This is a genomic window from Paenibacillus diazotrophicus, from assembly GCF_042610465.1.
Genome location: NZ_JBGJZN010000016.1, coordinates 1 through 46087, shown reverse-complemented (window position 1 = coordinate 46087; position 46087 = coordinate 1). Strand labels below are relative to the sequence as shown.

General features: G+C 48.5%; 46 protein-coding genes, 1 tRNA gene, 2 rRNA genes, 1 other RNA gene and 2 riboswitches. Of the genes, 14 read left to right on the top strand and 36 right to left on the bottom strand.

What is annotated here, in order from left to right:
* Positions 1–248: 248 nt before the first annotated feature.
* The 15 genes from ACAN54_RS29615 to ACAN54_RS29545 form a co-directional block, all read right to left on the bottom strand.
* Complete coding sequence (locus tag ACAN54_RS29615) at positions 249–515, bottom strand: pro-sigmaK processing inhibitor BofA family protein (RefSeq protein ID WP_379164324.1); 267 nt, start codon at positions 513–515, stop codon at positions 249–251.
* A 32-nt stretch (positions 516–547) separates the two neighbouring features.
* Positions 548–796, bottom strand: coding sequence for a hypothetical protein (locus ACAN54_RS29610; RefSeq protein ID WP_379164321.1), 249 nt, complete (start codon positions 794–796; stop codon positions 548–550).
* 210 nt (positions 797–1006) lie between these two features.
* Positions 1007–1606, bottom strand: a complete 600-nt coding sequence (recR, locus tag ACAN54_RS29605; RefSeq protein ID WP_025703869.1) for a recombination mediator RecR — start codon at positions 1604–1606, stop codon at positions 1007–1009.
* A 35-nt stretch (positions 1607–1641) separates the two neighbouring features.
* On the bottom strand, positions 1642–1953 hold the full coding sequence (locus tag ACAN54_RS29600; protein WP_054944059.1) for a YbaB/EbfC family nucleoid-associated protein: 312 nt from the start codon (positions 1951–1953) through the stop codon (positions 1642–1644).
* A 44-nt stretch (positions 1954–1997) separates the two neighbouring features.
* Positions 1998–3782 carry a DNA polymerase III subunit gamma/tau gene (dnaX, locus tag ACAN54_RS29595; RefSeq protein WP_379164316.1) on the bottom strand — a complete coding sequence of 595 codons (1785 nt, stop codon included), beginning with the start codon at positions 3780–3782 and terminating at the stop codon, positions 1998–2000.
* Positions 3783–3917: 135 nt separating this feature from the next.
* Positions 3918–4186: signal recognition particle sRNA large type (ffs, locus tag ACAN54_RS29590), an RNA gene on the bottom strand.
* A gap of 126 nt (positions 4187–4312) precedes the next feature.
* Entirely contained in the window at positions 4313–4510 is a 198-nt protein-coding gene (gene rpmE, locus ACAN54_RS29585; protein WP_379164313.1) for a 50S ribosomal protein L31, read from the bottom strand.
* A gap of 120 nt (positions 4511–4630) precedes the next feature.
* The gene (locus tag ACAN54_RS29580; protein WP_379164310.1) at positions 4631–5908 is read right to left on the bottom strand and encodes a radical SAM family protein; all 1278 of its coding nucleotides are present in this window, start codon (positions 5906–5908) and stop codon (positions 4631–4633) included.
* A gap of 23 nt (positions 5909–5931) precedes the next feature.
* Entirely contained in the window at positions 5932–7290 is a 1359-nt protein-coding gene (gene rho, locus ACAN54_RS29575; protein ID WP_379164307.1) for a transcription termination factor Rho, read from the bottom strand.
* Positions 7291–7455: 165 nt separating this feature from the next.
* A complete protein-coding gene (gene murA, locus ACAN54_RS29570) occupies positions 7456–8709 on the bottom strand; it encodes a UDP-N-acetylglucosamine 1-carboxyvinyltransferase (RefSeq protein WP_379164304.1) in 1254 nt (417 codons plus the stop codon).
* A 265-nt stretch (positions 8710–8974) separates the two neighbouring features.
* Positions 8975–9829, bottom strand: a complete 855-nt coding sequence (gene fba, locus ACAN54_RS29565; RefSeq protein ID WP_379164301.1) for a class II fructose-1,6-bisphosphate aldolase — start codon at positions 9827–9829, stop codon at positions 8975–8977.
* A gap of 205 nt (positions 9830–10034) precedes the next feature.
* Positions 10035–10421 (bottom strand): response regulator, encoded by a 387-nt coding sequence (locus ACAN54_RS29560; protein ID WP_379164298.1) that lies wholly within the window; start codon positions 10419–10421, stop codon positions 10035–10037.
* 314 nt (positions 10422–10735) lie between these two features.
* Positions 10736–12343 (bottom strand): CTP synthase, encoded by a 1608-nt coding sequence (gene pyrG, locus ACAN54_RS29555; RefSeq protein WP_379164295.1) that lies wholly within the window; start codon positions 12341–12343, stop codon positions 10736–10738.
* Between the two features lie 331 nt (positions 12344–12674).
* The gene (gene rpoE, locus ACAN54_RS29550; RefSeq protein ID WP_379164292.1) at positions 12675–13238 is read right to left on the bottom strand and encodes a DNA-directed RNA polymerase subunit delta; all 564 of its coding nucleotides are present in this window, start codon (positions 13236–13238) and stop codon (positions 12675–12677) included.
* Positions 13239–13320: 82 nt separating this feature from the next.
* Entirely contained in the window at positions 13321–13449 is a 129-nt protein-coding gene (locus tag ACAN54_RS29545) for a hypothetical protein (protein ID WP_379164290.1), read from the bottom strand.
* Positions 13450–13639: 190 nt separating this feature from the next.
* On the opposite strand from ACAN54_RS29545, the gene ACAN54_RS29540 reads away from it, so the two are divergent.
* The gene (locus ACAN54_RS29540; RefSeq protein ID WP_379164287.1) at positions 13640–14809 is read left to right on the top strand and encodes a S8 family peptidase; all 1170 of its coding nucleotides are present in this window, start codon (positions 13640–13642) and stop codon (positions 14807–14809) included.
* A gap of 238 nt (positions 14810–15047) precedes the next feature.
* Here the strand turns inward: ACAN54_RS29540 and argS are convergent, their stop codons facing one another.
* From argS to ACAN54_RS29515, 5 genes are all read right to left on the bottom strand, one after another.
* On the bottom strand, positions 15048–16733 hold the full coding sequence (gene argS, locus ACAN54_RS29535; RefSeq protein WP_379164284.1) for an arginine--tRNA ligase: 1686 nt from the start codon (positions 16731–16733) through the stop codon (positions 15048–15050).
* Positions 16730–17173, bottom strand: coding sequence for a YwiB family protein (locus ACAN54_RS29530; protein WP_379164281.1), 444 nt, complete (start codon positions 17171–17173; stop codon positions 16730–16732). The genes argS and ACAN54_RS29530 overlap by 4 nt, the downstream gene beginning before the upstream one ends.
* Positions 17174–17284: 111 nt before the next feature.
* Positions 17285–17953, bottom strand: a complete 669-nt coding sequence (locus ACAN54_RS29525) for a GNAT family N-acetyltransferase (RefSeq protein WP_379164278.1) — start codon at positions 17951–17953, stop codon at positions 17285–17287.
* Positions 17954–18011: 58 nt separating this feature from the next.
* Positions 18012–18680, bottom strand: a complete 669-nt coding sequence (locus ACAN54_RS29520) for a GNAT family N-acetyltransferase (RefSeq protein WP_379164275.1) — start codon at positions 18678–18680, stop codon at positions 18012–18014.
* Positions 18681–18695: 15 nt separating this feature from the next.
* Positions 18696–19553 carry a carbon-nitrogen hydrolase family protein gene (locus tag ACAN54_RS29515; protein WP_379164272.1) on the bottom strand — a complete coding sequence of 286 codons (858 nt, stop codon included), beginning with the start codon at positions 19551–19553 and terminating at the stop codon, positions 18696–18698.
* Positions 19554–19776: 223 nt separating this feature from the next.
* Between ACAN54_RS29515 and ACAN54_RS29510 the strand changes: the two genes are divergently transcribed.
* The 3 genes from ACAN54_RS29510 to ACAN54_RS29500 all read left to right on the top strand — a co-directional run bounded on the left by ACAN54_RS29510 (position 19777) and on the right by ACAN54_RS29500 (position 23338).
* Positions 19777–21849, top strand: coding sequence for a transglycosylase domain-containing protein (locus tag ACAN54_RS29510; protein WP_379164269.1), 2073 nt, complete (start codon positions 19777–19779; stop codon positions 21847–21849).
* Between the two features lie 98 nt (positions 21850–21947).
* On the top strand, positions 21948–22637 hold the full coding sequence (locus ACAN54_RS29505) for a DNA-3-methyladenine glycosylase (protein WP_379164266.1): 690 nt from the start codon (positions 21948–21950) through the stop codon (positions 22635–22637).
* A gap of 227 nt (positions 22638–22864) precedes the next feature.
* The gene (locus ACAN54_RS29500) at positions 22865–23338 is read left to right on the top strand and encodes a regulator (RefSeq protein ID WP_379164263.1); all 474 of its coding nucleotides are present in this window, start codon (positions 22865–22867) and stop codon (positions 23336–23338) included.
* 121 nt (positions 23339–23459) lie between these two features.
* On the opposite strand, the gene ACAN54_RS29495 is transcribed toward ACAN54_RS29500, so the two are convergent.
* Positions 23460–23966 carry a YwhD family protein gene (locus tag ACAN54_RS29495; protein WP_379164260.1) on the bottom strand — a complete coding sequence of 169 codons (507 nt, stop codon included), beginning with the start codon at positions 23964–23966 and terminating at the stop codon, positions 23460–23462.
* A 170-nt stretch (positions 23967–24136) separates the two neighbouring features.
* Between ACAN54_RS29495 and ACAN54_RS29490 the strand changes: the two genes are divergently transcribed.
* From ACAN54_RS29490 to ACAN54_RS29465, 6 genes are all read left to right on the top strand, one after another.
* Positions 24137–26083: a M1 family metallopeptidase gene (locus ACAN54_RS29490; RefSeq protein WP_379164336.1), complete on the top strand. Its 1947-nt coding sequence runs from the start codon at positions 24137–24139 to the stop codon at positions 26081–26083.
* Positions 26084–26127: 44 nt separating this feature from the next.
* A complete protein-coding gene (locus ACAN54_RS29485) occupies positions 26128–26925 on the top strand; it encodes a hypothetical protein (RefSeq protein ID WP_379164257.1) in 798 nt (265 codons plus the stop codon).
* Between the two features lie 221 nt (positions 26926–27146).
* Positions 27147–27285, top strand: a riboswitch (cyclic di-AMP (ydaO/yuaA leader).
* A 57-nt stretch (positions 27286–27342) separates the two neighbouring features.
* Positions 27343–27771, top strand: coding sequence for a C40 family peptidase (locus ACAN54_RS29480; RefSeq protein WP_379164333.1), 429 nt, complete (start codon positions 27343–27345; stop codon positions 27769–27771).
* Between the two features lie 389 nt (positions 27772–28160).
* Positions 28161–28303: riboswitch (cyclic di-AMP (ydaO/yuaA leader) on the top strand.
* Positions 28304–28308: 5 nt separating this feature from the next.
* A complete protein-coding gene (locus ACAN54_RS29475) occupies positions 28309–28800 on the top strand; it encodes a C40 family peptidase (RefSeq protein WP_379164254.1) in 492 nt (163 codons plus the stop codon).
* 228 nt (positions 28801–29028) lie between these two features.
* On the top strand, positions 29029–29514 hold the full coding sequence (locus tag ACAN54_RS29470) for a GNAT family N-acetyltransferase (protein ID WP_379164251.1): 486 nt from the start codon (positions 29029–29031) through the stop codon (positions 29512–29514).
* 95 nt (positions 29515–29609) lie between these two features.
* Positions 29610–29966, top strand: a complete 357-nt coding sequence (locus ACAN54_RS29465) for a c-type cytochrome (RefSeq protein ID WP_379164248.1) — start codon at positions 29610–29612, stop codon at positions 29964–29966.
* A 129-nt stretch (positions 29967–30095) separates the two neighbouring features.
* Here ACAN54_RS29465 and ACAN54_RS29460 read toward each other — a convergent pair whose 3' ends face one another.
* Positions 30096–30383, bottom strand: coding sequence for a 4a-hydroxytetrahydrobiopterin dehydratase (locus ACAN54_RS29460; protein WP_379164245.1), 288 nt, complete (start codon positions 30381–30383; stop codon positions 30096–30098).
* A 232-nt stretch (positions 30384–30615) separates the two neighbouring features.
* Positions 30616–30909, bottom strand: a complete 294-nt coding sequence (locus ACAN54_RS29455; RefSeq protein WP_379164330.1) for a hypothetical protein — start codon at positions 30907–30909, stop codon at positions 30616–30618.
* A 204-nt stretch (positions 30910–31113) separates the two neighbouring features.
* On the opposite strand from ACAN54_RS29455, the gene motA reads away from it, so the two are divergent.
* Positions 31114–31914 (top strand): flagellar motor stator protein MotA, encoded by an 801-nt coding sequence (gene motA, locus ACAN54_RS29450; protein WP_379164243.1) that lies wholly within the window; start codon positions 31114–31116, stop codon positions 31912–31914.
* Positions 31898–32713: a flagellar motor protein MotB gene (motB, locus tag ACAN54_RS29445; protein WP_379164240.1), complete on the top strand. Its 816-nt coding sequence runs from the start codon at positions 31898–31900 to the stop codon at positions 32711–32713. Before motA ends, motB begins: the two co-directional genes overlap by 17 nt.
* 98 nt (positions 32714–32811) lie before the next feature.
* On the opposite strand, the gene rluF is transcribed toward motB, so the two are convergent.
* Positions 32812–33513, bottom strand: a complete 702-nt coding sequence (gene rluF, locus ACAN54_RS29440) for a 23S rRNA pseudouridine(2604) synthase RluF (protein WP_379164327.1) — start codon at positions 33511–33513, stop codon at positions 32812–32814.
* Positions 33503–35830, bottom strand: coding sequence for an ATP-binding protein (locus ACAN54_RS29435; protein WP_379164237.1), 2328 nt, complete (start codon positions 35828–35830; stop codon positions 33503–33505). The genes rluF and ACAN54_RS29435 overlap by 11 nt, the downstream gene beginning before the upstream one ends.
* Before the next feature lie 311 nt (positions 35831–36141).
* Between ACAN54_RS29435 and tadA the strand changes: the two genes are divergently transcribed.
* Positions 36142–36636 (top strand): tRNA adenosine(34) deaminase TadA, encoded by a 495-nt coding sequence (tadA, locus tag ACAN54_RS29430; protein WP_379164235.1) that lies wholly within the window; start codon positions 36142–36144, stop codon positions 36634–36636.
* A gap of 18 nt (positions 36637–36654) precedes the next feature.
* Positions 36655–37221 carry a GNAT family N-acetyltransferase gene (locus tag ACAN54_RS29425; protein WP_379164232.1) on the top strand — a complete coding sequence of 189 codons (567 nt, stop codon included), beginning with the start codon at positions 36655–36657 and terminating at the stop codon, positions 37219–37221.
* Between the two features lie 110 nt (positions 37222–37331).
* Here the strand turns inward: ACAN54_RS29425 and ACAN54_RS29420 are convergent, their stop codons facing one another.
* The 11 genes from ACAN54_RS29420 to ACAN54_RS29370 all read right to left on the bottom strand — a co-directional run.
* On the bottom strand, positions 37332–38429 hold the full coding sequence (locus ACAN54_RS29420) for a hypothetical protein (RefSeq protein WP_379164229.1): 1098 nt from the start codon (positions 38427–38429) through the stop codon (positions 37332–37334).
* Between the two features lie 104 nt (positions 38430–38533).
* Positions 38534–38686 (bottom strand): small acid-soluble spore protein P, encoded by a 153-nt coding sequence (locus ACAN54_RS29415; RefSeq protein WP_379164226.1) that lies wholly within the window; start codon positions 38684–38686, stop codon positions 38534–38536.
* A 15-nt stretch (positions 38687–38701) separates the two neighbouring features.
* Positions 38702–39043 carry a hypothetical protein gene (locus tag ACAN54_RS29410; protein WP_379164223.1) on the bottom strand — a complete coding sequence of 114 codons (342 nt, stop codon included), beginning with the start codon at positions 39041–39043 and terminating at the stop codon, positions 38702–38704.
* 161 nt (positions 39044–39204) lie between these two features.
* Positions 39205–39293 (bottom strand) — tRNA-Ser (locus tag ACAN54_RS29405).
* A gap of 66 nt (positions 39294–39359) precedes the next feature.
* Positions 39360–40646, bottom strand: a complete 1287-nt coding sequence (serS, locus tag ACAN54_RS29400) for a serine--tRNA ligase (RefSeq protein ID WP_379164220.1) — start codon at positions 40644–40646, stop codon at positions 39360–39362.
* 85 nt (positions 40647–40731) lie between these two features.
* On the bottom strand, positions 40732–41316 hold the full coding sequence (gene pdxT, locus ACAN54_RS29395; RefSeq protein WP_379164218.1) for a pyridoxal 5'-phosphate synthase glutaminase subunit PdxT: 585 nt from the start codon (positions 41314–41316) through the stop codon (positions 40732–40734).
* A 19-nt stretch (positions 41317–41335) separates the two neighbouring features.
* A complete protein-coding gene (gene pdxS / locus ACAN54_RS29390; protein WP_379164215.1) occupies positions 41336–42217 on the bottom strand; it encodes a pyridoxal 5'-phosphate synthase lyase subunit PdxS in 882 nt (293 codons plus the stop codon).
* Positions 42218–42326: 109 nt separating this feature from the next.
* The gene (locus tag ACAN54_RS29385) at positions 42327–43730 is read right to left on the bottom strand and encodes a D-alanyl-D-alanine carboxypeptidase family protein (RefSeq protein ID WP_379164213.1); all 1404 of its coding nucleotides are present in this window, start codon (positions 43728–43730) and stop codon (positions 42327–42329) included.
* A 126-nt stretch (positions 43731–43856) separates the two neighbouring features.
* On the bottom strand, positions 43857–45314 hold the full coding sequence (gene guaB, locus ACAN54_RS29380) for an IMP dehydrogenase (RefSeq protein WP_379164210.1): 1458 nt from the start codon (positions 45312–45314) through the stop codon (positions 43857–43859).
* 425 nt (positions 45315–45739) lie between these two features.
* Positions 45740–45856, bottom strand: a 5S ribosomal RNA gene (rrf, locus tag ACAN54_RS29375).
* Between the two features lie 146 nt (positions 45857–46002).
* Positions 46003–46087, bottom strand: a 23S ribosomal RNA gene (locus ACAN54_RS29370); the annotation flags it as partial.

Here is a 46087-nt window from a genome sequence, read left to right as displayed (position 1 = left end):
TCTCTATTTTGGATCTCACTTGCGTGAAATCCCACTCACTCGTTGTTCAGTTTTCAAAGATCAATGTCTTATTTTCCTTCATCGTTGCTTGTCAGCAGCGACCTTTATAATATATCACAGCACCTTCGTTTTAGTCAAGCGTTTTTTTATTTTAATTTTTCGCTTAACTTCTCGGCAAGTTCTCATATGATACCTTGTCCAAAGGGCCGAGACTTAATGTATCATATATCTACAATCCACGTCAACCTCTAAAACAAAGTTATTTTGAGCCCCAGAAGCATCAACACTCCAGGAAGACCAAGAATCGTTACGGCTCCTATTGTAGCAGGGTTCAGTGGGATATATATATCTGTGATTATGCCTGAGAAATTCACCACATATATACCAAGCGCTGCCAAGAGAAGGTGTGTACCTAACAGAGTGAGCCAAGCCCAGCCCAGTTTTTTCCTGAAAATAATAAGAAGTAACAAAACTCCCGACACCACCAACACAGCTATCGCAGCCATTCTTAGCATGACAATCCTCCCCAATAATTCATCTATTGTACTTACAGCTGTGCTCGGTTAAGTCCGAGGGTTTTGGCATGCTTCAAATGAATTTGATATTTGCGCTCTGCCGCTTCCAGAATATATATGGCGTAATCAATCTGATCCTGTCCCCGTGCCTCGTCAAACATTAGATGTGCTCTCTCCCACTCGGAATGCGCCTGCAGAACTTCGACAAACACATTCCAATGTTCGTCCTGTCGCCCTTCACGCTCTCTACTGCTCTGTCGTCCAAAGTTCCACCATCCCATTATCAGATGCCTCCTCGTAAGAATAAACTCGGCGCACGCTCAGAGATCGCACACTCCTTTATTCTCATTCATATCGAAACCGGGACAAACTTAGAACCAGAACGACTGAAAAACCAACGTGAAATTCCGATCAGATTATTCTTTGCAGTATAAAACGAAAAAAAGAAGCCCTGTAGGGCTCCTTAATGAAATAACTTGATGTCAGACTGCTCAGAACAGCTCACGCCGGCCTTCAAGAGCTTTGGATAACGTTACCTCATCCGCATACTCCAAGTCACCACCTACAGGTAGTCCATGGGCTATCCTGGTGATTTTGATCTCAAATGGACGAACTAAGCGTGAGATATACATAGCTGTGGCTTCACCCTCTATATTGGGGTTGGTTGCCATGATAAGCTCCTTTACTCTCTCATCGCTCAAGCGGGTCAACAGCTCCTTCAGACGAATGTCATCCGGACCTATACCCTCCATAGGAGAGATCGCACCCTGAAGTACGTGATAATAGCCGTCGAATTCCTTGGTTCGTTCAATAGCCACAAGATCCTTAGAATCCTGAACCACACATATTACCGAGGCATCCCGGGTCTTGTCCTGGCATATCCGGCAAGGGTCTGTATCTGTAATATTGCAGCAGACCGAGCAATAATGAAGATTGCGTTTGACGCTGACTAGCGCCTTGGCAAAATCGATAACTTCATCTTCTTTCATGTTGAGCACATGAAAAGCCAGCCGCGCGGCTGACTTTGGGCCTATTCCGGGCAGACGCGTAAAAGCTTCAATCAGCTTAGCTAGCGGTTCTGGATAATACAAAATAATGGTTCTCCTTTGGATAGATGGAGTAAGGTCTAGAACAGGCCAGGAATCTTCATCCCGCCGGTGAATTTACCCATGTCGTTATTAGCCAATTCTTCCGCTTGGGTAAGTGCGTCATTTACAGCAGTAATCACAAGGTCCTGCAGCATTTCAATATCTTCTGGATCCACAGCCTCTGGTTTAATCTGAATCGACAGCAGTTTCTTATGTCCATTGACCTGAACGGTTACCACACCGCCACCGGAAGATCCCTCAATGGTTTTGCTACCCAGTTCTTCTTGCGCCTTGAGCATTTGCTCCTGCATTTTTTTAACCTGTTTCATCATTTGGTTCATATTATTCATTCATCGTCTCTCCTTTGGATGCGCATTTAGCGCTAATAGACTAATTACTCTTTTATGACAACAAGGTCCTCCCCAAAGAGCTGGATCGCCTCGTCAATCCATGGTTCAGTCCGGGTGTCTGGAGTCTCGTGTTCATGCTCCAGCCGGAGTTCCTCTGTGCCAGTCTGCGCAGCGGATTTCATTGTAGCCTCGTTCCAGTCGCGTAGTAGCATGGTCACGAGCCGGTACGGTTTGCCCAGACGGGCAGCAAATACATTCTCAATCACCTGCCTGTTAGCCGGCTTCTCCGTGGTGTCGCGATGAATTGTATTCTTAAAGGCAACCAGCACAGCATCTTCCATAACTGCTACAGGCTCACCGTCGACAAACCACGCATGAACCGTCACCTTCTCTTCCTTCACTCCCTGCAGGACAGTGCTCCACTTCTTATAGACTTCAGCAAAATCGGCACTATCTTTGCCCGCAATAAATTTATCCAACTGGGGCGGAAGCTTGGCGGGAGAGGATATTCTTGGAGCCGGGGCTTGAGCGGCAGAAGGTCTGCCTGGATTCCCTTGTTCACCGCGACCTGCAGCAGATATGGCACCAGAATGCATAGCTTGTTCCAGCTTTTTTTCCAGGGCTGCAATCTGCCGTTTGAGTTGCTCCAGTTCACCAACGTCAACAGCTGCAGTATTACCTCCAGCTTGATTGGAGCCTGAAACAAGCAGATGCGAAGAGCTCTCTTGTAGAGATGTTTCCTGTTGTTGCAGACTGCATAACTTCATCAGAGCCACTTCAAACAAGGTTTGCGGATGGGTTGCATATTTCATCTCACCCAGATATCGGGTTAATGTTTCTACGATCTGAAACAGCCGGTCACGGGAAAATGCGGCTGCCATGTCCCGAAACTCCGCTGGATTCAGCACCCGATCCGTTAGTTGATCGGCCCCTGGGACCATCTTGATCATGAGCAAGTCACGGAAATAATACAGCAGATTCTCCAGACATTTATCGGCACTCTTCCCCTCATGCATAAGCTGCTCCACAAGCTCCAGAAGAAGTCCCATATCCCCGTCCAGAATTGCTGTCGCTAGGCGTGCGAATTGTTCAGAAGGAATTCCCCCTGTCATCCCTAACACCTGCTGGTAAGTAACCTGGCCATCCGTAAAGGAAGAAATCTGATCCAGTATACTGAGCGCGTCACGCATTCCCCCATCGGAAAGTCGGGCGATATACTGCAGAGCATCTGCATCTGCTGAGATACCTTCCTTCTGGCAGATCGCCGCTAAATGGGCCGTCTGCTCCTCCAATGAGACTCTCCGAAAATCAAAGCGCTGGCAACGGGAAATAATCGTTGCCGGCAATTTATGAGGCTCTGTCGTTGCCAGAATAAACATCACATGAGGCGGCGGTTCCTCCAGCGTCTTCAACAGCGCATTAAAAGCCTCAGTAGTCAGCATATGCACTTCATCAATGATATACACTTTGCGGCGGACTTCGGTAGGCGCATACTTCACCTTGTCCCGGAGATCACGTATTTCCTCAACGCCCCTATTTGATGCAGCGTCAATCTCCTGCACATCCATGACGTTACCCGCAGTGATCCGCAAGCATGATGGACACTCATTGCAGGGCTCCGGACCCTCGTTCCGTTCGCAATTGACTGCTTTGGCCAGAACTTTGGCGGCACTTGTCTTACCGGTACCCCGCGGTCCGCTAAACAGGTAGGCATGCGAAACCCGCTGTTCGCGAATTGCATTCTGCAGCGTCTGAATAATATGCTGTTGCCCTACCATGTCATGAAATGACTGCGGCCGCCAGGCACGATACAGCGCGATATGTTCCACTATGCATTACCCTCTCTTAAGCTGCCGCTTCCGGCATTTGTCGCTAATATATTATACTATATCCACCAGACTTTGACCAAAAACAAAAAAGCACCTTTGCTTGTCGCAAAGATACTATTATAAACAATATGTAAACCGTGCACCTGTTATTGATGGCTGCGATCCAAGCGGCAACCCTACAACACTGCTCGGGCTAGGCAACCCTCCGGCACAAGAGTAAACTTACTTATGGCTGCTTCCTTCCGGACCTGACCAGGTTCACAAGCACTCATTGCGGAGGACCCAACCGTCAACACAGCCCGTAGGAACCAAGGCCTCACATCGACAGCACCTCTAACAGGAATTCAACCTCGCTACAGCGGATTGCGAGTTACAGGGCACCGCTACCTCCCCGTCTAGCACGGCGAAGATAAGTATAGCTTACACCCGCGTAAAAATCAACTCCAGCTGCAACTCCAATTAAAGGAGAAGCCCCCGGACAGCATGTCCGGGGGCGGGACTAACCCATTATTGCCAGCGCAGTAAATGGATTAGATGCCATATTTTTTCTTGAATTTATCAACACGGCCGCCGGCATCCAGGAATTTCTGCTTACCTGTATAGAACGGGTGGCAGCTGGAGCAAATTTCGACCCGCAGCTCTGGCTTCACAGAACCGGTCTCGAATGTATTGCCACATGCACAGGTTACCTTGGTTACATTGTAATTAGGTTGAATTACGGATTGCATATAAACCTCACCTCTCGTGCCCTAGGCCTCATGCGGACCTAGAGTTAATAAAATATCTAAGCGGTATTTTAGCACGAAAGACTCGGCTCTGCAATATATCTAATCCTTGGATATTTACAGTTATATTTGTGCGCGCCGCTGTTTGGCGCGGGCCAAATCGGCAGGCGGTACATGGGTGTATGAACCAATAACAACACCCGGAAGTTCCTCGCGAAAGATCTCCAGCATCGTCTTCATCCCCAGAATCTCGCCTCGAGCCGGTGGAATTAATTCCAGGTAGCTCTCCGGGTCAATATTAAGGTTGCGCATTTGGATCAGCTTCAGATCTGTACGTCTAACGAATTCCACCATCGCTTCAATCTCTTCCTCGCGGTCGGTAACCCCCGGAAAGATCAGATAATTGATCGATGTATACACACCCTGTGAAGCAGCATATTTCAAAGATTTCTCCACATTAGCCAGCGTGTAGCCACGTGGCTTGTAATAGGCATTATAATGGTCATCCAACGCACTGATTGTACTGACACGCATTAAATCCAGTCCAGCATCAACAATACCGCGGATATGGTCACTTAATCCGGCATTAGTATTAATGTTGATATAGCCCATATCTGTAATGGATCGGACTTCACGAATGGACTCAATAATAAGCTTCGCCTGTGTAGAAGGTTCCCCTTCACAGCCCTGGCCGAAGCTGATAATGGACTCAGGTGTCTTGAGATGCTCTAACATGACCTCTGAAATCTCATTCACTGTGGGACGGAAGTTCATTCTTGTCTGAGGGGACACAAAGCCACTGTCATCAGGCTGTTCGGAAATACAACCAAAGCATCCAGCATTGCACGAATAGGAGACCGGAACCGCCCCCTCCCAACGTCCCAGAAAGGTATTCGAAGAGGTCAGGCATTCATAGCCCAGCGCACAGTTGGAGAGATGATCGTATAGACGGTTCTCCGGGTACTTGGCAGTTAAACTGCCAACCCCCACTTCTACATCTTCACGTTCACAATTGAGCGGGTTCCACTGCTCCGGATTATCCGTAAGATCGGCGGCCACATAAAATCCACCATCTTTCCACACTACCGCTGAATAACCGAAGAGTGGAAGCTTATACGATTTGTCTGTCTTTACATAACCAGGAAGACACAGGCGGGTAAACCCTTGCGGCAGCAAGGCTCCAACAGCCTGTGATCCTTCCGGAAGAGGTAGCATCTCCCCCGTCTCAGGGTTCATGCCTACCGCCCGTGTATTAGGCAGACTTACCAAGGTAGCTCCCTCCGGCAACGGTATTAATTCTTCCTCCAATATCTCAACAATCATATCCCCACTGCGAGCCAGCCCGTACAGCTCGGGATGATCATATACGTTTCCTTGCCCGTCGGCATATACCAAATACATGTTAGTCTCCTTATTATCGTTTCTCAGGTGGTAGGCACAGAAGGCGTCTTCGGCCGCGTCGTACGGCGTGCGGATGAGCCGCTGTTTGAGGTTCCTCCACTGCTTGCAGTTCCGCTAGGCGAAGAGGATTCTTTGTTTCCGGCAACGTCGAAGGACGCCAGGAATTCAGCATTCGTCTTGCTGTCACGCAGCTTTTTAAGGAAGCCTTCAACAAAGTCATACGATTCATTCATATTTTTACGGATGGCCCAAATGGTATCCAGCTCTTCCTTGCTAAGCAGCACCTCTTCTCGGCGCGTGCCGGAACGGCGTATATCGATGGCAGGGAATATGCGACGTTCCGCCAGTTTGCGGTCCAAATGAAGCTCCATGTTGCCCGTACCTTTAAACTCTTCATAAATGATATCATCCATACGCGAACCAGTATCAATAAGCGCTGTGGCAAGTATGGTCAAGCTTCCACCCTCTTCCACATTCCGCGCCGATCCGAAAAACCGTTTGGGACGATGGAATGCAGCCGGATCAATCCCTCCACTCAATGTACGCCCGGATGGGGGTACTACCAAGTTGTAGGCACGTGCCAGCCGGGTAATACTGTCCAGCAAAATAACAACATCCTTCTTATGCTCTACTAACCGCAAAGCCCGCTGCAATACAAGCTCAGCTACTTTGATATGATTCTCTGGAAGTTCATCAAACGTAGAGGCGATAACTTCGCCCTTCACCGAACGCTGCATATCCGTTACTTCCTCGGGACGTTCATCGATCAGCAGTACAAACAATGCAATTTCAGGATTGTTAGTGGAAATGCTGTTGGCAATTTCTTTTAGGAGGAGCGTTTTCCCTGCTTTGGGAGGTGCTACAATCAAACCGCGTTGCCCCAGACCGACAGGAGCGAGCAAATCCATTATTCGAGTGGACAAATGTGTAGGGGATGTTTCAAGCGGCAGCTTATCTTGCGGATAAAGAGGTGTCAGCGCCGGAAAATGCAGACGCTCTGCTGCACTGGCAGGATTCTCGCCGTTGACGGCGTTAACTTGAAGCAGTCCAAAGTAACGTTCATTCTCTTTGGGTGTGCGGCATTTACCAGATACAAGATCGCCGCTTCTGAGATCAAACTTACGGATCTGCGAGGCTGAAATATAAATATCTTCTGCGCTGGGCAAATAGTTAATCGGCCTCAAAAAGCCATAGCCTTCCGGTAAAATCTCGAGCACACCTTCCATAAACATTAGCCCGCTCTGCTCCGCCTGTGCCCGGAGGATGGCAAAAATCAGTTCCCGCTTTTTAAGCGTCCCGTAGTATGGAATCTGGTACTTTTTCGCCAGTTTATACAAATCGGTCAGCTTCATTTCTTCCAAATCGGAAATTTGAAGATCCATGTAATAACCACCTATTCAATTTTTATGATAAGTTCTTCTAGCAGTTCGGCAAGCAAAATAGGAGTCTATTAAATTGCTTATTAGGATAGCATTACCCAATCTGGAAGAGGATATGCAGTTTGGAGGCAAAAAAACACCTCTTCCAGGACATTGAGTAAACCTATTCTATTCGTTCTCCCGCCATACTTCGGCTCCCAAAGTGCGTAGATTGCTAACTAAATTGTCGTAACCGCGATCTATATATTCCACACCTGTAACTTCGGTAATTCCTTCCTCTACCGTCAGACCGGCGATCACAAGAGCTGCTCCTGCACGCAGATCGGCAGCCTTGACCTTCGCAGCATTCAGCTTACTTCCTTCAATGATGGCAGAACGGCCTTCCACACGGATTTTGGCGCCCATTCGCACCAGTTCAGGCACATGCTTAAATCGGTTGCTGTATACAAAATCGCTAAGGACACTAACCCCTTCGGCCTGGGTAAGCATACTAGTCATTGGAGATTGCAAATCGGTGGCAAAACCGGGGTATATCAGTGCTTTGACATCGGCATGCTCGTATCTGGCTTTGCCGATGACTCGGATGCTCTCATCCAGTTCTTCGATACCTACGCCCATCTCAAGCAACTTGGCAGTAAGTGCCTCCAAATGCTTGGGGATCACATTATCTATTATTACATTGCCACGCGTAGCCGCAGCAGCAATCATATATGTTCCAGCTTGAATACGGTCGGGTATGATGGAGTGACGGCAGCCGTGCATTTCCGTAACACCTTCGATCCGGATCGTTTCGGTACCAGCGCCTTTAATAACAGCGCCCATGGAGTTGAGGAGGGTAGCTACATCTATAATCTCAGGCTCTTTAGCCGCATTTTCAATGATTGTTGAGCCCTTGGCACGTGAAGCCGCAAGCATGATGTTAATAGTGGCACCTACGCTGGATACATCTAAATAAATTTTGGCACCACGCAGTTCTTTGGCGTACAAGTGAATAGAGCCATGGTCGTTGGTTACAGTTGCACCCAGCGCTTCAAAGCCCTTAATATGCTGATCAATTGGACGAGGCTCAAAATTACATCCGCCAGGAAGGCCAATTGTGGCTTCCTTAAATCTTCCAAGAAGCGCTCCCATCATGTAATAAGAAGCACGAAGTTTCTTGACCGGTCCGTTAGGCATTGGAATGGATACGATACGGGAGGGGTTAATTCTCATCTGGCTGCCTGTCCAGGAGACTGTGGCTCCAAGCTCTTCCAGAATTTCGGAGTATACAGCTACATCACTTAGGGACGGCAAGTTATCCAGAACAACTTCAGACTCAGCCAAAATGGCCGCAGGAATAAGCGCAATCGCACTGTTCTTCGCTCCACTGATGGTGACGACACCTTCTAAAGGGCGTCCACCGCCAATCATTAATTTTTCCATAAATTTATCCGGTTCCCCCTACGTGTATTGCAGCTTGCCCTGGCAATACCTGCTGCGGCTTTACTTACTTTTAAATAACTAGAAACGGCTGCGCCGCCCTTAAACAAGGACGGCACCCGTTTCCACAAGGAATACAAGGACTGGTTAACGCCTTATGCGAACGACTCCTTATATTAAATGGAAAGACACCGTCTAGGCGGTGCTCTCCATATCATACTATTCAGCTAGGTTCAGCTCAGAAGCCTGTCCTTTGCTTGATAAAATATTAGGCTTTGTTGCTGGAACCGAACTCGCGGATTTTGCCGATAACGGTTTGTTTGATAGCTTCGCGACCTGGTGCAATGAATGTACGAGGATCGTAAGCATCCGGTTTAGCAGCCAGTACTTCGCGAACAACCTTAGCAAATGCGATTTGGTTCTCGGTGTTCACGTTGATTTTGGAAGTACCCAGGGAGATGGATTTCTGAATGTCATGTACAGGAATACCAGTACCGCCATGAAGAACGAGCGGAAGGTTAACTGCGTCACGAATCTCTTCCATTTCCTTGAATCCAAGGTTTGGTTCGCCAAGGTAAGGACCGTGTACGGAACCCAGTGCCGGAGCCAATGTATCGATACCTGTTTCTTTGACGATGCGTACGCATTCGTTAAGGTCAGCGTATTGGATACCGCCGATAACGTCATCTTCCTGTCCGCCTACAGTACCAACTTCAGCTTCTACAGAAACACCTTTAGCATGAGCATAGTCAACGACTTTTTTAGTCATTTCAATGTTCTCATCGATTGGGTGGTGGGAGCCGTCGATCATTACGGATGTAAATCCAGCATCAATTGCGTCTTTACATTTGTCAAAGCTAGAACCGTGGTCCAAGTGGATAGCTACTGGAACGGTGATTTTCATGTCATGAATCAGACCTTCAACCATCTTAACAACAGTGTAGAAGCCGCCCATGTGACGAGCTGCGCCTTCGGAAACGCCAAGAATTACTGGTGACTTCTCTTCTTCTGCGGCACCAAGAATTGCTTGAGTCCACTCCAGGTTGTTGATGTTGAACTGGCCAACTGCATATTTTCCTTTAAGTGCTTTGGTTAACATGTCTGTCATAGATACTAATGGCATGGTTTCAATCCTCCTAAGAATGTTTGGTTGCTTATATAAGCCGACATCACATACAGGCTTATTATAGCACATCCTGTATTAAATACTAAATAGGACACGCAAAAAAATGTCCCGGTGGGACGATATAAGACCACCCCCTAATCAGGGCAGACTATTCTCTCTATGGTATCCATAATCAAGTCTTCCCAAACCACGGATTCCTGAGTTAGTTATACTGGTCTATCGACTTATTATTAAGGTGCATATTTACTGCTACACGCATTTCATCAATGTCAAACGGCTTCGTAAAATGCATCAGTGCCCCCAGCTTGGTCGCTTCCTTAATCATATCCAGTTCACCGTAAGCTGTCATCATAATAACCTTGATAGCGGGGTTAATCTCCTTCAGATGCTTTAGGATCTCAAGACCGTCCATGCCTGGAATTTTCATATCCAGCAAGACCAGATCGGGAGATTCGCTGCGGACAATGTCCAATGCCAGCTTTCCGTTAGCCGCTTGAAATGTGGCATACCCTTCGCTATTAAATACTTCCATGAGGAGAATCCGGATTCCGTTCTGATCATCAACAATTAATACTTTTTTCTTTTCCATACCATACCCTCCCAGAATTTGAAGCAAATTGTCCATACTGCGCACTTCCACAGCTAGCGGCCCGTTACCTAACAAATCTATACGAAACCTATAATTCGTTCCCAACAGCCAAAATCCTGCTAATTGGTTAAAATGCGTAAATCTATGTCATTTTTTGGCCAGTAATTAGACTGAGGTGTACAGACAATTTCACGCTTTACAAATTAGTCGCTGTTAAGAGGATATGGTGAAGCTTATACTTTCCCACATTGTAAAGAAAGCCTCCATAAGGAGGCTCATCAAGGACCTATAAAGGCCATTCTTTCTATAAGAAATTACAGTTGTTCGGAATGAGTCAGTGAAGCTTTGACAAATTCGCGGAAAAGCGGTTGAGGACGGTTAGGACGAGAAGTGAATTCCGGATGGAATTGTACCGACAGGAACCATGGGTGCCCTGGAAGTTCGACAATCTCTACCAGGCGGCCGTCCGGCGAGGTGCCGGATATCACGAGACCCGCTTTTTCGATTTCATCACGGTAAGCATTGTTGAACTCATACCGGTGACGGTGGCGTTCATATACCAGTTCATCATCATAGCAGGACATTGCGAGTGACTCAGGAAGAAGCTTACATGGGTAAAGACCAAGACGCATTGTTCCCCCCATATCTTCGATATCCTTCTGCTCCGGCAGCAGGTCAATCAGCGGATGCTGTGTAGACGGATCGATCTCCGAGCTGTTCGCACCAGCCAGTCCCAGCATGGAACGGCCATATTCGATTACGGAAACCTGCATTCCAAGGCAGATGCCGAAGAACGGAATAGACTGTTCACGGGCATAACGAATGGCGGAGATTTTGCCTTCAATTCCCCGGTCGCCAAAACCGCCTGGAACGAGTATGCCTCCGATGCCTCCCAGCAGTTCGTCTACATTCTCATCGGTAACCAGCTCTGCATCGACCCAGCGGATTTTCACCTCGGCATTTGCAGCAAATCCGGCATGAGACAAGGATTCCACAACGCTCAAATAGGCATCATGCAGGGCTACATATTTGCCGACAATGGCAATCTCCACGGTACGTTCCAGCTTCTGAATGCGTTCCAGCATATTTTCCCATTCACGCATATCCGGTGCAGGTGTCGTCAGCTTCAAATGGTTGACTACAATTTCGTCCAGTCCCTCATCCCGCAGGTTAAGAGGAACTTCATACAGGGTAGAAGCATCACGGCATTCCACTACCGCATGGGCATCAATATCGCAGAACAAGGCGATTTTGGCCTTCATATCATCGGAAAGTGCATATTCGGTGCGGCATACGATAACATTGGGCTGAATCCCGATACTGCGGAGTTCCTTGACGCTATGCTGTGTAGGCTTGGTTTTGACTTCTCCAGCAGCCTTGATATACGGAATCAAGGTTACGTGGATATACATTACATTCTCACGGCCAATGTCGCCTTTGATCTGACGGATGGCTTCCAGAAACGGCAAGCTCTCGATATCGCCCACTGTTCCGCCGATTTCGGTAATTACGACATCGGATCCGGTCTCACGGCCTGCGCGGAATACGCGCTCTTTAATTTCATTCGTGATATGCGGGATGACTTGAACGGTTCCGCCCAAGTATTCTCCGCGCCGCTCTTTGCTGATAACCGATGAATAAATTTTACCGGTTGTAACATTGCTGTTCTTGGAGAGATTGATGTCAATAAACCGTTCATAGTGTCCAAGATCCAGGTCGGTCTCCGCCCCATCATCGGTTACAAACACTTCGCCATGCTGATAAGGACTCATGGTTCCAGGGTCTACGTTGATGTAAGGATCGAATTTCTGAATCGTTACCTTCAACCCTCTGTTCTTGAGCAGCCTGCCTAAAGAAGCGGCAGTAATGCCTTTGCCCAGGGAAGACACAACGCCCCCCGTTACAAAAATATACTTTGTCACTGTAAAACCCTCCTAAATAAAGTCCAGAAATTCAGGCGACGCTTGGTGTTTATCGTAACCCTTTTTTCCATTATCAAAACGGGGAACCCAAAAAGTTACTTCTCCAATGAATCCCGGAAAAAACCATCCGATTCTGTAGAAAGATAAGGATGATTTGTATCGTGAAACAATGAGTTCTACCTTTTAAAAAAACAAAAAAGTGACACCCGTAGACCCGGGGCACTTTTTATTTTAGAAAACAATATTAACTTCCATTATAAGCCCATGCAATAGTTTACTCTGACGATCCCACCCATGTCAAGGGAGGAATTACGCACAAACGCATACTACTTTAATATTTGTCGTCCTCTTCCTCATCATCGGCATCTTCTGCTTCGCCGTCTTCGGAATCCTCATCGTCAACCTCATCTTCGTCAATGTCATCTTCATCGATAACAACATCTTCGTCGACTTCTTCTTCACTGTCGTCGTCAGAATAGAGGTCGTCGCGATCTTCATCGATAGCATCGAAGTCCTCATCTTCAGCGGCGTAGTTTTCTTCCTCTTCGGCGAAGTCATCATCTTCCAGATCGTCATCCTCATCGTTGATGATACGCACACGTTTGGTGTTGCCGACAGGATCGTCGGAGCGTTCCAGAGGGTACCAGCGTTTAAGCCCCCACAGGTTGGTCCCGACACAGGCAAAACGCCCGTCAATATTAATCTCGGTATATAACTGTGCAATAGTATCTTGGCTTTCTTGTTCGGTCATACCGCGCAAATTGGCTACCTCAACCATCAGATCACGGTAGTAGTAAGGCGTATTGGCTGCTTTGAGCACCAGGAAAGCCAGGTCCACCATCGGCATTTCTTTTATTTTCTCAGGGTCCAGCTTTAAATTGAGTGGCGTACTCACTAAAGGACACTTCCTCTCACGCATTGTTCACATTACCGTTAATTTCTATCTCATAATATCCATTAACAAAACTAAGTAAAACCTATTTGGCAGCAAATTGCAAGTCAAACTGTCCGGCTGAATATATGTATTCCAGGACCTGCTCTGAAACCTGTTCATTCACTAACGCAAAAAAGGCGGAGGAGGTTCCTCCGCGCATGACTGTATCCACGCCAAGGATCGGCTCCTTACGGGATGTTGCAAAGAGAACTCACGCTCTCTTCTGTATATTTTATGTAAAGCTCCGCTTTTTGACACGATGGGCAGCCCATTTCGCTAAAAAAGGGCAAGTTCCCATTCGGACGTCCGCCTCCTTTCATACAATATGGCAGCACGGCACCGAGGAGGGGACGGCGTAACTTATGGATTACTACGGATTTTGGCAGATGCTGCTTGGAGAGATATCGGCGGCCCCCAAAAATGCCGAACGGCGTATCGTCACCTTCAATGACGCCCGCCAGTATGCCGGAGCGCTGTCAGAGTGGAAAATACTGAAAGCGAAAAAACCGGAATTGCGGCAAGTCCAAATATCCCCGCTGATCCGGGCATTTTTCGTGCCTGCTTCAGGAGCGGGAAAACTGCTCTATAAATATGAAGATTCCTTAAGCATCGAGGAGGACTCCCGGATACAGGTCCACGCGGTGGCCCCTGAAAAATCAGACACCTCTATGATGCCTTGGGGTGTTAGAGCAATCCACGCTCCGCAGGCATGGTCCCGGTCGACCGGAGTGCATGTGAAGATTGGAGTCATCGATACAGGTGCTGACTACCGGCACCCGGATCTCAGACATTCGTTAGCCACTGGCGTAAACCTGCTGCACCGGGGCATGCTGCCGCTCGATGATAACGGACATGGGACCCATATCGCCGGAACACTGGCAGCGGCGGGCGGCACCCGCGGCATGATGGGTGTAGCACCAAGGGCGCAGCTATATCCGGTCAAGGCTTTTGATCACAGCGGCTCGGCTTATGTGTCCGACATTGTTCTGGGCATCGATTGGTGCGTACAGAACAAGATCGATATCATTAATATGAGCTTCGGTATGAAAACGCGAAGCAAAGCCCTTCACGATGTGGTGATCAAGGCCTACCGGGCCGGGATCGCCATCATCGCCTCCTCCGGCAACGACGGCAAACGCGGCGGGGACTATCCCGCCCGCTACCCTGAGACAATCGCCGTCGGCGCCCTTGACCGAAGGCACCGCGTCGCGGCCTTCAGCAACCGGGGTCCGTATATCGATGTATACGGACCCGGCGAAGCTGTACCCTCCTGCTGGCTGAGGGAGGGCTACAAAGAAATGAGCGGCACCTCCATGGCGACCTCCCATGTCACGGGAGCCGCCGCCTTGCTGCTCGCGCTGCGCCCGGGCCTCTCGCCTCGGGAGCTGAAGCTGCTCCTGCGCCGCACAGCCTCGCCAGTGCGGCTGCGCAAAGGCCAGCGCCGCGCGGCTCTAGGCGGCGGCTCGGCCGATGCCCTGCGCCTGCTGCGGGCTGGCGCACGGGCGAAGCGGGCCGCTGCCGCAAAGGCATAGGCGCGCGGATGGGCGGCAGCCTCGAACGGGTTCGGCCGCCGGATGGGCGGCATGCTTGGCGGCAGCTGTAAGCTACCGCATAAGCCCGCCTTCAGCCGGAATCACTCCCCTGCAGCTCCCAGCTTGAGCTGCTCCTTATAGGCAGCGGGTAATCAGCCCGCCCACAGAGGCATTATGGAAAGTAAGAAGCTCCGCCTCCAATTATACGGAGGCGGAGCTTCTTGCTGATGCCGGATCATTACATCCGATCCGGTGCGGTAACACCAACGAGGCGAAGCACGTTGGCGATTGTGGTCCGTGCCGCGCCCAGCAAAGCAAGGCGGGCTACGGTCTGGGCGGCATCCTCAGTGATGACGCGCTCCGCTTTGTAGTAGCTGTGGAACAGCGAAGCCAGATCGTATACATAGCGGATCAGGCGATGCGGGGCATAGCTGCTGGCAGCGATCTCAATCTCCGCAGGCAATTCGCCGATTTTGCGCAGAAGATCATATTCATGTTCAGCCGTCAGCTTGGCATAATCGATAGTGTCATAATCCGGCAGCACGATACCCTGCTCCTCTGCCTGGCGGAAAATACTGCAGATCCGTGCATGCGCATACTGCACATAGAAAACAGGATTCTCATTGGAGGTGGAAATCGCCAGGTCCATATCGAAATCCAGATGCGAATCCATGCTTCTCATGGTGAAGAAATAACGGATCGCATCGATACCGACCTCTTCCATCAGATCTTCCATCGTTACCGCTTTACCGGTACGTTTGGACATTTTGACCTTTTCGCCGTTCTGGAAGAGGCTGACCATTTGGGCGATCAGAACGACCAGCTTCTCCGGATCGTTGCCAAGCGCCGACATGGCTGCTTTCATCCGCGGAATATAGCCGTGGTGATCGGCACCCCAAATATTGATCATTTTCTCATAGCCCCGGCCATATTTGTCGCTGTGATACGCAATGTCCGGGGTCAGGTAAGTATAGGTTCCGTCATTCTTGATCAGTACACGGTCTTTGTCGTCCCCGTATTTAGTCGTCTGCAGCCAAGTGGCCCCGTCCTGCTCGTAGACTTCGCCGCGGTCGCGCAGCTCGTCCAGCGAGCGCAGAACCTCTCCATTCTCGTACAGCGAGGTTTCGCTGAACCAGATGTCGAAGTTGACGCGGAACCGGCTGAGGTCGCGTTTGATTTTGTCCAGCTCCTTGGTGAGGCCATAGGTGCGGAAGAAAGCAGCACGGTCGCCCGGTGTCATGGACAGCAGCTCATCGCCCTTTTCAGCCACCAGCTCTTTGGCAAAACCCTTGATGTCTTCGCCATGATAGCCGTCTTCCGGCATTTCTGCCGGTTGGCCTAACTCCTGCAGGTAGCGGGTTTCAATGGATTTGCACAGGTTCGCAACCTGATTCCCGGCATCATTGATGTAATACTCGCGGGTCACCTGATACCCGGCAAAATCCAGAACATTGCACAGTGCATCGCCGACAGCAGCGCCGCGGGCATGTCCCAGATGCAAGCTGCCGGTAGGATTCGCACTGACAAATTCCATCTCAATCTTCTGCCCCTGGCCTGCATTAATACGGCCGTAATCCTCAGCCTGTTCGGCCACGAGGGCGATTACAGGGTAGAGGTAGCTTTTGGACAGCGTAAAGTTGATGAATCCCGGTCCGGCGATTTCCGCTTTTTCAATAGAAGCATTACCTTTATCCAGGTGCTCAATGATCGCTTCAGCAATCTGCCGCGGATTGCGCTTGGCAATCTTGGTCAGCTGCATCGCAGCATTGGTAGCCAGGTCCCCGTGAGCTTTGTCCTTGGGTACCTCCAGCACGATGGCTGGAAGCTCTTCTCTGGTGACCAGACCTGCGGATATAATGGCGCCAGCGATCGCTTCCTTCACCCGTTCATTGGCTAACTGAAGCGGATTTTGACTATGTGTCATGATTGTGGTTCCTCCTGTATATGCAAACTTATAGCGAACTGTCCCGATAATTCTTCATAAACGTATAGATCGTATTCCCATGAAACCGCAAGTGATCTCCCGTCACGCTTCATATCCAGTCTCCGGGTGTCTGTGGAGAGGTTAAACTGTGTATATGGCGAGCGGTAAAATCCCGGCAGACGTTGTCCCTGTACAAAAGACTGCTCCGACTGGACATCGCCGTGACGAATCAGCTTCAGCTCACGGTCTGAAATCTTTAAAGTGGTTCGGACAGAAGCTTGCTCGCCCTTGGGGCCAGCCTGTGTTTCTTCATAACGGATATACAACTGATTTCCTCTGGCGATGACCTCACCTGAGGCGTGCACCACATTCCGTTCCCCGCCCTGTATGCTCTCCAGCGTTACAGAAACGCCGTATTTGTCCTGCTGCACTTCAGTCATCACACGTTCCTCGCTTATTCATACTTATATAATCTAAGGCACATTCGCTTTCCCATTGTACACTATATCCAGATCGGGAGGGCAATACAATGGCTATACTCTCAAAAATAATTACAACGGCAGCAGTGCTACCATATCCCTGCTCTTCAGTCCCTCTACCATGGATGTCCAGGCTTCAGGCTTATCGGCGAGGACTGCATAATAACGAGTCAGAAAGTCTGCAACCAGAGAAGCCTTTATCTGCTCCAAATCCTCATTCCCGGGCATAAAGCACAGGTCAAGGCCCGATACTGCCTCCCCGTCACCCTGCCATGAGGGATGAACATAGGGGAAGTCGAGTCGCTTATAACCCAGATGTGACAGCACTTCGCGGCGGACAAACGGATCCATGGGCTTAATGCCCCCAAATTCATGCTCTACCCGGTAAGGATCATAGATCTCGGCGAACATACCGAATAGCTCTTTACCGTTGCCTTCTGCCAGATTCTGCAAATCTTTCAGGCGGCTTTGCGCCAGAAAGCGTCCTACTCCAAGGCCTTCCCGGCCTATGATAGTGAAATCGGTCATCGCTACATTCCAATCGGTGTAATAGCGGTATTCCGTAGTGCCAACAACAGCACCATCATGTACTGCGGCAAATACTCGAATTCCAGAATCCTCGAGAGGCTCCTTCCACAAGCTGAATTCAAGCACTTCCTCGGGGGGAAACACTTCTGAGAGCAGATTATGTACTTGTCTGAACAAGGGATCAGCAATATCCGTAATTCTTGTATATTCCATATGAAAAGATCTCCTCCGATTCTGATATAGAGAATTTGATATAGATATTCTTCACTTATTATAGAAAAGGATTCCGCCACTCCATGAGCGCTGCATAGTTGTCTGACTCTTCATCTTCCAGATAATCAGCTACTACCCCAACCGGAGACCGCCCGCAGCGAAGCAGAAAGGTGAGTACCGGATCAGACCATTTGCCGGTTGTCACTCCATCCAAATACTCCTCAGCTGACATTCTAGAGGCTTGAAGATGATAGCCTGGCATACGGCCCGCTCCCAGCAGCCTCTCCAGCTTCTGCTCCACCACAACATGATACAGCGACTGTACCAGCTCTTTGCCAAGCCCCAGCTTGCGATGTTTGGGACGGACGCACAGATCGGCAATATAGAGCGTGTTCCCGTCTGGCTGGTGCGTTGTAATATATCCATCTGCCGTAACTTCTGACCAGGTATGATGGAGCGCAGGGGCCTCAGAGTCAAAGTGTATTTTCAATCCGGTTACTGACCCCGCCAGCTCACCGTTCACCTCCACACATAAAGCCCCTTCCGGAAAAAGCGTCACATGATTCAGCAGTTGCTCCCGGTTCCACCACATCTCTGCAGGATAGGGAGCCGGAAAAGCCTCGGACTGAATGGTTATCAGTTCCGCAAAATCAGCTTCTGTGTAGCTGCGGAGCACCGCAGGCACCGGGATTGTCCCGTCAAAAGCGTAAAAACTCTTGAAATACATGGTTCTTCATCCTCCCTACGCCCAGTCCGTATACAGATCCGTCCGGCGGTCCCGCCAAGTGGTCACCGACCCGTGTTCACGAACCTTATAGAGCAGGTCCAGATCGAGATCGGCGGTTATGACCATGTCATCGTTAATTTCACCCTCGGCCAACAGTCCCTGCGGAGGAAACGGAATATCATTGGGTGTGATCACTGCCGCCTGTCCAAAGTTCGCCCGCATCAGATCGACAGTGGGCAGGGAGCCTACGGTACCTGTCAGCACAACATAGATTTGATTCTCAATGGCGCGGGCGTGACTGGTGTATCTGACCCGGTGAAAACCGTGGCGGTCATCCGTGCAGGAAGGGCAAAAAATGATATCCGCACCCTTGGCCCGGGCCATGCGCACAATCTCCGGAAATTCGATATCGTAGCAGGTCAGCATGGCGATGATCCCCTTTTCCGTCTGGAATACCTCGAGCCCTTCTCCAGCACCCATATTCCATCCCTCGACTTCAGCCGGTGTAATGTGCAGCTTCGCCTGTTCGGCAACTCTTCCATCCGGATAAAAAAGATGGGCCACGTTATAAAGCTTACCGTTTCGGCGCAGCACATGGGTCCCCCCAATGATATGCACAGCATATTTCCGGGCATATCCGGAGAACATCTCCCGGTAACGGTCTGTAAACTGCGGCAGATCTTCTATGCCGAGGGCATTCCCCCGTTCATCGCCAATGGACATCAGCTGTGTCGTCAAAAATTCGGGAAACAGGATGAACTCAGCGCCGAACTCCCCTGCCGTTTTTATATAATGCTCGCACTGGGCGGCAAATTCCTCAAAGGAGGAAATAGTATGCAAATGATATTGTATGGCAGATACGCGAATGGCCATAGCGGCAGGCCTCCTAAGCATGAAATGAGAAGCGTTCGTAAAGTACATAAAATTTTACCATATTGGTTCATAAAACACACCTGGAGAGCCTGGTGCGCGCCCCGCAGTGCAGAAAACGCTGTTCTTTTCGGGAAAGGTCTGGACCCTTATGAATATCCAAGCTCTTCCTTCCCCATAATGAGAATTGACAAGTTGTACGCAAAAAGAGAAGGAGCCCGATGCCATGCCGCGCGAACCTGCAATACCTCCCAAACCTAAACACCGACTCCGCCGGCTCTTCCAGCTGTTAACTGTGATAAGTGTGCTATTGGTGCTGGCGGCCTGCGCGCTGCTGGGTTACCTCTATCAAAAGGATCTTCCGCCGATTGCTGACGATATCCGCTCCAAGCTGCTCGACTCCCGCGGGAATGTGCTAACGACCTTTACCACCGATGGCCGCAGCCGGGAGCCTGTAACGCTTAAACAGATTTCACCGCTGCTTATTCAAGCTACTCTTGCTGTGGAGGACCGTAAATTCTACAATCACTTAGGCTTTGATGCCAGAGGCATGGGCCGTGCGGTTCTTGCGAATCTGGAGTCCGGGGACCGCACGCAGGGAGCGAGTACCTTAACCCAGCAGCTTGCGCGCAATCTTTACCTGACCCATGAGAAGACTTGGACCCGCAAAGCCAAGGAAGCCCTCTATACGATGCAGCTTGAGATGAAATACAGCAAAGACGAGATTCTCAATATGTATCTGAATCAGATTTATTATGGACATGGCGCCTATGGGATCGAAGCAGCCTCAAGAATGTATTTCGGCAAAGCTGCCGCAGACCTCGATCTGGCGGAAAGTGCCTTGCTTGCCGGTATTCCCAAAGGCCCGACCTACTATTCTCCCTACACCCATATGGAAAATGCCAAAAAACGCCAGAGGATTATATTGGCTGCGATGATTGAAACGGGTGATATTACGGAGGCGCAAGCCACTTCCGCCTCGCTGGAACCCTTAAACTTCAAGCCGCAGGGGGAAAAAAACACCACCGTCATTGCCCCTTACTTCCGTGACTATGTCCGCAGTCTGGTCATAGATTCTCTTCACATCAGCAGCGAAGAACTGGATCAGGGCGGATTAAACGTATATACGACGCTCGATCCTGATATGCAGCAGGCGGCCGAGGAGGCTGTGGACAAAGGGATGGATTCCGCCAGTGATCTGGAGACAGCACTTGTGTCTATAGATCCCCGGACAGGATATATCAAGGCCATGGTCGGGGGCAAAAATTACCGCACCAATCAGTTTAATCATGCTTTGGCCACTACCCGGCAGCCCGGGTCTTCCTTCAAGCCTATTATGTATTTAACCGCCCTATCCTCCAAAACAATGACAGGACTGTCCGTATTCAACAGCCAGCCCACGCTGTTCCATTATGACAATGACCGCAAGACCTATCAGCCCAAAAACTTCGGCGACAGATATCTGGGGGAAATCAACATGCGCCAGGCCATTGCTGCCTCCGATAATATTTATGCAGTGAACACCATTATGAAAATAGGCGCGGATAAAGTGGCTGAAATGGCGGCTAAAATGGGCGTTGACAGTCCGCTCCAGCCAGTACCTTCTCTGGCCCTGGGCACTTCGCCAGTGAGCCCGCTGGAGATGGCGTCCGCCTTTGCAGTGATCGGCGGAGGAGGCGTGAAGCTTCCGGCTACGGCGATTCTAAAGATTACTGATGCCAATGGGCGGCTACTCTATGAGGCTCCCCAAAAGCAGGGAGAGCAGGTTGTGGAACCGGCAGCGGCGTATGTACTGACCCGGCTGATGGAAGGCGTATTTGAGAGCGGAGGAACAGGCAACCGTGTGGCGTCCATTATTAAACGCCCTGTTGCCGGAAAGACCGGAACGACTGATACCGATGGCTGGATGGTCGGCTTCACGCCCGAGCTCGCAACAGCTGTCTGGGTCGGTTATGACAAAGGCCGAAATATTGCTACAACGGACGGACGGCGTGCCGCCCCCATTTTTGCCCAATATACGGAAAAAGCACTGGCTAACGTACCGCCCAAAATCTTCCCGATACCCGATGGGGTTGTCAGTGTCTATATCGATCCGGATTCCGGTAAGCTCGCTACGGCAGCTTGTCCTCAGAAGGTATTGGAAACGTTCATCAGCGGTACGGAGCCAAAAGAGTATTGTGATCAACACGGCACAGACGGTTCTAATAACCCTGCGGGCGCAAAGGATGTTCCCCCGGCTGCAGGTAACAAAGAAGATCATTCCCTGTGGAATGACATCAAACGCTGGTGGATGAACTGATCCCGGTTGCCCTGCTGCAGTTCCTGCGGTACGATGGGACCAATCAACGAGGAGGGTGCTGATGATTACCCGATTCGGCCAGAGAGGTGTCATTGATCATGGAACTGAAGGGTAACGCAGATGGCAGAGAAGAGCTATCTTCCAGAAAACTCTTGTCGCCGCATATATATACACTGCCGGCGCTCCAGGCTGCACCGCTACTTCTGGGACAGCATCTGGTCCGGCGGACCGAAGACGGGGAGATCCGTTGCCGGATCGTCGAGACTGAAAGCTATGGCGGCTCAGAAGATAAGGGCAGCCACGCTTACGACGGACGCCGCACGGCACGTACCGAAGTCATGTTCAGAACTGGTGGAGTTGCCTACGTATATCTCATTTACGGTATGTACCACTGCGTCAATGTAGTGACAGCTGCCGCAGATCATCCGCATGCTGTGCTGATCCGTGCGGTAGAACCGCTGACCGGAACCGATGCGGAGCAGATGGGCGCTTATCGGGGCATAACGGTCAAGAAGCCGTCCGACCTTTCCGGCGGTCCGGGAAAACTATGCCGGGCACTTCGCATAGACAAAAGCCTAAACGGATGCCAGCTGAATGATCCTGCGGGCCCCCTGTGGCTGGAGCAGGGCGACCCGCAGAATACTCTGGATATTGTACAAGCACCGCGAATCAATATTTCTTATGCCGAAGAATATGCCCAGCTTCCCTGGCGGTTCTACCTCAGAAGCAACCCTTACGTCTCTATACTGGATAGACAAGCGCAGTCTTTTTATCAACCTAAAGATTAGTGAGACTGTTTAGGCAAACCAAAATTGGGTAAAAAACAAAAGAACCCTAATTAATCTCTCCTTTCGGACTTCCCGGATGGAGAGATTTTTAAATACAAGGAAATATTTCCCTGTTTTTTACAAAATATCTATAAATGAATGCGCTTTCCCCGTTCTCACAACTTACAATTACTGCTATAATCATAGATATCCACAAAAAAATTAAAGATGTAAATGAGGGACATGGGATGAAGGATACAGGCATGATCCGGAGTTTAGACAGTCTTGGCAGAATTGTGTTTCCCGTAGAAATCCGCATGACTCGAAATATCGACATTGGGGATTCTATCGAATTTTTCATTTTGGATGATGAAATTGTCGTACTCAGAAAGTACACCTCAACGGAATGCACGTTCTGCAGAAGTCTTGATCATGTGACCTATTACAAAGATCAATTCATTTGCAACAGCTGTCTGAAAGAGCTCAGCAATCCGGATCGGACAGCGGATGACAACGTTCAGCCGCAAAGCCTTGCAGACAGGAATCCGGAACCTGCCCGCGGGGGGCGGCGGACAAAGACCGAGGAAATGAGCCAGCGCCTAGAGAAGGCTATAGAGGATCACCCCTATGCCAATCAGAAAGAGCTTGCGGAGGTGCTTGGCATCAGCCAAGCCCGGGTTAGCCAGCTTAAGCGCAAGCTCAACCTGCTCAGCGGAACATAGGATAAAGCTCTACCCGACATCCTGAACTTCATACACAATACAAACAGCCAGGTCTCCTGAATTAGGAGGCCTGGCTGTTTAGTGTGCGAATGATCTGTCCTCGCTAGATACATATGGAACATTACTCTGACAATGCAGCTTTGAGCTCTTCAGCCGATGCATTCCACCACTCTGAGTTGTGGGTAATCAGGAGTGATTTCAAGGCTGCTTTGTCCGCTGCTCCAAGCCCCTCAAGAATTACTCTGCGCTTCAAGGCGGAATCCAGCTTGTTCACATGATCGGCAAGAATCTTCCAGCCCCTGCGTGCTTCGGTGTCAATCCACATCTCGCAGGCGGTAATCCCGCCATAAGACTGGCCTTCCGTGGTGCGGTCCACAGCCACCCATACCACCCATACCTGTCTTCCGTCCGGTACATCCTCACGGTTCGGACTGAATTTGATTCCCTTCTCCACTTTGCTCTTGGCATGCATGGCACCGATATCGATAACGGCCTCACCGCCGTCAATAATTACCGGCGATACATTGTTCAAATCGATGGAGCCTGCTCCAAAGCCTTTATGCTTGCTCTTGGCGTTCACGATATTCAGAGCCATCGGTTTTTTACCCTCTGGTTGGTTGTTATCCACAAGTGCACATCCTTCCCTTTCACTAATAATTTAATTTTAGCTAATAATGCGCCGAATGCAAACATATACATCCCGTAGATGCTTGTCACGGGAGGAATCACAGTATGAAGCCACTGTCATTTAGGTACACCCTCATCATTGCAGCTCTGGCCGCCTTCACTCTTACAGGAATGGGAATCCGAGCTTTTTCAGGGCATAACTCTGCTGTCCTGACAGCTGCCGCACCAAAAGAGGCCAAGTCCCCTATAGCTGCACAGATCAAAGCTCCGCAGCCCGTTCTCCCGGAGAGTAAGCCGCTCCCCGTCTCGGAAGCTCTTAGCAAACGGGTAACCGAATATCATATTGACGCGCAGCTAATCCCCTCTGCAGGGGCATTAAGGGCTTCCGAGACAGTTACCTGGACACATCCCGGTCAAAAACCGGTACAAGACCTCTACTTTCACCTTTATCCAAACGCCTTTGCCTCTAAAGATACTACCTTTATGAAAGAATCCGGAGGTACACTGCGCGGGGATACAATGCCAGCGAACGGATACGGCAGTATGACCCTGACCGATCTGCGGACTTCTAACGGTGTCTCGCTCATGCAGCGTCTGCAGTATGTCCAGCCTGACGACGGCAACATGAATGACAGGACACTGGTCAAGGTGCATCTTCCTGTACCCGTGAACGGGGGAGAAAGCGTTACGCTCAGGCTGAAGTATGAAGTCAAACTGCCAAAAATCTTCGCCCGAATGGGAATATCAGGTAATTTTGTAATGGCCGGACAATGGTTTCCCAAACTTAGCGTGTATGAGCCAGCCGGCACCCGCGGGGCGAAGCAGGAAGGATGGAATCTGCACCAGTATCACGGCACCTCCGAGTTCTACAGCGACTTCGGGATATACAGTATCACTCTTTCCGTACCCGCCAATTACACTGTCGCAGCAACCGGATTTCCGGTGAAGACCGCCAAGCTGAAACAGGATCAGAAGATTTATCAGTTCTACGCTGATGATGTCCATGATTTTGCCTGGGCTGCCTCTCCCGACTTTGTGGTTGCAGAGGAAGCCTTCTCGGCACCCGGAGTGCCCGGGGTAAGGATTAAGCTCTATCTGGACCCGGTGCACAAAGATTTGAAGGAGCGGTACTTCCAGGCAGCCAAAGCTGCTCTAAGTGCCTTCAGCAAATGGTACGGTTCTTATCCTTACTCGACACTATCCATCGTTGTTCCGCCAAAGGCTGGGAATGGCGCAGGCGGGATGGAATATCCCACACTCATCACCGCCTTCGGCGCAGCCGAGGATGCCCCGGGCACCCAGCTTGAGCGTACTGTTATCCATGAAATCGGGCATCAGTTTTTTTATGGCATGATCGCCAGCAATGAATTTGAGGAGGCCTGGCTGGATGAGAGCTTCACCTCATATGCAGAAGACCGGCTGATGGAACAGGAATATGGCGTAGCACCCAACTTAGCGCTTCAGTCTAGTCTGGTTACCTCATCACAGCCGCTCAATCTGGAGACCTGGAAATATACCGGTGATGATGCTTATACACGCAACGTATACATCCGGGGCAAACTGGTGCTCAAAGACATTGAACAGCAAGTGGGCACCAAAACCATGGATGCCATCATGGCTGCCTATGCCCGCAAATACCGATTCCAGCACCCTTCCACTGCCGATTTTCAAAAGACCGTAGAAAAAGTGACCAAAAAATCATGGCAAGCCTACTTTGATCAATATGTATACAGTGGCGGCGCTCCTGACTTTGCTGTAGATGACATTATCAATACCCTTCACAAAAAAGGGACCGGCACAGAAAATCCCCGTTATGATTCATCGGTCACCGTGAGCAACAAGAGCAGCCAGTACGGAGAGGTGCCTGTGAAGTTCACCTTTTCGGATGGATATACCGTTCAAAGATATTGGAATGCAAAAGACAGGGAAACTACGTTTCAACTCTCCTACAAAGCGCCGCTGGTATCGGCAGAGATTGATCCCGGGCACTCCATCCTGCTGGAGAGCAGGCATCTGAATAATTTCAGACTCGCGGAACTGGAACCCGACACGCTCTCACGCTGGACGCTTAGCATAACCAACCTAATTGAAAATCTGCTCGGAACTCTTGTCTGGTGAGGTGAAGGATTGTGAAAAGATCGATATCCCGCGGCTGGCACAGCATGAAAGAACAATTTTATATACTGATTCTGTTGTTTATCTACAGGCTGTTCTGGAGTTATTTCATGTACAAGTTTGTTAAAAGCGCAGTAGTTCCGATACTGCTGCGTTACCCTGATCAGGATGCAGGTGGCAGTGCAATGGGCAGACTTTTGTATTATGTGGAGGGGCAGATCGCACTAAGTACCCATTCCGGTGTTCAACAATGGCTCTGGATGCTGCTGGGTTTAAGTGCAATAAGGCTCCTGCTATCCCCATTCATCCGGGCAGGATTGCTCCATGAGCTTCATCAGGAACGTAAAGGCGAGCGTGGAATGTTCTTTTTTCCGGGTATGCGGCTATATGGGCTTCCGGTGTTGCTGTTCAGTCTTGCAGAATGGGTGCTTACAGCGCTGCCGCTCTACTGGCTTCTTCCCAAAATGTACGATCTGCTGCTTACCGGAATTGTGGATTATAAGCTGCTGCTGAAATTGGTACCCTACATTCTGGTTTGGCTATTATATCTATTCTTCATCCGAAAAATGCTGCTGTACATGCAGTTCGGTTATACAGGTGGTACAGGAACTCTGTCTTCTCTGCTGGTCTGTCTGAAAGTAATCATTCCTTCAGTGGGAGTATCGGCGGTGATGGGAGCAGGGGGATTGGTAATGATGCTTGCTTGTGGCGGGATGTCGATCTTTTGTCCCGGGATGCCGGCACTTCTGCTGAGGCAGTTCTCTCCCCTCCCCACTACACTGTTCAAAATGTGGGGAATCGCCGCACAATACCATCTCTGGTCCAGTAAATCATTTCCACAATAAATACTGCAATTTGCCGGCATAATAAAAGAGTCACTGCTCCTTGAGGGAGCGGGACTCTTTTTTTGGATTACAAAGTAAATAAGTGTATTTGCAAAACTGTAAATCCTCTGGTACAATGATGCCTGTACTACTAGTAACAAATTTGTAATCTTTAAGACGCAGCACATTCAAACACAATAAACTTACAAGCATTTGCAAATTGTCGACACGTCGCTCTTCTGGTGCATAAAACGCCAAATTCCCTGCACCGGGAAGTGGGGGAACCATATTTTGGGTGAATTGATCTCGCTTTAGAGGGGTCATAGGGGAACCTTCTACCGAATCCTTAAGCTAACCTCGCAGGCCTTGGAAGGAGTACATCTTTTGAGAAGTCAGAATTTTAAGAAAAAATGTACCGCAGCAGCACTTGGACTAGTAATGGTATTCTCCATCGGAGCTGGTAGCGCTTCCGCTGATTCGAAGATGGACAGCGTCATTGCTAAAACTATTGGAACCACCTATAAATTCGGAGGCACCAGCACAAACGGTTTCGATTGCTCCGGCTTCACCTCGTATGTTTTTAAAAGTGTCGGACTTACCCTACCACGCACGTCCAAGGCACAATTCAGCCTGGGAACATCCGTATCACGGAACAACTTGCGTTCAGGCGATCTGGTATTCTTCAATACCTTTGGATCAGGAGTTTCCCATGTCGGCATTTATGTCGGTGGAGGCAAATTCGCACAATCTTCCAGTTCGCGCGGTGTAAATATTTCTTCGCTGAGTCAAGCCTACTGGGCCAACCGCTACGTTGGCGCTAAACGAGTGATGAGCACTACAGCTTACAAGACCGTTGCCTACGACTAATTGAAGTTTTTATCCCCTCAAAATCACACCTCTAACAACTAAATGTAACTTATACGAGCCCGGAACTGATTATTGCCGTAATCATTTCCGGGTTTTTCCTTTTCCTTATTCTCCCTTTTACACACTTTTTAGAGCTTTGAAACACCCTTTTTGATAAATATTCCAGATACATCTTCCATACCTCTAACTCACGGAGTAATAAACAAGCGCAAATTAGGCATTTTTCTCTTAAAAGGCTCAAAAAATATGTATTTATATGCTTTTAGTGATTGCCAACTGCTTCTGTCTTTGTTACAATTATCGCAGTAAGTCGATAGTAACATTTTTGTAATTATTCAAACCTGATTTACAAAGGTTTTGTCATTGTTTGATCCGTAAGCTAATCCTAATCAACAGTCGTGCCGAGTTCCTTAATTATTAAGGAAACGGGGGAACCGATTTTGGGTGAATTGACCTCCTATTCACAGAGGGGTCATAGGGGACCTTCAACCGAACCCTTAAGCTAACCTCGTAGGCATTTGGAAGGGGTATTTACTTTTGAAGAAGAAGCTGGCAGCCGCACTACTCAGTTTTTCCATCATTCTTACCATCGGAGCGGGAAGCGCTTTCGCAGACTCCAAGATGGACCAGGTTATCGACAAAGCCATCGGTACTAAATACGTATCCGGCGGAGTTTCGACTAACGGGTTTGATTGCTCCGGATTTACCATGTATGTGTTTGATAAGATTGGAATCAACCTTCCTCACCAGTCTGGTTCCCAATATCAAATGGGTACTGCCGTATCCCGCGATAACATTAGACCAGGCGATCTTGTATTCTTTAATACAAGCGGCAAAGGAATATCCCATGTCGGCATTTATGTCGGTGAAGGCAAGTTCGCACACGCTTCTTCCAAGCGCGGTGTAACCATCAGCTCGCTGAGTGACAGCTACTACGTCAACCGCTACGTTGGCGCCAAACGAATTATGAGCACAGATGCTTATCAAGCAGTTGCTACTGATTCACAAGATAACGACGATGTACAATAAGGTCTAATATTGTAACTGAACAAGCTCTTTTCCAGGATTTTTGCCGAAATCTTGGAGGGGGCTTGTTTTTTTGTCTCTATAAAAGTTACTTACCCTCCTCGTTATTTGTAAAACATAAAAAACCGCGATTTTTGCTAATTCTAAAAATATATTTTTATGCGTCGAAATGGAATGGTTTTGTATATAATTATGATATAACGTTTCATTCTGAAGGGAGGCGGATAGCGGATGATTAGTTCTTCTGTAACATTTTACGTTGTCCCCATGGAAGTGAATCACGCTGCAGAAATATGTGAATGGGTATATAAACCTCCATACAACATTTATGGCTGGATGTCCTGGGAGCAAATGCAGGCCTTGGATGTTGAATTCGGTGATCCCCGGCTGCGCAGTGAGCAGTATGTTTCTGTGCTGAATAGTCAAGGTATCCTCTGCGGTTTTGCACAGCTATTCCCGATGGAGGGTGTTGTCCGGCTTGGAATTGGCATGCGGCCTGATCTATGCGGGCAGGGTATGGGCCATCTGTTCATGAACGCCATCGTCAAGGAAGCCCTATCACGTTATCCGGAGCGTGAGATTGATCTGGAGGTGCTTACCTGGAACCAGAGGGCTATTCGCGCTTATCAAAAAAGCGGATTTACCATTACAGATACTTATGAACGCCGGACTCCGACGGGAGATAAGCCATTTTATTGTATGGTCTATAACAAATAGCACAAATCATTCATTTTTTTGTCACAAATGCTATGATAACGCTTTACCTTCTTGTATAATGTAGGAAGCAGCTTACATGGAGGGGACGGATGCAGATGCAGAAATGGATCATGAGCGGTTTGTTTTTTGCCGCCTGTGCCTTTGCGGTAATCTTAATGTTCACCTTGCCCGGCAAAGCCGAAGTCGCTGAGGAGAACAAACCAACAATGCCCGAAGTACAGATGGATGCGGCGAGCGCCGAGGCTACAGTGAAGGCTAATTGCATCACCTGCCATGGTGACCAGCTCCAGGGCGCTGTCGGCCCTAGTCTCCAGCAGGAAGGCGGCAAGCATGACGCCGGAGAGATTTTTACCATTGTCACCAAGGGCCGCGGACAGATGCCTTCTTTCAAGGATAAGCTGGCGCCCGAGGAGATCGCGAATGTAGCAATGTGGCTTGCGGAGAAGAAGTAGTTCTCCTCATATTACATCACCTCCGTAACACAAAATGCCCGTACAAGGATCATGTGGATCCTGTACAGGGCATTTTTTATATAAGGGATATGAATTTCCAATCTAATCTGTCCTGCAAGGGTTGGAGTGTTAACGATTCTTCTCAAAAGCCTCATTAAATTCATGGGCCTGCCGGATATCAAGTGCCGTAAGGCCATCTTCACCCACAGCAGACAGACGCAGGACGACAGTTTTGTAGTCAACTGTAATATGCGGATGATGCTCGAATGCTTCCGAGATAGCTGCTACCTCATCCACAAAAGCAATGCCCTTCATATATTCGTTGAACATGTATTTGCGCACCAGGGTACTCGGCTCCAGCTTCCATCCTTCCAGCTTGCTCGCCTGCTCCCGCAGCTCTTCTTCCGTAAATTGCAATGTTCTTCCTCCCTTACTAGATTAACAACAAAATCCTTATATCTCCTTCACAATGTGTGAGGGTGCCTTAAACAAAACATCCCTCAGCTTATATAAGTCCAAGGGATGCGCCAGGATGAGGGCTATTTTTCGGTTTATTGTATTCGTAAATCCTGGCAAGTAGAACCTAGCTCTATCAATTTTACCACGTGGCACAGGCTACGGGCAAACCGGCTATCGGCGGCTACCTGTTTTAGACCAAAAGGACTGAAGCCAGATCTTCTTCGCCCAGCAAAATATTTATCCGATGTGTTTCCTTATCGTAAATTACAACGCCACTGCCAACCTCAATAACCGGTTCATTACCCAAGGCGTAGAATAAATCCTCAGCGAGCGCTTCCCAAACCTCCATCTTCGATTCTTGCGGCAGTTCCTGCCACTCATCGGGTTCCATCTCAAAAAACACATACCCGTCAGAAATCCTTCCTACTGCTTCTGTCAGTTCACTAAGAATTTCACTATAATCTCTGCCATGCTTCACACCCACGTCAATCACTCCGTTTTCTCCATAGATGAATAATAACCTGCCTTACTCATTATAGCCGAAAAAATGACTTCACAAAAAAGGGAATCCTGTCGATAAATAAGAATATACGTTAATTGATCAGACGCAGAGTGTCCCGCCGCTGTTCATGGATGATACACGCGGTATAGTCGGATCACATCTTAATTCTCATGGACGAGGTGCATAATGGAAATTTCAACAATTATAGGTTTAATTTTTGGTCTGGTTACATTAGTATGGGGGATGTATCTAAAGGGCGCCCCACTGCATGCCCTAAATGCACCTGCAGCTTACGTAATTATCCTCTTGGGTACAGCCGCATCTATATTTATGGCTTTCCCGTTCTCGGAAGTAAAAAAAATCCCCTCGTTGTTAAAGCTAATTTTCGTAAAACAAAAAATGGTCAGCAAATCGGACCTTATCACCATGTTCATGGAGTGGGCTTCCATTACCCGCCGCGAAGGTTTACTTGCCCTCGAATCTAAGGTCGACGAAATTGAAGACAACTTTCTTCGTAATGGTATGCGGATGATTATTGACGGCAACGATCAGGAGTTTGTCCGTGATGTGCTAATGGAAGATATCCATGCTACTGAAGATAGGCATAAGGCCGGAGCACTGATCTTCTCTCAAGCCGGTATGTACGCACCAACACTCGGGGTTCTCGGGGCCGTTATCGGGCTAATTGCAGCACTAGCCGATATGAGTGCAATGGAAAAACTGGCTCACGCCATCGGGGCCGCTTTCATTGCCACCCTGGTCGGTATCTTTACGGGTTATGTCCTTTGGCATCCTATCTCAAATAAGCTTAAGCGTCTGTCGAAGCGGGAAATTGAGGTCAGACTGATGATGGTGGAAGGGCTGTTATCCATTCAATCCGGCGTATCCACAATCGCTATCAACCAGAAGCTGTCTGTCTTCCTCACACCAGCGGAACGCGCAAAGCTGAGTGACAAGGAGGGTGCTTCTAGTGAGCAAAAAGACTAGACATGAGGAGCATGAAGAACACGCCGATGAAACCTGGTTATTGCCATACTCCGACTTAATGACCTTGCTGGTAGCCCTGTTCCTCGTAATGTATGCGATGAGTGCAACAGATGCGAAGAAATTCGAAGAAATGTCACAGGCTTTCAGTTCAGCACTGAATGGCGGGTCTGGAGTTCTGGAATATAAATCCGATGCTCCTACAAATACGCAACTGGATCAGGGTAAACAAGATAAAATGAACAATGTCATTGCCCCTAATACCGGTAAGGCGGACCTTGCCAAATTGAAACAAAAAGAGCAAGAGGAACTGGAGAAGCTGAAGAAGCAATTCGATCAGTATATCAAGAATAACGGCCTGACCGATTTGCTTAGCACCAAGCTCAATCAGTCCCAGCTGACAATCACCATCAGTGACAATGCTCTGTTCTCTTCCGGAGAGGCGGTGGTAAAGGATGAATCCCGCCAGCTGGCGAAGTCCATCTCCACCATGCTGCAGCAATTTCCGGATTACGAAATACTGGTAGAGGGTCATACGGATAATATCCCAATCTCCAACAGTGAGTATCCTTCCAACTGGGATCTCAGTGTAGCCCGTGCGCTGCAATTCATGAAGATTCTGCTGATAAATCCTTATCTGGATCCGGTTAAATTCAGTCCTATTGGATATGGAGAATATCATCCGATCGCTGATAACTCCACGGCTGCCGGACGGGCCAAGAACCGCCGCGTCGAAGTCTCAGTTCTTCGGAAGTATGTGGACGCAACGCAGAGTACTGAAGCTGCAGCTACTGGGAAATAATAATCTTAGTATTCAACAAGAGCTGTTCCGAAGGGTCTGGATAAGACCTTCAGAACAGCTCTTTTTTGTTATATTAATATTGTCTCCATGACCGCCGGTTACAGTAGCTGATAATTCAGCATAGCGCCCAGTTCTTGCTTCTCCTGCACAGAAAGCTCACGCCACTCTCCGGTTTGAAGTGTACCCAGACGGATATTCATTACACGGATGCGCTGCAGCCGCCGGACCTCATATCCAAAAGCAGCGCACATACGGCGGATTTGCCGGTTCTTGCCTTCTGTAAGAATAATCCGGAAGACCCGCTCACTGATCCGCGTCACTTCACAGGGGAGTGTACGGCTGCCCAGTATCTTGACTCCACTCGACATCCCTGAAATGAAGGATGGGGTAATGGGACGATCCACAGTCACGATATATTCCTTCTCATGTTTGCCTTCGGCCCGTAATATTTTATTAACGATATCTCCATCATTAGTCAGCAGAATTAATCCTTCCGAATCCTTATCAAGCCGGCCGATGGGAAAAATACGCTCGTGATGCCCGACAAAATCGACAATATTCCCTTGAATATGAGCTTCTGTGGTAGATGTAATGCCGACCGGCTTATTCAGCGCAATGTAGACAACCTTACTGCCCGTTTCAAGCAGTTTACCGTCTATACGCACCTCATCACCCTGCTCCGCCTGACTGCCAAGCACAGCAGGCTCTCCGTTGATGCTAACTCTACCGCCTTCCACCAGCTTGTCGGCTTCACGCCGTGAGCAGAATCCTGTCTCACTGATGAACTTATTAATTCTCACTTCTCTCTTCACTCCGTTCTTCATTCATGACCTGCCCAGGGGCCTGCTCTCCGGCGACAGGTAGCCTAATTGTAACTTCTGCCCCAGATCCGTATTCACTCCGTATTTCTATGCTGCCTTTATGAGATTGGATGATCCTCTGGCTGACCATGAGCCCCAGCCCCGTCCCGGTTTCCTTATTAGTAAAGAATGGCTCCCCAAGCTTAGGTAGCATCTCCTCAGGGACACCTTCTCCTTCATCAGAGATTACGATCACTACGATATCTCCTACTATGCGTTGCTCAAGTGTGATCGTACCGCCATCTGGCATAGCCTCAATTGCATTTTTGACGATATTGATAAACACCTGCTTCAGCTGGTTTTCTTCACAATGCACCGTTGCCGGCTGTTCGGAGAAGCGGGCTTCAAATTCAATTCCGAACAAGTGCGCCTGGCTGTCCAGCAAAGAAATAACATCACCCAGAATGAGCCGGACGTCTCTTAGCTGAAAATGAACTGCCTGCGGCTTGGCCAAAATTAAAAATTCACTTACGATCAGGTTAATCCGCTCCAGCTCAGAGAGCATGAGATCAATATGAAGCGGCACCAGAAGCCTTTTCTCTTGCTGCAGCTGCAGGAATCCTCTAAGTGTTGTGAGTGGATTCCGGATTTCATGGGCTACCCCAGCCGCGAGTTGACCGACGGTAGTCAGCTTCTCCGATCGTCTCAACAGTTCTTCTATCCGGTTGCGCTCTGTCATGTCACGAGAGACATGAACGAATGACTGCGGATTGCCTTCCTCGTCACGGATAATCGAGCTGCTGACGCTGACTTCGACGAGCGACCCGTCACGTTTTAATCTAATGGTCTCCAGTGGAGGCAGAACAGCCCCGTTCTTCAACTCTCTCAGTCTGTCTTCTTCCTGCTTCTGCGCAGTGGCTGGCACCAGGTAAGGCATCTTATGCCATACATCGTTGGCACTCCAGCCGTACAGTTCCTCAAAGGCACGGTTCGTGCTGAGTATCCGGCCTTCCATATCCATCGTATGGATCGCATCGGAGGTGCCGTTAATCACAGACTCCAGACGTTCTTTGACGGCACGGTTTTCTTCCAGTGTCTGTCCCAGCCGGTTCGTATGCTGCAGCAGATGCGAGGTCATGGCATTAATACGGTGGGCCAATTGCCCAAGCTCATCACGGCTGGCCACATTCAGCGGGGGCTCGAACTTGCCTCTGGCCACGTCATTCACCTTGGCGAGGATGTCCTTAATGGGCCGGGTTACAATGCCTGCAAGGATGTAACTTCCAATGAAGAAGACAATAAGCAGCAGAACTGACGTAGTTATATTATTCCGCAGCTGCTCCCGGATTACCGAAGAAATGACTGAATAATCCATAACTATACTGATGACATAATCCTCAGCTCCAGGCTGTTTTATGGGAATGAAGGTTTTTAGTACCCTTATACCACGTGCCTGCGTGTCTAGGACAAGGGGTTCTCCATTGCTGAGCGCCTCCATGATGGCCGACCTGTCTTCTTCAACGTTGCCATATTTGTAAGTACCATACTTAATCGCCTGGTTTCTCAGCTTAAGATATACTGGATCACTGCCATCAGATTGCATAGTGGATACTCCAAAAGTTTTGGGATTAATCCCTGTGATCTCTAGGATCCCCGGGTTAACCTCCTTGGACTGGTTGACAATCTCATCAGGGTTCATGATCTTCACATAGTCGCTTACGGCAGTACTGCGAATATAAGGGTCTATAATGTAGTTTCTCGATTGATCATAATAGTATCCCCACTTCTCAATATACTTGGGATTAGAAGTTGAATATTCAAAAGGCCCTGACCAGAAATGTTCAAAGCTCTGTCCTTGCCCAACCGATACCTCCTGGCCCGCGAACAGCTCAAGAAATGCCACATACCAATAACCCATGCCTTTAGTAGACAGATTAAGCTCACGGGGGTCCGAGGATTTCGCCACGACCACATCATCCTCAGTCTTCACCAGAAGCGAAATATTAGACACACCCAGCTTGTGGGCTAGAGTAACTAGTTGTCTGTTCTCTACATTCTTTATATCCGGATCAAGCTCCTTGGAAGCTAAGATAGCCGCCAATCTCAGGTTCTGCGCGATCTGATGCTGCACATAATTGGAGCTGTAGCTGCTCTGCTCGACGGAAACGGCAATCTGTTTGGCGGTCATCTTCATATTATTTACACTCTCATTACGGAGGTGGCTTCGGACTTCATGAAGATTAAGTGTGAGATTGAGCGCCAGAATTAAAAGTACCGAACAAAAGATAATTACCGATAACTTAATTTTTATAGACAAGCTGTCTGTTCACCTCTTATCCGCTGGTAAATCCTAGCGGAGCGTTCAAACATTATCATACCTTTTGCCTTCTCATTTGAAAAGACATTTCACTTCTGGAACCTTGTGCGTGAAATATTGAATTTTACAGACACATTCTCTACAATGGATAAGGAACCATCCACAGGTTATGCACATATAAACATTTTATCAAATAGCGATGTGTACAAATTTGTGCATAAGTCCGGCTTTATCCACAGAGTTATGCACAATTTGTTAAGAACGAATATTTGTTCGTTGCACAAAGAGTAGTTTCAGAGGGGAAGATGAGATTGGATAATATAAATAATGAACGGTCCTCTGAGGAATTGGCCATTCATGAATATTGGATGAGGCAAGCGATAGAGGAGGCTCGTAAGGCGGAAGCCCTGGGTGAGGTCCCCATCGGAGCTGTAGTTGTCCACCACGGAGAAATTATAGGCCGGGGCTACAATCTGCGGGAAACTACCATGGACTCTACCGCCCATGCAGAGATGGTTGCTATTCGTGAGGCAAGCACCTTGCTCAATTCCTGGCGTCTCCTGGATTGTCAGCTGTACGTGACCCTAGAGCCCTGTCCTATGTGCGCCGGAGCTATGGTCCAATCCAGAGTACCGCTTACAGTATACGGTACCCCGGATCCCAAAGCCGGTTGCGCCGGCACGCTAATGAATCTTCTGGAAGAGCCGCGTTTTAATCATCGCACCGAGGTCATTCAAGGCATCCTCCAGCAGGAATGTGCAGAGCTGCTGACCACCTTTTTCCGCCGGCTTCGGAAGAAATCTTAGGATTTAGGAGGATACTTCATGTTTCATAAGTTATATGACACATCTCATGGTATCTATATTGCTCTACTAGAGGTTAATAATGCAGAGGACCTGCTCCAGCTGCGTCTCCGTAACAAGGAACATCATCAGCCTTTTGAGCCTTTGAGGGAGAAGGATTACTTCACCCTGGAGAGTCATCAGCAGCTCATCAGGCAACGTGTGGAGGAGTCTATGCAGGACCGGGCATATATGTTCGGTATATTTTTAATGAACGATCAGCTGATTGGCCAGATTACCATCTCCAATATAGTCCGCGGTGTTGGACAGTTTGCGGATATTGGTTATTTTATTGATTATACCTTGCAGGGAAAAGGGTACACAAGCGCTGCCGTCGGACTTATCCTTAAGTTTGCATTCCGTTCCCTGGGCCTGCATAGAGTACAGGCTGCCATCTTGCTTCATAATCACAGGTCACGCCGGGTCCTGGAGAAGAACGGATTTCAGGCAGAGGGCATTGCCCGGCGCTTCATTCAAATTAATGGACAATGGCAAGATCACCGTACATACGCTATACTCGTTGACGATGCCCAGATGCAGGAGGAGTAACAAAGCGGCCCATGCAGAGCTCCGTCCCACCAATATACGAGATAGCCAAAAAAATCCCGCATGAGCGCCGTCTTGGCGCACATACGGGATTTTTCAATTCAGTCTTGTGTTTAATAACTCATACCCATTGAACCAAATTCCTGCTCTAACTGATCCATTGTAATGACGTTCTCACCCTGCGGAATACCAATGGTGAAGGTCTGTTTTTCATTAACTTTGCTATATTGATTGCTGGCATTTAAGGATAAGCTCAGATTCTCACCTTTATCAGGGTCATTCACTTTAATATCCATCAGAAGATCCTGATACACTGGAAAATCATCTTTATTGATAGCTGTATTCATATGAAATTGATTGATGGTCAGATAAGTTCCCAAGTCAGCCAGGCTTTTGTCGAATTCTGCACGACTTTCGCTGGACTGAAGCTCTTCTTTGGCTTTTGCCAAGTCAGTATCCTTAATATTTAACATTTCCTTATACTCAGGTTTGCTTATAATATCGATAATCTTAGGCAGAGCATTATTCACAAAGATAGTAAGCGCCTCTTTAACATTTTCATTGGTGACTTTGAATTGAACTACCTGCTTGGCTTCAATACCCTCTGGCAAAGCGGCGTCCTTCGGCTTGATTTCACTAAAGTATTTCTGATCATCGTATTCGCCGAGCAATGTATCAAGCACCTCATTCGAGAGCTTCTGCAGCTTTTGTGTATCCATAGATGCAGGGTTGAATTCGGTTCCTTGCTGCTCTGCCAATTGTTTCAGGTCAAGTTCCACAAACTTGCCAACCACCGTCTCCGGAAGCGGCAGGAAAGGGATAGAAGGTACTTTGATGTACATCTTCTCCGCAGTCATAACCATTGGAATATTAAACGACATCGTCATATCGCCCTTCAAATTGAGCACTAGCGTCATTTCAGTCTGCATTGGATCTGCCTGATAGACACCATCTATGGTAACCTCAGCATTCTTCAGCATACTGAGCACCTGCGCAGTGGCAGCATCTGACTCCCCGTTTGCTGGCGCGTCGATAGTCAGGTTATTGATGACCACCTTGCTCTTCATTTCATACGACTTGAGCGTTGTGGCTTTGACTGCAGCTGACTTCAACGCCTCTTTAGGTGCTTGCTCTTTGTTGGCGCAGCCAGGCAGAATTATTGCAGCGGTTAGCAGCAATGCGGCAGCGGACAACCCCCATTTTTTGTTCATTATAAATCTCCTCTCCCATGTAAAAAGTTTCTTCACCCTCCCTAATGATAAACCATTTGGGAAAAATGAGAAACATTTCATTGCATATTTTACTCTAGGGTGATTTAGCCCTGAGGATTATGATGATCTACATGGTTAGCCTGCTTAACCTTTTTCGAACCGGATAATGGCTCTGGACCAGAGGACTTATGATCCTTGCGGCGCTCCTGGTGGTTGTTCTCGACCCCGGGAACAGGCATGCTCTTTGGTTTGCTCATGGTTATGTTTACCTCCTATGGATTGGTCAGGTCTTGAAGAGCCTGCGCACATTCATGAATTTGCCTGGTATACTGCTGTGCCAATGATTGCACCGCATCTGTACGTTCATCGGTATGTCGGCCAGCCTCTTCAACGTCAATCATACTTACAGCTACCTCACGACTATCGACATAAGTACAACGAAAATCCAGGGAAAAGGCCTGCCGCCCTGCAGCATTAAAATGAATGAGCAGACTATTTGGGTCGGCCGCATCACCTTGTACATTAAAGCTGTCCCCCTCCTCCATCAGAGCAGGTAGACGCTCCTTCCAAGCAGAAACCAAGCTTTGCTGATCCAGCTGTAATTGTCGATTCATTGTTATTATCAGCCTCCTTCCCTATTACATTGCGGAGAAAGGGCGTATTTTATACTTGATGCCATTCATAACAAATGGAGACCAAGCCTCCGGCTAGATCAAAAAAAGCCGCCTTCCAAGGAAGGCAGCTTCTAGCTTCATTTATTCATCTCTTAAAAGAATGGCGGAGAGGATGGGATTCGAACCCATGTGGGCTTGCACCCTAACGGTTTTCAAGACCGCCCCGTTATGACCGCTTCGGTACCTCTCCAATGCATCAAAATTTCACATGCAAGAGGATTATAGCACACAACTCAGTCATTATGCAACCGTATTATTACTCAGCTTTTGGGCTGATCACCTTCACATTACGCATATAAGGCTGCAGGACTGTCGGAATTAGTACTGTGCCATCTTCCTGCTGATAATTCTCTAGAATGGCGGCTAAAGTACGGCCAACGGCAAGTGCAGAACCATTCAATGTATGAACAAATTCCGGCTTTGCCTTAGGCTCCTTACGGAAGCGGATATTAGCCCGTCTCGCCTGGAAATCCTCTGTATTCGAGCAAGAGGAGATTTCACGGTACATGCCGCTCTCAGGCAGCCACACTTCGAGATCGTATGTCTTGGCTGAGGTGAACCCCATATCGCCTGTGCAAAGTCCCAATACCCGGTACGGCAGTTCCAGAAGCTGTAGAACACGTTCGGCATCTGCTGTCATCTTCTCAAGTTCCTCATAAGACGTCTCCGGTGTAGTAAGCTTCACCAGCTCTACCTTGTTGAACTGATGCTGACGAATAAGCCCGCGTGTATCACGACCTGCTGAGCCGGCCTCCGAACGGAAGCAGGAGCTATAGGCTACATGATATTTCGGCAGATCCGCAGCTGTCAGAATCTCTTCACGATAGTAATTGGTTACCGGGACCTCGGCTGTAGGAATCAAGTAATATTCGGTATCCCGAAGCTTGAAAAGATCCTCTTCGAACTTAGGAAGCTGACCGGTACCGTACAGGCTGTCCTTATTAACGATATAAGGGGGCAGCATCTCCTCATAGTTATGTTCCCCGCTGTGAAGATCCATCATGAAGTTGATGAGTGCACGTTCAAGACGCGCTCCCAATCCCTTATAAAAGGCAAAGCGGGAGCCAGTAACCTTGGCAGCGGCTTCAAAGTCAATAATGTCCAGTCGCTGTCCCAGCTCCCAATGTGACTTTGGAGTAAATCCGAACTCACGCGGCTGTGACCAGCGCCGTACCTCCACATTCTCTTCCTCGGATTTACCTACCGGCACCGATTCATGCGGAATATTAGGGATGCTCATAGTCAGTTCTTCAATCCGCGCCTCAAGCAATCTGACTTCATCATCGAGCTCTTTGATACGGTCGGATACAGTACGCATCTCGGTGATTAAATCATCTGCAGGTTCACCGCTCTTCTTCTTCTTTGCCACTTCACCTGATACGGTATTACGTCGGTTTTTCAAGCCCTCAGTCTCTTGTAGCAGCTCACGGCGGCGCAGATCCAGCTGCGGAAATTCAGTGATCAATTCAAGTGATTTGCCGCGTTTGTTCAGTGCTTCTTCTACTCTGGCATAATCACTGCGCAATATTTTTACATCTAGCACAACGTTTCCCTCCTGAAAACAGCCCAAACTCTTTCAAATTGCTGTTCGCAGCTTTGAAAGAGTCAGAATGTTCTTATATGCGGTTCTATTGTTTGGCTGCTACACTGTGCTCTACCATATCAGCAAAGTATTGGTGCAGCCTATAATCATCTGTCAACTCCGGATGAAAGGAGGATACCAGCAAATTGCCCTGGCGCGCAGTCACAATCTCATCATTGTAGAGCGTGAGCACCTCAACATCCGGTCCGACCTCGTTAATAAGCGGAGCTCGGATGAATACAGCACGCACCGGCTCATTGATTCCTTTGACCTGCAGATCACATTCGAAGCTTTCCCGCTGACGGCCAAACGCATTCCGGGCAACGGTAATATCCATAAGCTCTAAATGGCCGGGTTCGCCTCCAGCAATATGCTTCGCCAGTACAATCATGCCTGCGCATGTCCCAAAGATGGGCTTTCCCTGGTCGGCAAAATCACGGATAGCTTCAATAAAGCCGTACTTGCGCATGAGCTTGCCTATCGTAGTGCTTTCACCGCCGGGGATAATTAATCCGTCGATCTCTCCGAGCTGCTCTACCCGTTTAATTGGCAGGCCTTGAGCTCCGGTCTTCTCTATACTGACAATATGCTCTGTTACAGCGCCTTGAAGCGCCAGCACTCCTATTATCATCGGGACAACCTTCTCTCTATTAACGGCCGCGTTCCGACATGCGTTCTGCCGGTGACAATGAGGCAATATCGATCCCCTTCATCGGAGTACCGAGGTTTTTGGATACTTCTGCAATCAGCTTGTAATCAGTGAAGTGAGTGGTTGCTTCAACGATTGCACGGGCAAACTTCTCAGGATTATCTGATTTGAAAATACCCGAGCCCACGAATACGCCATCAGCACCCAGATGCATCATCAAGGCGGCATCCGCCGGAGTAGCCACACCGCCTGCAGCGAAGTTAACCACCGGAAGCTTACCCAGCTGATGAACTTCAAGCAGCAGTTCGTAGGCAACACCCAGAGTCTTAGCTTCATTATACAGCTCATCCAGTGAAAGATTCGTTACCTTGCGGATCTGGCTGTTGATATAACGCATATGACGCACAGCTTCAACAATATTACCGGTTCCCGGCTCGCCTTTGGTACGGATCATCGAAGCACCTTCATTAATACGGCGCAGTGCTTCACCAAGGTCTTTGGCCCCACATACAAATGGAACAGTGAATTCACGTTTGTTAATATGGAAGACTTCATCAGCCGGAGTGAGCACTTCACTCTCGTCCAGATAATCTACACCAAGGGATTCCAGAACCTTCGCTTCTACATAATGTCCGATGCGGGCTTTAGCCATAACGGGAATACTTACTACCTTGATAACCTCTTCTACAATGGTAGGATCGGCCATACGGGCTACACCGCCCGCTGCACGAATATCAGACGGGACGCGCTCCAGTGCCATAACGGCTACTGCTCCTGCAGCCTCAGCGATTTTTGCCTGTTCTGCATTCATGACGTCCATAATGACGCCACCCTTTTGCATTTCTGCCATACCTCTTTTTACTCGCGATGTTCCTGTTTCCATGACCAAGCCTCCCGAATGAACTTTTATCTAACATATAATTTTACCGCAAGGCGGCTATATATACAACCTATTTACTCGGATTTTCTCCTGTCTTCGACATTTTCAGCCGCTAGAACAAGTTCTTAATTCCTTTAAACAGATCGCCAAAAAACTCTCCTATTGCTCTCATCAGCAGCTTGAACCAGCCAGCCTTCTCTGCCTCTTCAGCCGTAATCAGGTTAACGGTCTTCTCCTGAACTTGAGTAATGCCTTCCACCTGGTAGGAATAAGTCACCTTCCCCACTTTACTGGCTCCCGCAATCGGTGCGACCAACGTTGATGGATCATTGGTGACTACCGTCGTTTTGATCTGTGGTGACACTGTACCCTTAGGCACGATAAAAGTTACACCGGCATCTGTTACAACGGACACGTCTTTGTTCTTGCCTTTTAGTACAGGAACAGTTTCATTGCCCGCAATAACTGCCTTAGGAGCAACAACCTGCTTAATCTCAAAATTATTAAAGCCAAAATCGAGAACTTTCTTTGTTTCTGTGAAACGGTGAGGCTCTGAATCGGCTCCCATTACCACACTGATCAGCCGCATCCCATCACGAACGGCAGTACCGGTGAAACAGTTACCTGCATTGGAAGTATGCCCTGTCTTTAGACCATCAAGCCCAGGATAAGCATACGCTTTAAAATTCGTAACATTTTTATTACCTTCCAGCATCCAGTTATAGTTAACCATTGGTGCTGTGTCGCGCTCACGGAATTTGTAGGATTGTATAGTTGTGAAATCTGTGAAATCCGGATGTTCGGTTACAATAAACTTAGCCAAAAGGGCTGCATCCATAGCAGACATAACGGTTTCCCGATCTGTGTCAGGTCGGAACTTCTCAGGCATATCATCCCGGTCCAGTCCGGTTGAGTTGATGAAATAGGCCGTCTTCATCCCCATCTTCTGTGCAGTTTCGTTCATCAGTGCAACGAACTGCTGTTCAGAACCGGCAACCTCTTCTGCCAAAGCTACTGTGGCATCATTTGCAGAGCCTACCGCCATGGCTATGTATAGCTCTTTGACTGTATGTTCGTCACCTTGTGCCAGAAAAATACGCGATCCAATTTGTTTAGAGGCATTCTCCTGCACTACGACTTTTTTATCCCATGACAACTGTCCTGAGTTAACGGCTTCTGTAACCAGATACTCTGTCATCATCTTTGTCATACTCGCCGGAGGAAGAGGCACATCCGCATTTAGAGATAGCAGTACCTCACCCGTAGTAGGTTCCAGCAGAACGGCTGATTTCAGGTTCAATCCCAGCGATTCCACCGAAGGAATCTTTACTGCAGTTTTTGTTGTCTTAGTTGTAGTTGCATTGGTAGCTGCTGTGCCTGACTCCGTAGTAGCCGGGGTCTTCACCGCATCTGCCAGCACCGAATTAACAGGTAAAGCCAGCATATTTAAAAGTAGACCTACTGTCGCTGTCTTAATCACAAATTGTTTACTGTTGAATTTACGCTTGTACTTCAATGATTACTACTCTCCTTTTGCCCTCATATCCATTGCTTGTTCTATTCTAACACAGGGGTACCCTCAAAAAAAGACAGACAGGACGAAATTCGTCCTATCTGCCCTTAAAATGCTGAATATCCAATATTATAGGGAATAGTTAGGTGCTTCCTTGGTAATCTGCACATCATGCGGATGACTCTCGCGCAGACCAGCACCGGTAATCCGAATAAAGGAGGTCTCATTACGAAGCTCCTCCAACGTCTTAGTCCCACAATAGCCCATCCCTGAACGAAGTCCGCCAATCAGCTGATGAACCGTATCTGAAAGACTTCCTTTAAAAGCAACACGCCCTTCAATACCTTCAGGAACGAGTTTCTTGTCATCATCCTGGAAGTAACGGTCTTTACTTCCCTGTTTCATGGCACTCATACTACCCATACCGCGGTAAACTTTGAATTTACGTCCCTGGTAAATTTCCGAATCCCCAGGACTTTCGTCCGTACCAGCGAACAGGCTGCCCATCATAACCGCAGATGCTCCTGCAGCAATGGCCTTGGTGATCTCCCCGGAGTATTTAATTCCGCCGTCCGCAATAATGGGAACACCATACTCGCGTGCTACAGTCGCACAATCATAAATAGCTGTAATCTGAGGTACACCAATACCTGCGATAACGCGCGTGGTACAGATCGATCCTGGTCCAATCCCCACCTTGACTACCGATGCTCCAGCCTCGATAAGCTCACGTGTGGCTTCACCGGTGGCAACATTACCCGCTACAATGGTAAGATCAGGATATTGCTCACGCAGTCTGCGTACAGCATCAATAATATTGATATGGTGACCATGTGCAGAATCTACAGTGATAAGATCGACACCGGCCTTTACCAATGCTTCCGTCCGTTCAAAAGTATCCTTGGAAATACCGATTGCCGCACCCACCAACAGTCGACCTTGCGCATCCTTAGCACCATTCGGGAATTGAATGGCCTTTTCGATATCTTTTATTGTAATCAGACCTTTAAGAATGTTGTTCTCATCCACCAAAGGCAGCTTCTCGATCTTGTGGCGCTGCAGAATGACTTCAGCCTCTTGAAGGGTAGTGCCTACAGCAGCTGTTACCAGATTTTCATGTGTCATTACTTCTTTGATCTGAATATTAAAATCATGAATAAACCGCAAATCTCTATTGGTCAAAATCCCAACCAGCTTGTTGTTATCATCTACGATAGGCACACCAGAGATACGGTATTTACCCATCAGAACTTCAGCGTCGGATACCCAGTGTTCTGGTGTAAGAGAGAAGGGGTTGGTAATAACGCCACTTTCAGAACGCTTAACACGGTCCACTTCTTCCGCCTGCTGCTCTACGGACATATTCTTATGAATGATGCCAATGCCACCCTCGCGTGCAATAGCAATTGCCATAGCCGCCTCAGTGACCGTATCCATACCCGCACTCATCAAGGGGATGTTCAGCTTCACATTCTTGCTTAGTACCGTAGTCAATTCCACTTCCTTCGGGAGCACCTCGGACTTACGCGGCACCAGCAGAACATCATCGAACGTTAATCCCTCTTTGCCAAACTTATCTTCCCACACCTGGGTCATTCCTCCTCAAATGTCTTTATTCTAAACGCCTGCAAACTTTATGAATGAAGAAACTAAGGTTCAAGTCCATACCCGACAGACACGGAAAAAGACTTGGAAGCTATACGTTTTCGTATCTTCAGTTAAGGTTTGAGATGCTTGTCCAAAAATATATTATTGCCATCTTAGCAAAGGGTTTTTGGCCTGTCAAGAATATTACATCATGGGAGAAGTTATTCGGAAAACAGCCTCCGGGTAAGCGAATTCTTGGACGAAAGTCCGTTTGGAGTGGACACTTTATCACTGAACCCCTATAGTTATTCACTGCTAGCACGACATCCTGCAATGGTGATGTAAGCATCTCCTTACTATCATTCCTCAAATTCAACAAAAACAACAAAAAAGCCACTGTTGATTACTCAACAATGGCTTTCAGTGCTTGGCGGCGTCCTACTCTCCCAGGACCCTTCGGTCCAAGTACCATCGGCGCTGGAGGGCTTAACGGTCGTGTTCGGGATGGGTACGCGTGGAACCCCTCCGCTATCGCCACCAAACGGGCACTTGCGGTGCAAATGCATGATTCAGGTCTCAGCATCGCCAAATGCTGAACACAAATCTTTCATCCATGGGCCACGTGGACCTCATGAATTCCGACTTGATTCCTGAAAACTGAATCCGAAACGAATCTGCGTTTTAATTGTTGGATAAGCCCTCGACCGATTAGTATTGGTCAGCTCCATGCATTGCTGCACTTCCACCTCCAACCTATCTACCTCGTCGTCTTC

What these genes read in the sequence shown, in the direction of transcription:
- motA (WP_379164243.1), top strand. Translation starts at nt 31,114, where the DNA reads ATGGAAATTTCAACAATTATAGGTTTAATTTTTGGTCTGGTTACATTA.
- ACAN54_RS29505 (WP_379164266.1), top strand. Translation starts at nt 21,948, where the DNA reads ATGGAACTGAAGGGTAACGCAGATGGCAGAGAAGAGCTATCTTCCAGA.
- ACAN54_RS29520 (WP_379164275.1), bottom strand. Translation starts at nt 18,680, where the DNA reads ATGTATTTCAAGAGTTTTTACGCTTTTGACGGGACAATCCCGGTGCCT.
- ACAN54_RS29500 (WP_379164263.1), top strand. Translation starts at nt 22,865, where the DNA reads ATGAAGGATACAGGCATGATCCGGAGTTTAGACAGTCTTGGCAGAATT.
- pdxT (WP_379164218.1), bottom strand. Translation starts at nt 41,316, where the DNA reads ATGATAATAGGAGTGCTGGCGCTTCAAGGCGCTGTAACAGAGCATATT.
- ACAN54_RS29530 (WP_379164281.1), bottom strand. Translation starts at nt 17,173, where the DNA reads ATGACTGAAGTGCAGCAGGACAAATACGGCGTTTCTGTAACGCTGGAG.
- ACAN54_RS29600 (WP_054944059.1), bottom strand. Translation starts at nt 1,953, where the DNA reads ATGAATAATATGAACCAAATGATGAAACAGGTTAAAAAAATGCAGGAG.
- ACAN54_RS29580 (WP_379164310.1), bottom strand. Translation starts at nt 5,908, where the DNA reads ATGTATTTGGTATATGCCGACGGGCAAGGAAACGTATATGATCATCCC.
- ACAN54_RS29410 (WP_379164223.1), bottom strand. Translation starts at nt 39,043, where the DNA reads ATGAATCGACAATTACAGCTGGATCAGCAAAGCTTGGTTTCTGCTTGG.
- ACAN54_RS29560 (WP_379164298.1), bottom strand. Translation starts at nt 10,421, where the DNA reads ATGGAAAAGAAAAAAGTATTAATTGTTGATGATCAGAACGGAATCCGG.
- rho (WP_379164307.1), bottom strand. Translation starts at nt 7,290, where the DNA reads ATGGATCTTCAAATTTCCGATTTGGAAGAAATGAAGCTGACCGATTTG.
- ACAN54_RS29540 (WP_379164287.1), top strand. Translation starts at nt 13,640, where the DNA reads ATGGATTACTACGGATTTTGGCAGATGCTGCTTGGAGAGATATCGGCG.
- ACAN54_RS29490 (WP_379164336.1), top strand. Translation starts at nt 24,137, where the DNA reads ATGGGAATCCGAGCTTTTTCAGGGCATAACTCTGCTGTCCTGACAGCT.
- ACAN54_RS29615 (WP_379164324.1), bottom strand. Translation starts at nt 515, where the DNA reads ATGCTAAGAATGGCTGCGATAGCTGTGTTGGTGGTGTCGGGAGTTTTG.
- ACAN54_RS29510 (WP_379164269.1), top strand. Translation starts at nt 19,777, where the DNA reads ATGCCGCGCGAACCTGCAATACCTCCCAAACCTAAACACCGACTCCGC.
- ACAN54_RS29470 (WP_379164251.1), top strand. Translation starts at nt 29,029, where the DNA reads ATGATTAGTTCTTCTGTAACATTTTACGTTGTCCCCATGGAAGTGAAT.
- rpmE (WP_379164313.1), bottom strand. Translation starts at nt 4,510, where the DNA reads ATGCAATCCGTAATTCAACCTAATTACAATGTAACCAAGGTAACCTGT.
- murA (WP_379164304.1), bottom strand. Translation starts at nt 8,709, where the DNA reads ATGGAAAAATTAATGATTGGCGGTGGACGCCCTTTAGAAGGTGTCGTC.
- ACAN54_RS29465 (WP_379164248.1), top strand. Translation starts at nt 29,610, where the DNA reads ATGCAGAAATGGATCATGAGCGGTTTGTTTTTTGCCGCCTGTGCCTTT.
- pdxS (WP_379164215.1), bottom strand. Translation starts at nt 42,217, where the DNA reads ATGGAAACAGGAACATCGCGAGTAAAAAGAGGTATGGCAGAAATGCAA.
- argS (WP_379164284.1), bottom strand. Translation starts at nt 16,733, where the DNA reads ATGACACATAGTCAAAATCCGCTTCAGTTAGCCAATGAACGGGTGAAG.
- fba (WP_379164301.1), bottom strand. Translation starts at nt 9,829, where the DNA reads ATGCCATTAGTATCTATGACAGACATGTTAACCAAAGCACTTAAAGGA.
- ACAN54_RS29515 (WP_379164272.1), bottom strand. Translation starts at nt 19,553, where the DNA reads ATGGCCATTCGCGTATCTGCCATACAATATCATTTGCATACTATTTCC.
- ACAN54_RS29480 (WP_379164333.1), top strand. Translation starts at nt 27,343, where the DNA reads ATGGTATTCTCCATCGGAGCTGGTAGCGCTTCCGCTGATTCGAAGATG.
- ACAN54_RS29525 (WP_379164278.1), bottom strand. Translation starts at nt 17,953, where the DNA reads ATGGAATATACAAGAATTACGGATATTGCTGATCCCTTGTTCAGACAA.
- ACAN54_RS29485 (WP_379164257.1), top strand. Translation starts at nt 26,128, where the DNA reads ATGAAAGAACAATTTTATATACTGATTCTGTTGTTTATCTACAGGCTG.
- ACAN54_RS29420 (WP_379164229.1), bottom strand. Translation starts at nt 38,429, where the DNA reads ATGAACAAAAAATGGGGGTTGTCCGCTGCCGCATTGCTGCTAACCGCT.
- ACAN54_RS29425 (WP_379164232.1), top strand. Translation starts at nt 36,655, where the DNA reads ATGTTTCATAAGTTATATGACACATCTCATGGTATCTATATTGCTCTA.
- ACAN54_RS29610 (WP_379164321.1), bottom strand. Translation starts at nt 796, where the DNA reads ATGGGATGGTGGAACTTTGGACGACAGAGCAGTAGAGAGCGTGAAGGG.
- ACAN54_RS29415 (WP_379164226.1), bottom strand. Translation starts at nt 38,686, where the DNA reads ATGAGCAAACCAAAGAGCATGCCTGTTCCCGGGGTCGAGAACAACCAC.